Genomic DNA, 56,750 nt, shown 5'->3' on the forward strand with positions numbered 1-56,750 from the left:
CATCTTTGCTTGCAGATTTGTTTTAATTGAATATATGATAGGTACAATTCCTGCCTCATACGAAGCCACGCAGTACCCCTAGAACCATCAGATTTAGAAAGTTATGGGTGTATATAAAGGACAGCCATTTACTCGCTTCAATCTGCCGGGTCAGCATTAAGCCCCACTCGGTTCCGGAGAAAGCAGTAACCAGCAAACAGGCAATCCAAAGGAATACAAGTCCTTCCAATCCTCCCAGCAGAGCGCCTGCTATTTTGTTGATTCCCGATATAATAGGAAGTCTTGAAATAATATCAAGCCACCTCATGACCAGCCTTGAGAACAGATAGATGGCGGCAAACAGAAGAACGAATCCAACTGAATTGAGGATTACATCTGCAAGGTAGTTTCCTACATAGTCCGTAAAAGCCTGAACTCCCAGCATTTGATACACTTCACTGTTGTTATTTTCAATGAGTGCATTCTTGACACTTTGGGGCAGCTTAAGATTTTCAATAATCATACGCTGGGCAGATGGAGCTTCCAAGGCTTCCCCGGAAGGAATTTCTTCCTGTTCCAAACCCATTGATTTTTTCATGTTTTCTGAAATCGTCTGCTGAAGGCCTGTATTTTCCTTTAAAAACCCTGTCACCGAAGGTAATGAAGCCCGGACAATGGTTAAGGATAAAACCACCGCCAGCATTGATACAACCAACCGGATGAATCCTCTATGATGGCCATAAAGGACCATTCCCAAAAGATAGACTCCGGCTGCAATAGATAACCAGTTTTCCGTGTATAGCCTCGTCATAATTTGTCTCCTAATGAATCAACTGGATATGCAAGCATACCCAGTTGATTCATAAACTCAAGGTTTAAAGATATGTTTCTATCAATCTTCTTCGAATATCAATCGGTTAATTGCGGATGCTACTCCGTTTTCCTCATTGGTACTCGTTATATAATCAGCAGCTGCAAGAAGCTCTTTGCTTCCATTTTTCATGGCCACTCCGATTCCTGCCTTTTGGATCATAGAAAGATCGTTTTCTCCATCTCCTATCGCCATTGTTTGTTTTCCATCAATCCCTAAATAGGAAGCGAGTCTTAAGATCGCCTCGCCTTTTGTTGCTCCGATGGCATTGATCTCTAAATTGTTTGGTATGGAAGAGGTGACCAGAATGTCTTGTCTCTTCTCCAATTCATCCCTTAATCTTGCTCGTTCCTCCATTTCAGGGAAAAACAGATTGACTTTCTCCACAGGCTTATGGTTCTTTTCAACAAACTCTATAATATTGGGATGGACATCCCTGGTCTTATGGACCATTTCCTGTAATTCGGGCGGCAGGCCGTATTCTGATAGGTGTTCATAAAAGCGAGGTTCTGTTATCCCGCGTCTGTCTATGTAAGGATCGTACATAACATGGTAGGCCTTCACCAGATGCAAAAGCTCCAGCGCTTGTTCCCGGGATAACATTCGGGTGTCAATAACCGTTTTTTCTTCCATGTCCTCAATGACCGCCCCATTGGTGGTAATTGCATAGCGGATTCCGGAAATGCCTTTTATTTCTTCAGGTATTCCATGCACGGTCCGTCCGGTGCACGGAACGATCCATATTCCTTTTTGAACACACTGGATGAGTGCCTGGCGATTGACGTCAGAAAGTCGTTTTTTATTATCTAACAGAGTTCCATCCAAATCAATTGCAATGAGTTTAATATCCACGTCTAATACTCCAATTTAATAAATGAAATGTTCTTCTTTTAAAACAAGAAGGCCGTCTTTATCATACTTTGAGGAGAACAGACCTTTAATCCGTTTTCCAAGGGAAGGCTTTTCCGCACGATCAGCCGCTTCTTCAATCAGACTTTCTGCATTGGCCCTGTTTAGAGGAAGTCCATCCTCTTCCATGATCTCTATTCTCTCATAGAGCGCCAGCATGCTCTTTCCAGTAATGCTGCAGTCGATCTCATTGGCATAACGACAGGCATATTGAGCGAATTCGTCAATATCCATCTCTTCTCCCTGAAAACCAGGACCTTCCTCGTCCCTGACAGACGGGCGGAATTCTTCACCCTCTTCATAAAAATCACTGTCATCATAGACACCGTCTTCATAGGCTTCGTCTTCATAGGCTTCGGTTTCATAAGCTCCGGTTTCATAGGTTCCAGTATCATAGGCCCCGGTTTCCCCGTAATCATTCTCTTTCCAGGAATCAGCTTCATAATTATATTCCTGATCCCCATAATCTTCATAAGGCTCTTCTGGGGTCAAGGGTTTATAATCAGGCTTCTGAACAGTTCTAACCGGTTTTTCCTCCCGCACCGTTTCTCTCACACAGAAAACCGGGTCTTCTTCCCCGCTTCCGATGCACTCAAACTTACTTGCCAGTGCAGGATGCTCCTGGTGAAGGGTCTCCATTTGCTTTGGGTTATCAATGAGAACCACAATCATACCACTTGTATCCTGGTCCATCAATTTATTTAATTCTTCCAGCGCTTCTCTGGTAAGATCACCGGCTTCCTCAATGACCAGATCTTTTCCGGCCAGCCTGTCAGCGGATGTAAGCACTCCTCGATTGGACAACTTGGAACCGGTGATTTTTGCAACCGGATTCTTTACGTTATTTTCATTGTGAATCTGTTTTAAGGCTTCAACAGCCATTTGAAGTCCTTTTTCAGGAGTTCTTGCCTCTATCATAAGGTGGTTTTGAACCGGGGTTTCTTCCAGCTCCTCTTCCTCTTCCTCATACAGGTCCTCAAACTCCAGATTATCTTCATCGCCGTATGGGGTGTTTTCCTCTTTTAAGACTGGATTTAAAGATCCATAAGAAGGCTCCGTCTCTTCCATCTCATAATAGGACTCATCCGACTGGTTATAATCTTTTTCTTCATATTCAAAATCATTCTCCGGTTGATCTTCGGATTCCTGAAAATTATCGTCTACGACGGCAAACTGTCCTCTGGCCTCAGCCGGCGCCTCATATTCTGCTTCTCCGTCATAATATCCGCCAAGGTCACTCTCTTCCATTCCAGGGCCATCCGGCTCCTCTTCCTCAAAAACAGGCTCCGAACGATGCAGAAGAGACTCCTCTTCTTTAAGCGCATAGATACTTCCGGGTCCTGGTATAGCAGTTACAGGGCGGCCTACTCTTCGGATGTCCTCCAGCACTCTCGTGCGTTCCATCTTGGGTTCTTCCCGTATAATGGGTTCTTCATAGGAGATCTTTGACATTTCTCTGGCCAGTGTCTCCTGAACCGCTGCCTCTTGAAGCCTTGCCTCCAGATTATCTTCTTTAAGATTCTCTCCAAATACCATGTCTGGTTCCTGGGAAAACTCCTGTTCTTCTTCATAGTATTCTTCTTCTGGCTCTGGTTCTGGTTCCGGAACCGGGTTCAGCTTTCTTCCAACGCTGTATTCCTGCTCAACTGCCCGAAGCTTTGCTTCGTACTTGTCCCGGTTCTCCACAAGATCCATCTGGTAGTTGGTAAGCGGTGCATACTGTATTTTTAAATCCATGGCCTTGTCCACATATTTTCCAAGACCAAACATCAGCATGATTCTATCGCAGGTTTCCACACAGCGATCAGGCATTCCCGCAAGGCTATAAAGTTCAGCAAGCTCATAGAGCCATTTCTCATCAAGCTCCACACTGGTATAGGATTCCAGGGAATGAATGAGCTGCTGGGCCGGTGCTCCTTTTGCTTTTAAAATCATAAAGCGCAGCAACTGCTGCCTGGGATCATCAGAAGCCAGGTCACCAAATTCCTTATAGTATGCTTCCGCCTCTTCGATATCCCCTTCCTTGATCGCCAGCTCTGCAAGCTTATAAAGCAGACGTTTCCCAATTGGGGCACGTTCAAAAGCCTGGAGAAGAATCTCCTTGGCTTCCTGGTAATCTTCATTTTTCTCATAAATCGTGGCTACCATGGAAAGCAGATTCGTGTTGCGTACTCTCTTCCAGTCTATTGTGTCGGCTATTTTCATAGCCGTTTCATAGTCATTTTTGCCAACCAATTTTTTAATCTGTTCAACCTTTATATTAAACTCGTACTTATCCATTATTTGTCTCCTAATGAATCAGGCGGATATGCTTGCCTGTCCCGTTGATGCCCGGTTAAGCGGGGCACGCTGTTCGTAAACTTAAGGCTAGAAAAGGTTTTCCTTTCAACCTTATATCTTTAACAAGGCAAATGAGCTACAGCTCAACCCGGCCTTCCAGGGCCCGTAACAATGTCACCTCATCTATGTACTCTAAGTCTCCTCCAACGGGGACTCCGCTGGCGATACGGGTAACCCTGATTCCTGTCGGCTTGATCAGCTTGCTGATATACATGGCTGTCGTCTCTCCTTCAAGACTGGAATTGGTAGCAATAATCACCTCTTCCACATCTCCCTGCAGTCTCTGCATCAGCTCTTTCAACTTTATGTCACCAGGTCCAATTCCCAGCATGGGAGAGATAGCCCCATGCAGGACATGATAAACGCCATCAAATTTTCCTGTTTTTTCATAAGCAGCCAAGTCCCTGGTGTCTTCCACTACCATAATTACCTTATGATTTCGTTTTTCGCTCTGGCAGATGGGGCATTTTTCCTGATCCGTCAGGGTAAAGCATTCTTTGCAATAACGTACATTCCGTTTTGCTTCTGTAATGGATGAAGCAAGACCTGCAACTTGTTCCTCCGGCATATTGATGATATGAAATGCCAGGCGCTGTGCAGATTTACTGCCAATACCCGGAAGTCTTGACAGCTCTTCAATTAATCTGGTTATCTGACTGCTATAGTAATTCATAATTTGTCTCCTAATGAATCAAACGGATATGCCAGCATATCCAGTTGACTCACAAATTCATGATTGAAAGATGTTTCTTTTTCAACCTTTAGAACGGAAAGCCTCCGCCTAAACCACCAAGACCGCCGGTCAGCTTCGCCATGGCAGAGCTGTTGTCCTCTTCCATCTGGCGGAACGCTTCGTTGGTAGCAGCCATGATTAAGTCTTCCAGCATCTCGATATCATCCGGATCTACAACTTCCTGGGATAATTTAACCCCAGTCACTTCTTTTTTTCCTGAAACAGTGACTGATACAGCTCCGCCGCCTGCTGTTGCAGTATATTCCTTTTCCTCCAGCGCCTTTGTTGTCTCTTCCATCTGACGCTGCATCTTCTGAGCCTGCTTCATTAAATTATTCATATTGCCAGGCATTGCGCCTGGAAAACCGCCACGTTTTGCCATGGTGTATGTCCTCCTGCTATTTTTATGATTTTTTAATCTTCTATTGTTATATCCATTAAAATATTTGCTTTTAATTCTTCATCGCTGACATAAACGGTATCAAGCCGTTCCCCTCCGCCCAGAAGCCTGGTCTTAAAGGTAATGGACTTTTGGTAATGGTCTTCCACATACCGCTCAATCGCTGCAACTGTTGTATCCCTGCTCCCGATCATATAATTGCTTTGATCGGAAAAGACGACGCAAAGACAGCTCTCTCCCGCTGGTTCCACAACCGTATCCCGGAAGCTGGCCCGGATAGGTCCTCCCAGTTCCCGAATGATCTTTCCCCATTCACTGCGGATCAGATTTAAATCCTCCAGCTGGCCTTTGGGAAGAGCCACCCGCTCTGCGGGAGTTAATTCAGGGACAGGTGGATTGCTGCCGCCTTTTCCTTCCCCTGCTCTTAAAGTATCCGGGGAAGCATTTACTACAATGCCGCTTTCCAGCTGTTTTTCTATACTGCTGATCCTCTGAAGTACGGAATCCAGGTTCTGCTCCATCTGAGGACGGGTCAGCTTGATTAAGGCTACCTCAATCAGAACTCTTTTCTGGAAGGCATAGCGAAGCTGATTGGAAAGATCTGAAAACACCCGGATATACCGCAGGAGTGCTTCGTTGTCCGTAAGCTTGCTGTCCTCTTTTAACAGGTTTTGGTTCTCTGTTGACATATCAAGCAGATTTTCTGCATGATCAACGGATTTTAATATTAAAAGGTTTCTTAAATACCAGATAAAGTCAATGACAAACTGGCCAAGTTCCCTTCCCTGGATCACCAGCTCTTCAAGACAGATTATACAGTCTTTCGTCCGGTTTTCCACGATTGCACGGAACATCGTTCCAAAAACGGTGATATCCACGGCTCCCAGGACATCCAGGACGTTGTCGTAGGTGAGAAGCTCTCCGTAATGAAATGCAATACACTGGTCCAGGAGACTTAAGGCATCACGCAGCGCCCCGTCAGCCGCCTTGGCGATATAACTTAGGGCCCGGTCCTCCACCTGAATATGTTCTGCAGCTGTCAGCTCTTTTAAATGCTCTACAATGGTTTCCACCGTAATGCGCTTAAAATCATACCGCTGGCACCGTGACAGGACCGTCACCGGAATCTTCTGGACTTCCGTAGTCGCCAGAATAAATATAACATAAGATGGGGGTTCTTCCAAGGTTTTTAACAATGCATTAAATGCCCCTGTAGAAAGCATATGAACCTCATCGATGATATAAACCCGATATTTGCCTTCTGTGGGAGGATACTGAACTTCATCCCTTATCTCCCTGATGTTCTCCACGCCATTGTTTGACGCAGCATCAATTTCAACCACATTAAGGGATGCGCCGGCTGCGATATTCTTACAGGTCTGGCATTCCCCGCAGGGACTTCCGTCTACCGGGCGTTCGCAGTTAACCGCTTTTGCAAAGATCTTGGCAATACTGGTCTTGCCGGTTCCTCTTGTTCCGCAAAACAGATACGCATGCCCGATACGCCCGGATACTATCTGGTTTTTCAAAGTCTGTACGATATGGTCCTGACCCTTTACATCCGAGAAGGAAGGAGGGCGCCATTTCCGATACAATGCCGTATATGACATGCCTGTTAACTCCTTATTCGTCGCCGAAACTAATGCCTATCATCTTGGCTTCCTTAACGATAGAGCTCTCCGGATCGACGGTTTTTAATTTTCCGGCTACATCGGCTAACGGAATCTTAACAATCTCATTGTTATTCACCGCTACCATATAACCGTACTCTTTGTTATTTATGAGCTTTGCTGCCTCTGCTCCAAGGCGAGTGGAAAGCACTCTGTCGTAGGGGCATGGGTCGCCGCCTCTCTGCATATGACCAGGTACGGTAACCCGCACTTCTTGTCCGGTACGCTCCGTAATCTGAGCTCCGATCTCATATGCCACAGAGGGATAAACCACCCCATTCTTCTTTTTTTCTTTTAATTCCTTTTTCGTCAGGCAGGCATCTTCCTTGGAAATTGCCCCTTCCGCCACAGCAAGTATGGAAAATTTCTTACCATCTTGGGCCCTGCTCTTTAATGCCTTTATCACAATATCCAGATCATAAGGGATCTCCGGCAGCAGGATGATGTCAGCCCCGCCTGCAATCCCTGCATGCAGGGTAAGCCATCCGACCTTGTGCCCCATGACTTCCACAATGAAGACTCTTCCATGGGAAGCTGCCGTTGTATGGATGCAATCTATGGCATTGGTAGCCACATTGATTGCACTCTGGAAACCAAAGGTAATATCGGTCCCCCACAAATCATTATCAATGGTCTTAGGAAGGGATACTACATTCAGCCCCTCTTCCCGAAGGAGATTGGCTGTTTTCTGGCTTCCATTGCCGCCCAATACCACCAGGCATTCCAGTTTCAGCTTTTTATAGGTGTGCTTCATAGCTTCTACTTTATTAAGACCATTCTCATCAGGTGTCCGCATAAGTTTAAACGGCTGTCTGGAGGTACCAAGGATTGTCCCACCCGTAGTAAGAATCCCGGAAAAGTTTTCCGGCTTCATTACACGGTACTCCTCATAAATCAGCCCTTTGTAGCCATCCACAAATCCAACAATCTCAATATCGCCGGGCATCCGGTACAGTGCCTTTGCTACGCCGCGCATGGTGGCATTTAAGCTCTGACAGTCGCCTCCGCTTGTAAGCATTCCAATTCTTATCATAAAAGCACACCTCTTTTTTTGATTCGATTTGTCATTAGGAAATAGGTAGTATTATACCCATTTTATAATTATAATACAAAGGGGAATATGGGGCAAGGGAAAACTTTATTTCATAAGAAATGTAAGAAAATATTAAAAATGGTAATCATAAATTGCAAAAGACACCGCAAAACAGTTTCCTGCTCTCCGGCGTCTGATAATTCTTTCTATTTTTAATCCGTGCGTCTCACTTTGAACCGCTATCACAGGCGTTACCCTGGCAGTTAACTCGGTCCAGGCACCCTCACGGCACACAGAAGGTTTCACTTAGTGCTGCTGCATTCCTGCCCTGACACGGTTCATGAAGATCTGTTGCGTAAGACCCAAACGTCATCGCCACTTACCAGGGGCAGCCCTACAATAGGCAGCCCGGGGTGAGACATCACCCCTGCTAGAGCGGATTGCAGGTACAGGGCACCGCTATCTCCCCGGCTGCACGGAAACTTTATGACATGTATTGGTTTAATCGCACTTTAGTATACATGGAAACGGGAGGATTGTCAAGGAGTTGAAATGGATTTGCATTTTATTGGAATTACTCTCCGCTCTTTCCCGCTTTTATAAATCGCACACACCAGCTCTTGTGTGGACATCACCTCTCCCGCCGTATTTCGCGGACGCTTTCCTTCCGCCAGGCAGGAATAAAAATTCTGTATCTCCTTCATATGCCCAACCCCCCAGTACTGCTTCACATTTCCAAAATCAAAGGTTTCCATGGGGTTTCTGTCCGCTGCAAGCTGCCGTCCATCGTGGAAAGCAATCACAGCTTTCTCACCTGTCAAATTCACCATACCCTTTTCGCAGTGCAGCTCAATCTCCACAGGTGCGTCATATGTATAATAGTTCATGGCGTAAAAGCTGGCATTAAGACCGCTTTTATAGTGAATCAGACCTTCTGCGCAATCTTCCACTTTTATGGTCTTATGGGCCCTACTGCTGATGGTGGCGTCAACCCACTGAACCTCTGAATCAATAAACCAGTTCATCAGATCCAAGGTGTGAATGGCCTGGTCGATAATCACGCCGCCGCCCTCTTTCTCCCATGTTCCCTTCCAGTCGCTCTTAGAATAATACTCATCAGAACGGTTCCAGGTGACGGATGCTCTGGCAGAAAGGATACTCCCCAGTTCCCCCGCCTCCAAGGTCTTTTTAATCAGAAGCGAACCAGGGTTAAAACGGTTTTGAAAGCTTACCATTAAAACACGCCCGTTCTTTTCCGCCGCCTCTTCCATCTGCTTTGCATCCTTAAGTTCAATTGCCATGGGCTTTTCTGTCAGTACGTGGATTCCATGCTCCAGGGCATAGATGGCCATTTCAGCATGGAGATAGTGAGGAGTACAGATATGGACCGTATCGAGCTTCTCCTTTGCTATCATTTCCTGGTAATCTGTATAATAGCTGCAGCCGTACTGCTTTCCCGTCTTCTCTGCCAGCTCTCCATTACTGTCACATACCGCCGCAAGCTGTACCAACGGCTGCTTTTTAATTGAAACTGCGTGCATGGGAAATATCTTCCCGCATCCTATAATTCCTGCCTTCATTATCACAGCGCCTTTCGTCATCTGTCAAATTCAATATGTTCCACCATGGTGGCAGTGTGGCTGTCCGTGGATTGGTAGGCTGCCACAGCCACCTCTAAAGCCCTGGCACCGTCTCTTCCAGAGGCCAGTGGTTCTTTCCCGGTTCTGCATACCTCCACAAACTCACGTACCAGCCCCTCGTCACCGCCTTCATTCCATATCACGTCCTCGATGATACCGCTAACCTCATCCACGATGTGGTTCACCTGTCCAAAAGCCTTTACCTCCAGGACACCCTTTGTTCCGATGATTTCCATATCAACTTGAGGCCAGATTGGGTAATTTTTATGATGAGCCCAACTGCAGTCTATGGTCACAAATGCACCGCTTTCCATTTCAGCCACAACGATTCCGCAATCATCAATCTGCTTGTTGTGAATTAAATCACCACTTTCACAGTATACCGACCGGTATTCGCTGTTGGTGAACCAGCGGATTAAGTCGGCCAAATGAACGGTGTGATCCATCACTCCGCCGCCTCCTGACAGCTCCTTATTTAAAAACCAGCCGGATGGTATTTTCCCGTGGTTTATGCCTGTGATACTTAATATATCCCCGATTTCGCCGCGTTCCACCATTTCCCTTGCGGCCACAATATTCGGGTTAAAGCGCATGGGAAACGCATTCATGATACGGACCCCTGCTTCATCCGCGGCCCTTATCATCTGCCTTGCTTCAGCCGCAGTCAGGGCAAAGGGTTTCTCCACCATAATGTGTTTTCCTTTTAAAGCTGCATCCACTGATACCTGACAGTGCATTTTGTTGTTGGTACAGATAATGACTCCATCTACTGCTTCATTAAGAAGATCATGATAATCCTTAAAATATCTGGTCTTAAACTCATAAGCCATCCTGGTTCCCCGGAATTCGTCTTCGTCGGCAATTCCTAAAAGCTCTACGCCCGGAAGCTCCAGCAGGGCTTTCGTATAGCTTACAGCATGCATGTGTTCAAAGCTGATTACACCTATTTTTACATTTTTCATTCTTTTATCCCTCCGCTATAAGCTCACCGGCTGTCCCGTCTGTGACGACTGTATGCCTGCCAGTACTACCTTCAATGCTTCAATGGCTTCCTGTCCTGTTACCGCTAAAGGTAAGTTATATTCGATGGAACGCACAAATTCATTTAATTCAGCACAGTAAGGCTCTGCGATCCCCTCTACCGGTGAAAATGCCTCTAATTTATGCAGGCCCTCCTCACAAGTCTGCTTTATTACAGGGGAGGTGCTTAAATTGTCAAATTCAATCTGTGCCTTAGTCCCTACGATTTCATAGGTCACATGGAAGGCGGAACCGCTGGGGTAGGCCCAGCTTCCCTCTACATGGGCGATGGCTCCATTTTTTAAACGGAGAAGAAGGATACAGTGCTCCTGGCCGGCCACCGTGCCGTTAAAGCTCTTCGCAAAGACTCGCTCTACTGCTCCGACGTTGCGGATGATCCAGTCCACATCGTGAATCACCAGGTCCATAATCGGGCCGCCGCTTTTTCTATAATCCTGATACCAGTTCTCCCAGCTCCACTGGGGAAATGCCTGGTTTCTTGTTGTTCTGATCAGCCTGGGAACTCCCAGCCTGCCAGTTTCAATCTGCTCCTGTGCCTGCCGATAGGACGGAAAAAAGCGAAGTACATGGCCAACGGAAAATTTAACACCATTAGCTGCTGCCGCCTCAAGCATAGCCTCGCCATCTTCCATTGTCAGGGCTATGGGTTTTTCACAGAAGACATGCTTTCCCTTATTCATGGCCGCAATGGCATATTCATTATGAAGATACGTGGGAAGGCACACATCCAGCACATCAAAGTCTCCCTGCTCCATCATTTCTTCGAAGCTTGTAAAGGTTGCAGCGCCATGTAGCTCTGCCAGCCTCACCGCCCGATCCTCCTGTATATCACAGAAGGCCGTTACAGCCGCCTCCTTAATCTTTAAGTATCCGCTGGCATGGGTTCTTCCCATGGTTCCACAGCCGATCAATGCAATCTTTACCATTACCGCGTCCCTCTACTTTCCTATTTTATCTATTTTTATTTCTCGATGTACAGCCGCGTCCCGGTTCATACAAATGGAGGTTGTATTTTTTCACCAGTTCCATGGCCCGCTCATTTTTTCCCAGGATATTGACGTTATGAGCGTCACTTCCCGGCGAAAACAAAACACCCTGCTTTGCCAGCGCTTCCACCACCCACTCCCTGGGCGTTTTCGTAGCGCCATGCAGTTCATATGCTTTCCCGCTTTTCTTAAGCCGTTTTCCCAGTTCCTGTATAAATGAGGGATCAAAGTACGACTCGCTGATCTTTCTGCAGATTTCCTGCCTTCCCTCATAGGTCGTACCTTCTCCCAGCATCGGTCCAATGGGAAGGTAGCCCTCCGGGTGCCCCAGCACATCTCCTTCTCCCTCTGCCATCAAAAGCAGTTTTTTCTTATATGCCTGCCAGTAGGCGTCACAAAAATACTCTCCCCGCCGAAACGGATAACTCCCCTCTATGTAATGGGGACTGGTTATAATGATATCGCAGGCAGACTTACATTCCCGTTCTACGCGCAGATGTCCGGATTCATCGGTACAGGTCTCGATGCCGCAGTAGACCGTAATCGAGCTTCCTGCGGCCAGGTTCCTGATCTTGTCAAAATGACGGAGCAGCTCTCCAGTCGTCTTTTGGTCTCTTGAAAGACCTGGATCAAAGGCATCAAAATGGTCCGTAATCGCCAATTTTTCAATTCCCAGGGAGACAGCCAGATTTATGACTTCTTCCGGAGTCTTTTCCCCATCGGAAAATGTTGTATGTACATGATAATCTACCATAATCTTACCTTCCTATTTAATTCCGGAAAGCGACACGCCTTCTACCAAATATTTCTGGAATATGACGTAGATAATTAAGACCGGGATGATAGCCACTGCAGCTGCTGCCATTTTTAAGTTATAGGAATCGTAATATTGGCTTGACAGCTTGGCAATTGCTAACGGAAGCGTCCTCAGCTTATCCGAGTTCACCACAAGGAGAGGCCATTGGAATGCATTCCAGCTTGACACCATTTTCTGAATGGCAATGACCGCAATCAGCGGCTTCACTGCCGGAATTACGATTTTCCTAAAGATCAGCAGTTCTCCCGCCCCGTCAATCCTGGCCGCCTCCAAAAGCGGCGTGGGAATGGATGACATGAAGTTCCTGGCCAGAAAGATGCTGAAGGCATCCGCCATTCCCGGTATGATTAAGCCGGCCATGGTATCCACTAACTTTAACTGGTTTGCCATAATATAAAGAGGGATGATTGTAGCCACCCACGGGATCATGGTAGAGGATAAAATCATAAGAAATAGGACATTCTTTCCCTTAAATTCATATTTTGCAAAGCCGTAGCCTGCCAGTAAGACGATGGTCACTGTAGATAATACCTGCATAGCGGTAACAATGACACTGTTCCAGTAATAAAGCCCGATATTCAGTTTTTCGAACAGCTCCCTGAAATTATCGGTATTAAATTTTTCCGGCAGCAAAGTGGGCTTCAGTACATAAAATTCTTTCGATTCCTTAAAGGAGGCAAATATCATCCACACAAATGGAAAGGCGATAATCATAGCCAGGCCTAGGGTCAGGAGAAAGAAAAAGATTCTCACTGCCATTTTTTTACTTTTTTCACGATTCATCGATTGACTTTTCCTCCTTCCTACAACACATCCAGCTTCGTCGCTTTATATTGAACCATGGTGATAATCAGCACAATAAGAAACAAGCTAAAGGACATTGCAGATGCATATCCCATCTGGTAGCTTTGAAATCCCTTTTCATAAATGTAATTCACCACGGTTCTGGTGCTGTTTAACGGTCCCTTTAACATATATGTTTCCTGGAAAATCATGAACACTCCGATCACATTTTTCATGAGAAGATAGATATGAGCAGGGCGCAGCATGGGAAACGTGATGTAGCGGAAGGTCTGCCAGCTGCTTGCTCCGTCGATTGCGGAGGCTTCCTTTATCTCTGAGGGAACATCCTGAAGTCCTGCCAGATAGATCAGCATGGCTTCTCCAAAGTCCTTCCACACCTTGAAAATAATAACAGAAAGTACGGCGGTAGAGGCATTTTCCACCCAGCCAAGTCTCTTTAAGCCGAAAAAGCCTAAGATACTGTTAAACAGACCGAAGCTGGGCTGAAAAAAATACTCAAACAGGATTGCCGCTGCAATGGTTGAGGTAATGACCGGAGAATAGAAAATCAGACGGAATAATTTAACGCCTTTGATTTTTAAATTCAGCAGCAGCGCAGTAACCAGACCGGCAGCCAGGACTATAGGGACATAGATAAAAAATTGAGCCATAACGAGGCACGACTTCCAAAAATCCTTATCTCCCATCAGCCGGACATAGTTATCAAACCCAACAAAGTTCTTTTTGGGACTTAAGGCCGACCAGTCCGTAAAGCTGATCGGAAGGGCCATGATAGCTGGAATCAGTGTAACAAAAAATATATAAATTACGGCAGGTGCAATAAAAAAATACGGCACCGCCCTGTGCATAGTAATCCGGTTCCGGCTTACTGCGCCCTGGGATACTTTCATGGAAAAACCTCCTAAACGTGAGTGCCTAGAGGCGCCAAGCGGAACATGCCGATTGACGCCCTTTTTTGATTGTTATACCGGATTCTTTAATTCATCGTTCATTTTACTCTGGGCATCCTTTAAAATAGTCTCAATCGGTTCATCGGTCTGTAAAATCCGGTCCATAGCTTCTGTCCAGATGGTATTTAACGCAGAAGTCTGAAGCGCTCCTACAAAGGAATCATTCAGTGATTCAATAGCAACCGCTACCTTCGGGTCTGATTTTAATCCTGCGTCCTCTAAAAGAGCTTTTCTGGCCGGCAGCTCTCCCGTCTTCTCTGTCCACTGTCTTTCCACATCATCGCTGCTTAAAAACTGTATAAACCGGGTAGCCGCTTCGTCTGGAGCTTTTGCGCTCATTACATAGCCCCAGGAGGTCACGCAGGTCGCATGGCTGTCACCCTTTGCAGGAATCAGACCTACTCCAAAATCCAAATCCGGAGCTGTCTGGGGCAGGTTGCCGATCATGGCCGGATGGCCTAACATCAAGCCAATCAGCCCCTGCCGGAAGCCGGCCCAGTTTTTCACGAATTCCGTATTGTAAACCTTATCAGTTTTGTATGGTGCGGTATAAGCTTCTATTGCCTCCAGAACCTTCGGATCGTCAGCAAATACGTACTGTCCCGCCGCATCATCATAGAAGGCGCCGCCGTACTGCTTTATGATGGAAAGCACCTCAGGTGCGTAGCCCTTTCCGCCCCAGCCAGACTGAACCAGCTTACCGCCTTCTGTCTTTGTAAGCTTTCTGGACCAGTCAAAGAATTCATCCCAGGTTTGCGGCCCTTTTTCTGCATCCAGGCCGGCCTCAGCCACCAGCTTCTTGTTCCATAACATAACAATTGTCTGTAAGTCCGTGGGCATGCCATAATATTTACCGTCGTATTTCAAGCCGTCTACAGCCGCAGGCACAAAGTCAGCCGTGATTGAATCAGCAGACATAACTTCTTCTGCCAGCGGCTTTATCGCGCCGGTCTGCGCAAGCTTCGCCACCATTCCGGACTGTATCTGGAATACATCAGGTGCCGTATCGGTAGCTAGCGCCGGAATCAGCTTCTGGCTATAGTCTCCCTCTGGAATAAATTCTAATTTCACCTTAATATCCGGATTCTGCTCCTCAAATGTTTTGACAAGCGCAGTCATCATCTCATCCCTGGCTGCACTGGAGTGCTGCCAATATGTCAACGAAACAGGTGTTTTCTCCCCACCACCGTTTTCCTTCTCTGCAGCTGTCTTTTCCTGATCTGTTGTCTTTTCCTGACTTACTGCCCCTCCAGCCGTCTCTTTTGCCGGTGCCTTTGTACAGCCCGAGAGTCCTCCGGCCACTAAGGCTGCCGCAACCAGTAGTGATGCCATTTTTTTCATTTTGAAATCCTCCTCATATTTTATTAATAAATCAGGATTAAATCCTGTCTATTTTCTGATAGAAACCGCTGTAAAAACTTCCTTATCCAGCACATATTCTGCCATACCGTACAGCGACGTGTGATATCCTTGTCTGGATGCTTTGATGGAAATGCTGGCGGTAAAGGGCTTCAGTGCTTTTTCTTTCACCCATGCTTCCACCATCCCGGCCATCTCCGGGATTCTGGATACCGGGCCGCCAATTACCACCACATCGGGATTAAATAAATTAACCGCATTTACTGCGACCAGGGAAAGCAGCTCGATCTGTTCCCTCATGACCCTGTCGGCAATTTTATCCTTTCCTTCCAAATACCAGTCGGTAAGTACATCGTAGGACAGCATGGTGCCGTCTAATATGCTTTCGGGATAAATCGTTTCATACATCTGTGTGTACTGTGCCGCCGCAGGTTTTTCCCCAAGAAGCGTTCCAACGCAGCCTGTGGATGAGCATTTGCAGGGCAGCCCGTGAAGGTCTATGGTGGTATGTCCGATCTCAAGACCGCAGCCATCCATTCTTAAAAGGCTGCCCCTGCTGATTACCGACATGCCGACGCCCTGATCGCACAGCAGGTAAAGCATGTTCCGGCTGTCCTTTCTTGTTCCGTAATACTCTCCAAGAATCAGTGCATCTGTATCCTTAAATACGTAAACCTCCATATCCTTTCTAAACAACTGGTTGCTCAATGCCTGGAGATTCACATTTTCCAGATATAATGCAGTGGAATAGACAATGCTTCTGGAGCTGTAGCAGATAATACCCGGTATGCTGTATGCCACGATGGATATCTGCTCCATCACATTACGCTGCTGTTCCTCAATCAGAGCAGCCGTATCTTTCAGCGCACTGGAAAATGTGGCCTCATCGTGAATTCGGACCGGTAAGGATTTATGCCAGATAATCTCACCTTTCAGATTCACGATTCCTGCCAGAATCCCTTTTGCTGTCACTTTAAGGGTGAGAATTCTTACCCGTTCTCCGTTTAAGCTGTAAATCATTGGCTTTCTGCCGCCGCTGGACTCTCCGTAATATTCCTCCATCAGAAGCGTCTCTCCCACCAGCTCACGGATCAGTGCAGAGACCGTGCCTGCGCTTAATTTCGTAACTTCCATGATCTCGGCTTTCGTCACCTCATTCTTTTCACGGAACACGCTTAATATATTTTGCTTGTTTATGTATTTAATTGTCTCTTTTCCTGCCTTCAAACAATCACCCCTTCCCTTCTTCCCTCAGAATCGAGGTAAGCCTCCTCCCGGTTGCATCCCTTGGCTGCTTCCACTCCAGGCAATACGCCAGTGTGGGGATTAAGTCCTTATTGTACACGAGGGACGTTTCCCGGTAATCCGATCGTATGCCCGGCCCCGTCACTGCGGTAAAAATATGCTGGCATTTCTCATGAAGACTGTCATGGGTCGCATACAGATGTTTCTGGTCAAGAGGGATTAATGAAAAGCTTTCTCCCTCTGCCGGACTGATTAAAAGATCGGCATAATCCCGGTATACGCCCCGCTCAGTAAGTTCCTGCGCCGTAAGGACTGTTTCTACGTATGGAAGCCCACTGAGGCGCTTTTTTAAAGATTCCATTACATTCAAATTGTCAGCTCCTTCGGCTAAAAACATCTGGCATTGAATATCATGAGAGGTTAAAAGGATATCAAAATCCTTTGTTTCAACGTTTCCTTCCCGGCATACAGCCACCCGGTATCCCCATTCCTTAAGGGCGCATATTAAGTCCTCAGTCCTGCTTTTCCCTCTGTAACTTACCATGCCATGATCAGTAGTCAGAAGAAGATACGTGGAATCCAGCAGTCCCTTCTCTTCCAGACTGTTTAATGTCTCACCTATCAGCTCATCAATTTCCTCCAGCACCCGGTAGACGTTATCCACCCGTTTTTCCTCCGAATCCGCATAGCACCAGGGGGGATTATGACCTACAGAATCCAAATCGTCTATGTACAGAAATACGGCATCAGGAAATTCCGGATACTCATATATGGTGCCCTCATGTTCTATGACATTCTCCCGTATAAGCTTCAATAATACAGAAAAACGTTTCCTGCAATCACCGCCAGGTTCCATATAGAGTCTGTCTTTCCTTCCTCTGACAGCACCCTTTCCCTCCAATGCGAACTGCTGGATCGATACAAAGGTCCTTCCTTCCTCTGCCAATACCTCCCCTATGGTCTGTGCCCGGTTGAGACGTCCCGTAAGTACAATTTCATTGGCCTCCCTGTCCCAGTACTTGTCACAGTTTCCTGTCCGGTCTGAATAGCAGCCGCTGACGATACCCGTCTGCATGGGGCAGGTAATGGATGGAATTCCCGTATAAGCCTGTTCGAAGAAAACGCCGCGTTTCACCAGCTTTCTTATATTAGGGAGCGCTTTCTGTTCGTCACTCATTCGATCATAATAATATCTTCCAAAACCATCAAGATTGATGTAGATGAGATGCTTTTTCATCATTTAGCACCGTATCCTCTCTCATTCTATTTTTAATCACTGAAATAAGTTGGCTTTAATATAGTCCAAACTATATATAGTGTCAAATAATATTTTCACTTTATCCTATTTTTTGTTTATATTACCCTATATTTCATTAAACTTTTTTCAGTTATTGAATTTAGTTGAAAGAAGTGGACAGAAACTTGTAATCGTGGACCGGCCATGATATTCTTGATTTATTACTTAAACTAATTGTGACTATATAATTCGGGGGGATATCTCATGATAAGAACAATACGTGAAGATGAGCTGATTGAATCCAGACGATTATGCTTTATAGCCTTTGAAAGGGCCATTGACGGCGCCTCCTGCGCCGCAGAATCTGCCGATACCATAAAAAGGAATCCGGTTACCAGAATGAAGCGGGATTACCAGAATACACTGGCCTGGTTTGATGAACATAACGTCATGCAGGCATGTGTCTCCCACTGCGTTTGTCCGGTAGAATTTGACGGCAAAACGGCTTCTATGGCAGCGGTCGGCGACGTAGCCGCCATGCCCTGCTGTCAGGGGAAAGGAACAATGAAATCACTGTTTCGTACTATGCTGGAAGACTGGCACAGCCGTAACATTCATTTTTCCTACCTTTACGCTTTCTCTGGAACGTATTACGGTCAGTTTGGATACACCTACTGTGTGCGCAGAAAATACTGGAATTTCCCAATGACACAGCTTCCTGATTTCAGGGTTTCCGGTACTGTGGAGATATATCAGCCATCACGGCTGGAAGATTTAAAAACGATTTATGAAGCTTTTACCACTGGATGCAACCTTTCGGTCATGCGAGACGACATCGAATGGTATCACGCCGTGGGACAATATGAGCCTGACCGCGACTTCCGTTTTGCCTACGTGTATTACAGCGAAGCCGGAACCCCCTGCGGCTACCTCATCTACTCAAAAACAACAGATGAAAAGCAGGCCGTTACCATGAACTGCCATGAATTTGCATACTCAGATATAGAAGGCCTCATGGGGCTGATTCGATTCTGCAAAAGCAGGCAGGCCTATTATGACAGGGTTTCCATTCCCCTTCCCGACTTCATTCCCCTAGATTTTCTTTGTCAGGAATTTAGTCTGCCGGCAGGACATACGGCAACTATCCGCCAGACGATGCACGGCATGGTCCGGGTGGTTCATGCAGAGGAGGTCTTAAAGACCGCCCGGTTCCTGGCTAACGGTTCCATCCGTCTCTTCCTCCGTGATCCATGGCTCCCGGCCAATCATGGTTTATGGGAGATTGAGTGGAAGGAAGACCGCCTTTCTTCTCTCCATTATCAGGCGGACGGGGGCGAAGAGCAGGCCGACGCCGTCCTGGATATCTCTCTGTTTTCCAGGCTGATCTGCAGAGGTTTGACAAAGGAAGAGCTTTCTTACCTGCCGGCTGAGTGCCGGCGGTGCGGCGATGATATGCTGCTTCAGTTGTTTCCACAGAAGAAATGCGCGATTTCTGACTACTTTTAATGCCTTTTTTATCGTACCAATTTGCTACAGGCAATTACTCGTATAAATCCTCAATTAAAAAGCCTTCGAATTGAGACCGATTGCTCAATTCAAAGGCTTTTTTGTTAAATAAATATCATAGGAAATCCGGAAATAAAATCACTGTCCTGTTATGGAGGTTTTTTCTTCCTGTTTCTTTTTATTTCTTTCCCGAAGCTCTCTGAAAAATTCTTTCATCATTTGAGAGCATTCTTCTCCCAAGACCCCTGTTTCCGTTACAACCTGATGGTTAAACCCCTCCTCGTGAAGCATATCAAGCACCGATCCCGCACAGCCGGCCTTTGCATTCATGCATCCGATAACGACTCTGGGAATCCTGGCCTGGACAATGGCTCCGGCACACATGGGGCAAGGTTCCAGGGTCACGTACATCGTGCATCCCTCAAGCCTCCAATCCCCGATTTTTCTGCATGCTTTACGAATGGCGTTGATCTCCGCGTGGGACAGGACATTCATATCAACGGTACGGCGGTTATATCCGCGGGCTATAATCTTATCTTCGTAAACAATAACACAGCCGATGGGGACCTCGCCAATGGCGCCTGCCTTTTCAGCCTGTTTTATTGCTGTGCGCATATATTTCTCATCTGTCGTCATATTAGTTCCTCTTTGCTTTTATCTCCAAGGTGTTTCAATTTATTATACCCTTAGAGTACTTCATTGTGATATACTTGGATAAGTATATCACGAAACAAAGGAATGGTGAAGGTATGAAACTATGCGGTCTTCAAAAAACAACGCTTCTGGATTTTCCCGGCCACGTGGCAGCCACGATCTTTCTCGGCGGCTGTAATTTTCGCTGCCCCTTCTGCCATAACAGCGGGCTGATCGGCAGTGAGGCAGAGTCCATGTTCAGTGAAGAGGAAATTTTAAGCTTTTTAAAGAAACGAAAAGGAATTTTAGAGGGAGTCTGCATTACAGGGGGAGAACCCACCCTGTCTGAAGATTTAGAACCCTTTATCCGGAAAATCCGGGATCTGGGCTATCTTATTAAACTGGATACCAATGGATATCGGCCGGATGTCTTAAAAAGGCTGGCTTTAAACGGGCTTTTGGACTATGTGGCAATGGATATTAAAGCCGGCAGAGAACATTATCCCAAGGCAGCCGGAATAAGGGGGCTAAAGATGAAAGATATTGAGGAAAGCGCTTCTTTTCTCCTTCATGGAACCCTTCCTTTTGAATTCCGCACAACGGCGGTAAAAGGAATCCATAGCCTCCAGGATTTTGTAGATATTGGCGAATGGCTGACAGGTTGTCCTAATTATTATCTGCAAAACTATGCGGACTCGGACCAGGTCCTATGTCCAGGCTTCCAGCCCTTTTCCATAGAAGAGCTGAATAAATTCTTAAATATCTTAAAGCCCAGGATTCCCAACGCCATGCTAAGAGGCGTTGAGAATTAATCAGGGCATGCCGATAAGGGGGCTTAAACTAGCCCCCTAATTTTACATCGGTATACCAGAATCCAAACCTGCCGTCTTCCATTGGCTGCTCCTTGGAAAGCACAAAATTGGGAAAGCCGAACATGGAAGCCATATATCGCTCATTGCTGTAATAATGCCCCGGAATTCCAAGAAGGTAACGAGGCATTCCATCTGGATTCAACAGTTTTGCCAGGATTAAGTAACGGTAATTGTAGTATCCATGCAGGAGGAAGCTATTGTTGCCATAAACCCAGGACTCCCTTGGAAGGATACCGATATCCTGGGGTTTGATGGTCAGAATTTCACAGCCATCCTCATAATCAAATGCAAGAATCCTAGTATGTTCACGTTTCAACTTTTCCCAGATCATAGTATGGGAATTATCGACTTGGTTTTCACTTTGACGCAGGCGCTCCAATTCATCAGGATTTCCCAGCTTTGGCTGTACCTCCTGATTGCCCATGTTTTCTTTTAACACAGCATCTGCCCGGTAACAAGTGGTTTCACCAATCCCATCCTGGGCACTGCAAGGATAAGGCTCACTGAATACAGCTTCCCTTTCCTGGGCATCCACTGCTTTGGCATTCTCTTGCTCAAAAGCCTTTTCCTGCATCTCATTGGGTATGTCTTCCTGTCCGTCATTTTCCCAATCTCCGGATACTGGCTCCGCAGACTGCATGGCACTCTGCTGGACTCCTGCTGATGAAAACCATTCCGGTTCTCCGGCTGCTACCGGTTCTCCAGCCGGTTCCCCGGTCTCTGCTACTACGCCCGGTTCCTCCATATACTGGAGGTCTTCTTCCGATTCCTCTATGTACGGATGGTCTTCTTCCGATTCCTCTATGTACGGATGGTCTTCTTCCGATTCCTCTGTGTACTGTAAGGTATCTTCTTCCGCTATCGACTCATCAGACATGGTCCATTCCTGCTCCACAACCTCTGACTCTGCATTTACCAGTTCCTCATCGTCTGGTACGGCAAGGTCCATATCCGCGTCAGCTGATCTCTGATCCTCTTCAGACAGGTTCTCTGCTTGCAGATCTTCCTCCTTCGGCAGCTCCTGTTCTTCGGCAACCAGAACATCCTCTTCTTCTGTCCGGTCATCGGAGGAAGACTCAATTATATCATCCTTTGAAATCTCTGCCCTGGAAATCTCCCGGGGTTCATCAGGCGCCAGCGGGAACTCTTCCTCGATTTCGCGTACCGCCCGTTTTATCTTTTCTTCTGAAATAACGGCCTGTTCCTTCTCTGAAACCACCTTGGCCGCACTCTCCAGATCAACTTCCGCCGCATGGGCAACAGCATCTTCCCAAATGGTCGTATAGGAACGCCATGTATTTTTCACATCATGGATGGTCAGTCCATAGCACTGATCCACGTTAATTCCGGAGTGTTCTATATCGCTTGACGATACCACAGTCCTGAATTCACCGGAACCACCACGTATAAAAATATTTCCCAGGAATATTTCCTGGTCTGCGGCTAATAAGTATACTCCAATATCATTGCCGCCCACATATATTCTTTTGACACTGACCGTAATCTTGCACTGGACCCCTCTCGTCTCTATCTTGGCAAATCCGATGTTTTTTCCTTTGACTGCGCCTTCATAGGCATAAATATATGAGATTAGTCTTCGATAATTAGGCATGCCATCACTCCTTTATAATTATTTTATGCAAAATGCCATTGCATCTATGACACAAAAATGATATCCTTATGAAAAGAATATATAAAATTTTTTTCAAACGTATGGAGGGATAGAGAAATGAAGCTTTATCGCGCGAAAGACTACAACGATATGAGCCGCAAGGCTGCCAATATTATATCTGCTCAGATTATTATGAAACCGAGCTGTGTTCTTGGACTGGCTACCGGTTCCTCACCTATAGGCACCTACAAGCAATTGATTGAGTGGTACAACAAGGGAGATCTTGATTTTTCCCAGGTTAAGACTGCGAATCTTGATGAATACAAGGGACTCACCAGGGATAATGATCAAAGTTATTACTATTTTATGCGTGAGAATCTGTTTCGCCATGTAAACATTGACGAAGCAAATACCAACATCCCCAATGGAATGGAACCTGATGCCAACAAAGAAGCAGCCCGCTACGAGGAAATTATCAAAAGCCTGGGCGGTGTTGACTTACAGCTCTTAGGTCTTGGGCACAATGGCCACATTGGTTTCAACGAGCCATCCGATATTTTTCCAAAGGATACACACATCGTAGACCTTCAGGAAAGCACCATTGAAGCCAACAAGCGTTTCTTCGCATCAATTGACGAAGTTCCACGCCAGGCTTATACCATGGGAATCGGCACCATTATGAGAGCCAAAAAGATCCTGCTGATTGTCAGCGGTGCTGAAAAAGCAGACATCCTTCATGATGTAATCTGCGGACCGGTTACTTCCAAGGTTCCGGCATCTATTTTACAGCTTCATCCGGATGTTACCATTGTTGCAGACGAAGCGGCTCTTTCCAAGCTGGAAAATATTTAAGCCCAGCTGTTTATTCTTCTGTTTCCAAATTATATGACAGTATCTGCCCGGCTGCTCCTGCACCGGGCTTTTTTATTCCCATTTGCAGGGTGGACATTCTGAATAGGAAAAGCAGGAGTTTCATTAGAAATTTTCAGGTTGGAATTTATATGGAAATAGTGTAGAATGAGTTTAAAACTTATGATAAGGAGATGTTAAATATGGCATATACATTTTCAAAAGATTTAGAAACCGGCAACCAGTTAATTGATTCTGAGCATCGCCAGTTAATTGATGCAGTCAATAACCTGCTTACCGCCTGTTCCACAGGGAAAGGGCGTGCGGAGCTGGCTAATACCACCAAATTTCTGCAGGACTATACCGCAAAACATTTCGGCAATGAGGAGAAGCTCCAGATTCAGAATCAGTATCCAGATTATGTAAACCACAAGCGTTATCACGAGGATTTCAAAAAAGTGGTTGCAGGAATCTGTGCCAAGCTGGAAAAGGAAGGCCCGACCATCATTCTTGTAGGCGAAGTTAACAGTGCCATTGCAGGCTGGTTAATCAACCACATCAAAAAAGAGGATGCCAAGGTGGCCGCTCATATTAGAAGCAGGGCTTAATCCTACAGAGTAAATTGCATCTTATGGTACCGGTATTTTGACAGAACAGGCCGGAAAGCTAAAACAACGCTCCGGCAGAAGGAAGGAACATGATTATGAAAGATCCAAATTGTGCATACTGTATGAAGGGAGATCTTGTTGCAAAATTCGGCTATCCTGTTTGCGAAATGGAGACAGGATTCTTATATTTATTTAAAGAGCAGAGTAAAAAGGGCAGAGTTATTCTTGCTTATAAAGACCACGTCAGTGAGCTGGTTGATATTGAGGATGAGGAAAGAAATGCCTTCTTTGCTGATGTAGCCAGGGTTTCTAAGGCTGTCCATAAAGTATTTAATCCGGATAAGGTAAATTACGGCGCTTACGGCGATACCGGCTGCCACCTTCATATGCATATCGTTCCGAAATATAACGGCATGGACGAATGGGGGAGTACCTTTGCCATGAATCCGGACAAGTTATATCTGACAGATAAAGAGTATGAGGAAATGGCGGCTGCCATCCGTGCAGCATTATAAAAATAAAAACACTCATGAGGAGGAGGCCGGATCATGTTAGATGAAATCAGAGCACAGGCCGAAATGGCTGCAAAAGAGCTGCTGGAAGCGGCACACTTAAACGAGAAGGACTTAGTCGTAATCGGATGCTCCTCCAGCGAGATATCCGACCACAGGATCGGTTCCCATTCCAGCGCGGAAATCGGACAGACTGTGTTTTCTGCCATTTATGAGGTTTTTAACGAACAGGGGATTTATGTTGCAGCCCAGTGCTGCGAGCATTTAAACCGGGCTTTGATTCTGGAAAAAGAGGCGGCCATACTCTACGGCTACGAACCGGTCAATGTGATACCGCAGTTAAAAGCCGGCAGTTCCCTTGCAACTGCGGCTTATCAGACCCTGCAATGCCCTGTGGCAGTAGAATCCATAAAAGCCCACGCCGGAATTGATATCGGTGACACCTTGATTGGCATGCATTTAAAGGCCGTAGCTGTACCCGTCCGTATAAAGACCAGGTACATCGGCGCAGCCCATGTCGTCACCGCCCGTACCAGACCGAAATACATTGGCGGGGCCCGCGCCTGCTATGACGAGAACTTGGGATAAACAACCTTTACACAACGCAAAAAGCGCATCTTGCAGCTGTTTTTACAGCTAATCAAGACGCGCTCTTTTTATATTTATTATTAAGCTATTTTATGATGGATATTTTGCTCCAGTCATTAATCCATAGTAGCATGTGTAAAGAACCAGTAACCGTATGGAGAATGCCATGTACCCTTTAATTCAGGCTTCTGCAGATAGAAATCGCTGGAGTATACAAGCGGAGCAACCGCTGCATCTTCCATGATCAGCTTCTCTGCTGCATGAAGCTTCTCATAATGCTCTGTCTTATCAGCCGTGTCACGGGCCGTATTTAACAGGCTGTCCACCTCAGGATTTGAATACTTTCCGTCGTTGTTTCCGCTTTCAGTCGTGAATAAGTTTAACATATTGGAAGGATCATCATAGTCGTATACCCAGCCTCCGCGGGCAATCTGGAAGTCACCGGCACGACGGGTTGGTGCGAAGGTAGACCATTCAACAATCTTAATATCCATTCTGATTCCCAGTTCGCTCCATGCACTCTGTAAATATTCTGCAATCGGCTTATTGTAACCGGCATCATTGGTCATATATTCGATCACTGGGAAGCCTTTTCCGTCTGGATAGCCTGCTTCTGACAGAAGTTCTTTTGCTTTGTTTAAGTCTTCTTCGTAATTGCTTACATTAAAGTAATCACCGCCGTTGTTCTTTCTTGTAACCTCTTCAAAAGAAGAACCGCCTTCCACATCAGAGATACCAGGGCCTACAAAGTTGGTAGCTGGTAATACAGTTCCTGCCATTACGGTACTGGCAATGTATTCCCGGTCAACGGCAAGGGTCAATGCACGGCGCACCAAAGCATTATCAAAGGGGGCTTTCGTAACGTTGAAGATTGTATAGGAAGTCGCCATACGAGGATCTAAGTGGTAATCAGGCGTACCCTCAAGGCTTGGGATCTCGTCAGTAGGAACATCCTTGATCATAGATACTTCCCCTGTCTGATAAGCACTGTAAGCTGCGTTGGAATCTTCCATAAGAACAAATTTTAAGGTATTTAAGGTTACAGAATCTGCATCCCAGTAATTTTCATTCTTAGCAAAGGAGATATGGGAACCTGGTACCCACTCGATCATCTTTAACGGTCCGTTTGATACATAAGTATCAGGAATTAAGGACCACTGGTCACCATTAGCCTCTACGACATCCTTTTTTACAGGTGCCATGCTGGCATGGGTTGTAATTTTATCAAAATAAACGCAAGGAGATGCCAGCTCCACTACAAAGGTTTTTGCATCAGGTGCGGATACAGCCAGGGCATCAACATTTCCTGTTGTTGCCTCATCATATCCTTTTACCATGGAAAGCATGTCTGCTGCATAAGGAGCTGCTGTTGCAGGATCAGCCAGACGCTTCCAGGAATATACGAAATCTTCTGAGGTAAGTTCAGAGCCATCACTCCATTTTAATCCATCCCTTAAATGAAACGTATAGGTAAGTCCATCATCACTCACATCAAAAGACTCAGCCTGTCCGGGAATAATATTATTATCCTTATCAAAGGTCATAAGTGTCTCAAATGCGTGCAGGATCATATTGGATGCATCAATTGATGCATTTAAAGCCGGATCAATGGTTTCCGGATCAGGACCAATCTGAACTGCCAGATCAAGCCCTCCTGCTGAATTTCCTGCTTCTGTTTTCTGTGTTTCGTTGCCGGCCGTACCGGATTTACCGGAACCCCCGCATGCTGTCAGGATCATCCCTGAAGCAAGGACTGCCGCTAATACAAGCGCCATTTTCTTCATATCTGTTCCTCCATATCTGCTATTTTTTTGCGTCCGCCCTTCAGAGACAGCGCAGGTTTTAGCATACCACAGATAGACGGTTCTTGCAACGTGGAAATTCATGACACCCTCGTGTTACCGCGGTAATTCAGTAAAGGGCCAGACATTTCCTGGCGGGAAATGTCTGGCCCAAAAAGACACTTTTATATTTTATTAACGGTATGAGGTCTGAACTGCCTTCATTAAATACTTCGGATCCTTCACATAAGGGGTGACCGGACAAATCTTTTTATTCGATCCCATCAATGTGTAAACAGCGATTCTGGCGGCCCTGACCGAATATTCCTCGGTAAATACCATGTCATCCGGAATTTCCACAAACTGGCTTATCATAGCGAAGTTGGTAGAGCCGGCAGGAACTACCTTCGGACGGTCAGTCATTTTGCGTGGCTGGAACTGGGCATCTACATAAGGCATCATGCAGGGAATGACATTAACCACATCTGCCAGGATTTCATCCTTACGGTTTTCCATGTGAAGATGGTGGAGAAGCTCGATGAGCATTTCCTCTCCGGTACAATCCTTCATCGGTTTCTTTATGAAGTCCCCTTCACGGTCCGTATAAAGCCCGTATCCCCAGAAGATCGTCTGGTCCATAGGCTGATTGATAAAATGAGGCTGGGCAGCTACAACTATGCTCATCAGCCAGTTGGAATCCTTAAAGGTCATAAGTGCTCCGCTTCCAGGTACATTGCCGGAGTAATCCTCAATCAGTTTAAGAAGTTTATTTCCACGGCTTGTTACGGTAAAGCTTTCCCAATTGGTCTCATGAACATCGCCAAAGAATGGGTAAGGATTTCCAAGTCCAGGTTTCTTAGCCGATACCTTGGTCCATAATTCCCCGGATATTGGTCTTAACACAGGCTCCGGAGCCGGAGTGTGAAGATCTCCAAGGGTTGCGCTGTCGGTCATACACGCATTGGTCATGATGCAGATATCGCCATCCTGAAGCTCGATCTGTCTTTCTATCCCGTTATCTTTTAAGTGAAGCACTTTAGCTGTAATTCCATCTCCATCTGCGAAATCAATATCTGTAACCGTACAGTTTTCCGCAAAGACAACTCCCTGCTTTCTTAAATAGTTTTCCAAAGGACGGATTACACTGTCATACTGGTTTAATGGGGTTCTTGTTACTCCTTCCAAAGTCTCGATCCTTGAAAATTCCAGGATCATCCGGCGCATGTAGCGGCGGAACTCAAAAAGACTGCTCCATTTCTGGAATGCAAAGGTAGTCTGCCACATATACCAGAAGTTCGTTGTAAAGAAATGAGGCATGTCAGCGAACCATTCCTCAATGGTCATATCATCCAGCTTTTCTTCCGGTGTATTCATAAGCTTTAACATGGCCATACGTTCCTGCTGGGTAAAGCCCATGCTCTTCACATCAAGGATGGTTCCATCCTTATCTACCAGCCTGGCTTTCGCATGGGTTGGATGGGCATGGTCAAAGCTTAAGATCTCTTCGCTTACGCTCCTTGCAGGGTTATTTAAAGACGGGATGGTACGGAACAGTTCCCAGAAGTTTTCATAAGTCTCTTCATTAAGCATACGTCCGCCCCGGCAAACAAATCCTTTTTCCGGAGTTCCGATACCATCGTTGCTTCCTCCGAGAATATGCATTCCTTCAAAAATCGTGATCTGGTCTCCCGGCATGTTGCAGTCACGTATGAGATAAGCCGCTCCTGCCATGCTTCCCAAACCGCCGCCTACAAAATATGCTTTTCCAGGGGCCTGTCCGTTTTCCATATGACTTATGTTTTCTTCATTTTTTAAATCCATCTGTTTTTTTGAATAATCATAGGCTTTTTTTGCAGCTACTCCTGCTGCAGTTGCCGCAGCTCCCCATGCAAGCACTTTTCCGAAATTATTTTTTCCTTTCATATGCAACGCTCCATTCTATGAATTGTGTTAACTGATATGCTTATATTATCATACTTCATTTTATCCGTCACCATACATGGTTTTTCAGTTGTATAAAAAAACGACATCAGGGAAATGATGTCGTAAAACCAGACAATTTTGCAATTTTGTCTATAGAAGATTTTTTTACCTTATTTTAATATAAAGATAATGAAAAAGGAGGACTTTTTATGTCGGCAACTATTCACAAACATATCCGGGAGTCCGTCCTGAAAACGGCGCTTCTCCACCAGTTAAGAAACGGGCAGAAATCTCCGGAGCGAACCGCCCGGAACTTAGAAGAACTGTTGGAAAAATTCAACCCCTTATCCGCAGAGCTTTTTTCTTATTCTGATCTGGTTGTGCTCATTAAAAGCTGTACTATGGAAGAGTGCCTGGATATCATCATGCATAAGCTTTCTTAAAGCCCTGCCTGGCTCCGGAGATAACCGGCCCGCTCCGAAGCCTTGGCCAGGCTTTTTAAACGTTCCGCCACGAGCCGCGGCTCCGTTCTCATTCCCTTCTCCACCCAGTCAACGATGATTCCGCATATGCCATATGCATAAAATTCTGCGTCAAAATCCCTCTCCTCTACGGTAAGCTTCTTCTTTTCATCCAGCTTTATAATCGCTTCGGAAAACAGGGCCTTTGCCATCTCAAATAAGTAACTCTCAAAAGTATGTTCCTGTTCCTTGATGGTATTGATGTAAAAGGCCTTTTCTTCTTTCATATTCTGAAGCAGTTCAAAAATCTTCTGGTCCCAGTTATCAAGGGTAATGTCTTCTGCTAATTTAGCAAAATTCTCATTGTAATAGATCCAGCTTAAAAGTTCATATTTATCCTGAAAATGATAATAGAAGGTCTGCCGGTTTAACCCCCATACCGAAGTGATATTGGATATGGATATCTTATCAAAGGGCTTTTCCCTGCAGACTTGTTTTAAGGCTTCTGCTATTGCTCGTTTTGTAATAAGCGAATCCGACATAATCCCTCCTATCTGTTATTTCATTCCTGTAAAATAGTTGCTTAAGGAGGCAAACTGCTCTAAAGTCAATGCCTCTCCCCGTATGGAGGGCCCAAGTCCCAGGCTTTCAACCGCTTCCATGATCTGTTCCTTTGTAAAGGGAATCTCCGGAGAATTGTTTAATCCGTTTTGAAGGGTCTTTCTTCTCTGGTTAAAGGATGCTCGAATCAGCCGGAACATAAGACCAGGATCCTCTGTCTTTACCGGTGGTTCCTTGTGGCGGGTCAGGCGGATGACTGCAGATCCTACGTTAGGGCGGGGCATGAAGCAGTTAGGAGGAACATTTGCCACAATATATGGATCTGCATAATACTGGACTGCCAGGGAAAGAGCGCCGTAATCTTTGGAACCAGGCCCTACCTGCATGCGATCAGCCACTTCCTTCTGAACCATGACCGTGATATTATCGATTGGAACCAGGTTTTCAAAAAGACCCATAATGATGGGGGTCGTGATGTAATATGGAAGATTTGCAACAACCTTAATGGGACGTCCGCCGTTATATTGTTCCGTTATCTGATTGATGTCAACTTTAAGAATATCCGCATGGATAACGGTTACATTCTCATAGTCTGCCAGGGTCTCGTTGAGTATGGGGATCAGGTTTGAATCGATCTCCACTGCCACTACATGTCTGGCATTTTCAGCCAGGTACTGTGTCATCGTACCGATCCCCGGCCCGATTTCCAGAACGCAGTCATCCTTTGTTACGCCTGCCGCGGCTATAATTTTATCTAATACGTGAGTATCTATTAAAAAATTCTGTCCGAATTTCTTCTGGAATGCGAATTCGTATTTCTTTATGATCTCAATAGTTTTTTGGGGATTTCCCAGTGTTGCCATGCCTGTCCTCCGTTTTCTTTTATAGCTGTTCCTAAAGCCTGTAAAGCCTTTTGGCATTCTGATTGGTGATATCAATAACTGTTTCTTCCGGAATTCCTTTAATGGCACTGATTTCCTGTACCACATAAGGAAGATTGATAGAGGAATTACGCTTTCCCCTGTTGGGCGCGGGAGCCAGATAAGGACAATCCGTCTCCAGGACCAGCTGTTCCATCGGCATATACTCCACCACTTCTTTAAGTTTCTTTGCATTCTTAAAGGTAAGGACACCTCCGATCCCAAGATAATATCCCATATTTAAGTATTCCCTGGCGATCTCCTTTCCATAAGAAAAGCAGTGAATCACTCCCCCAATGTCCTTTCCTCCCTCTGCCCTCATAATATCCAGAGTATCCTTTGCCGCATCGCGGCTGTGGATGATGACTGGAAGCTTTACTTCCCTGGCCAGGCTGAGCTGGCGGATAAACCACTTTTTCTGGGTTTCATGATCGGGCTCATCCCAGTAGTAATCAAGACCGATCTCGCCGATTGCCACAATCTTTTTATGGGAAGAATGTTCCTTCAGCCAGGCTAAGTCTTCCTCGTTCAGTTCTCCGGTTTCATTGGGATGAACACCGATGGCTCCGTATATATATGGATATTTCTCTGCAAGTTCCAGTGTATGTCTAGAAGTTTCCATGCTGGCCCCCACATTGGTGACAGCCTCAATTCCATGGTTATAAAGGCTGGTCAGCAGTTCCTCCCTGTCTTCATCAAATGCCTCATCATCATAATGGGCGTGTGTATCAAAAATCATAGGAATCTCCTTATAATAATCAAACGCAGAATATAAAGCAAAACTAAGTGAGCGGGATAAAACCAATAAAAAAAGTATTTTAAATTATTTTTTCCTCTCGCCCCGCTGTACATACGGATGGGGATGAAAGCCAGGATGGCGGCTCCAAAGCAGCTAAGGCTTTCTACGGCTGCCAGAATTCCTGCAAATATGGTCTGTCTTTTCTTATCTTTATAAAAAACATAAAAAAGCAGGATCATGGAAATCCCAATGATATTATAATCACATTTAAGAAGAACAGCCGCTCCGCATCCGGCCAAAAATACCAGGGTCTGCCTGATTGGGTTACCAAAAACCTTATCATACCAGTAAATAACCCATAGACCAATGAACAGGGTAAAATATACATTCTGATATCCTGGGTAAAGCCATGTGTCAAAGACAGCCAGGTCAAAAGGAATCTCAGAAATAAGAGCGAATAAAAAAAGCCTGGCACCATATTTCTTAATATCCCTGGTATGGAAAAATCCTTCTACCAGCAGAAAACAAAAGATAGGAAATGCAATTCTTCCAATGGTGCGAAGCGCCAGGTTCGCTATACTCACCCAGGCCAAGGGGTTCTCCTGATATTTTAATATACCATTTTCAAGAATAGCCACTCCGATATGATCTATGAGCATGGTAACAATGGCGATCATCTTTAAAGTGTTTCCTGTTATTCCTTTTATGCGGGCGATCATTGATTCCTTCATGGAATTCTCCTTCTTAAAACAATAAGGCCGGATTCGATTACCCGGCCTTTCGTTGTTTCTTTTAAAGTGTCTTCAGATATTCCCTTGTATTAGCAGATTTCCGCTCCTGCCGGCATTGTTTTCTCCGGTACCATAAGGGATAGGTTGCCTTCTGCATCTTCCGCGCAGAGAAGCATGCCTTCAGACATGACTCCAGCCAGTTTTGCTGGTTTTAAGTTTACCACAACCATCACCTTTTTGCCAACCATTTCTTCCGGTGAATAGTGAGCTTTGATTCCGCTGACGATCTGTTTTACCTGACTTCCGATTCTCACCTGGGAACACAGAAGCTTCTTTGACTTTGGAACCGCTTCACAGGCAATGATCTCACCTACCTGGAACTGAAGCTTGGCAAAATCGTCGTATTCAATCTCTGCCTTGGCTTCTATATCAATCACGGCCGAAGCATCTTCTTTGGGAGCCTCTTTCGATTCTGCCTCTTTCGGCCCATACATGGCTTCCACCTTCTCCATGACTTCTTTGATATCCATTCGGGCAAACAAGATCTCCGGTTTATCCGTAACCTTGTTCCCAGAGGGATATAAACCAAATTCATTCATCTGGGATAAATCTCTTTTTTCTGTATTCAGTTGGTTAAGAATCTTTTTCGATGTATTCGGCATAAAGGAGTCAAGGAGGGATGCTCCGATGGCAATGGCCTCCGTCAGATTATAAAGAACGGTTTCCAGCCGGCTCTTTGATGCTTCATCCTTAGCAAGAGTCCATGGAGCAGTTTCATCAATGTATTTGTTGCTTCTTCTGAAAATGTTAAAGATTGCTGTCATAGCATCAGCAACGCGGAGCTTCTCCATCTTCTCCTGAACCTTTTTCACTTCTTCCAGCACGACTGCCTTTAAGTCTTCATCAACAGCATCCACTGCCTTCCCGTCAGACACAATTCCGCCAAAGTATTTATTGGACATGGAAATGGTACGGTTCACCAGATTGCCAAGGATATTGGCAAGGTCAGAGTTCATACGCTCCACCATAAGCTCCCAGGAGATGACACCGTCATTGTCAAATGGCATTTCATGAAGGACGAAATAGCGGACTGCATCCACACCAAAGAAATCCACCAGGGTATCTGCATACAGGACATTACCCTTGGATTTGCTCATCTTACCGTCCCCCTGAAGCAGCCAGGGATGGCCAAATACCTGCTTTGGCAGAGGAATATCAAGGGCCATCAGGAAAATAGGCCAATAAATTGTATGGAAGCGGATAATATCCTTACCGATCAGGTGAAGGTCTGCCGGCCATAATTTGGCAAACTGATCACTGCTTTTGCCGTCACAATCATAGCCGATTCCTGTAATATAATTGGTCAGCGCATCAAGCCAGACATAGGTGACATGCTTCGGATCAAAGGACACCGGAATTCCCCATTTAAAAGTAGTCCTGGATACACAAAGATCCTGAAGCCCCGGAAGTAGGAAATTGTTCATCATCTCATTTTTTCTGGACACAGGCTGGATAAAGTCCGGGTTCTCATTGATGTGTTTTATCAAACGATCCGCGTATTTGCTCATGCGGAAGAAATATGCCTCTTCTTTTGCCGGCTTTACCTCACGGCCGCAGTCCGGACATTTGCCGTCTACAAGCTGGGATTCTGTGAAAAAGGATTCACAGGGGGTGCAGTATAAGCCTTCGTAATGTCCTTTATAAATATCACCCTGATCATAGAGTTTCTTAAAGATCTTCTGAACCTGTTCCTCGTGGTCTTTGTCAGTAGTGCGGATGAATTTATCGTAAGAGGTGTTCATCAAATCCCAAATACTCTTTATTTCACCGGCTGCCCTGTCTACAAATTCCTTCGGCGAAATACCTGCGGCCTCTGCTTTTTCTTCAATCTTCTGGCCGTGTTCATCGGTTCCTGTCTGGAAAAATACGTCATAGCCTTCCGCCCTTTTATAACGGGCAATCGCATCTGCAAGTACTGCCTCATAAGTATTGCCAATATGAGGCTTTCCTGATGCATAGGCAATGGCTGTGGTGATATAATATGGTTTTTTGTTAGAATCTTTACACATTCTGTTTTCCTCCTGTTTATGAAATGGGAATTCAAATAAAAACCCGTCTTAAAATATCCTTTCGGAAATTTAAAGACGGGGAACTGTCCCGTGTTACCACTTTAATTTATCCGTACCTTACAGTACAGACCTTACCGGCTGCGTTTGTTCCATAAAATCCCCCTAAGATCTTATGGTTACTTAATAACAGTCTGACACGATAACGGGTGTAACCGTCGAAATTTAAAGGCGCTGTTTCGCCAATTCAATTCCGCTGCTCCAAGGCCATGTTGGGAAATACGCTCAAGCTTCCTTTTCAGCTTCCGGAAGTCTCTGCACATGAGGTTAATTTCTTACTCTTCTTTTCTCAGCATTCTAGAAATTAGATTGTTAGTAACCCTAGTTTAATAGTTTCAGTAGGGTTTGTCAAGCGGGTATGTTGATACATCAGTGCTTTTGTCATGACTTTTTTAATATCATCATATAAATAATAATAGTGAATCACGGAGGAATAAAATATGAAAAACATTGTTTTGAAACAGGGCCGCCGTTTTCTGTCCTTCTTCCTGGCTGTTTCCCTGCTTTGTGCTTGCGCACCCCCCAATAAATCACCCGCCACACCTACAGGGGCGGGGTATGAACAATTCCATGCAAGGGATTTATCCGCTCAAAACAAGTTTGATCAATTTACAAATGATCTGTTTCGTGAGGAGATCAGCGATTCCGGGATCAGCTTTCATTTCAGCATAGCAGATCCTGCTTCCCGGGGACTTGACACAGTTCCTTTGACCCTTGGTGATTTTTCTCTGGATAAAATGAAACAGGGATCAAAAGACCTTAGGGAGTTAAAAATGAAGCTGGAAGACTTTAACCCCCGACAGCTAACCGACGAACAGCGGTTAACCTGGCAGATTCTCCGCTCCTACATAAATACGGAATTAGCCTCCGACGGTCTGGAGCTTTACGCCCAACCTCTAACTACTACCATCGGAATCCAGGCACAGCTTCCCATCTTGTTTTCAGAATACGCCTTTTACACCAGGGATGATGTGGACCACTATCTTGCGCTGCTTTCTACCATTGATGATTATTATGGGCAGATCATGGAGTTTGAAAAGAAAAAATCAGAAGCCGGCTTATTTATGTCTGATGCTACCGCAGATCATGTATTAAAATCCTGCGAGGCATATCTAATCCAGCCTGACCACAGCTTCCTTGCCGACACATTTAACACACGGGTGGATGCCCTCACGGACTTAACCGATGAAGAGAAAGCTTCCTATAAAGAAAAGAATTTAAAAGTCCTGGAAGAACATTTCATACCAGCTTATAAAAATCTAGTCAATGGAATCACCGCCCTAATGGGGACCGGGACCAATGACAAGGGCTTATCCCAGTATCCTAAGGGTAAAGAATATTTTGAATACCTGGTCAATTCCAATACAGGAACCTCCTATGGTTCCATCCGAAACCTGACAAAGGCAATCGAAAAACAGCTGAACTCTGATATCCAGGCCATAGGACAGATTACAAAGGAACACCCGGAGGTCCTGGACCACCTTGACAACTATTCCTTCCATTATACCAAACCGGAAGATATCCTGGATTTTCTTAAAACCCAGATATCCTCAGATTTTCCTGAACTTCCGCCCTGCAGTTATACAGTAAAGTACGTTCCAAATTCCCTGGAGGCATCTTTAAGCCCTGCCTTCTACTTAGTCCCTCCCTTGGACCGTTATGAGGATAATGTCATTTATATCAACGGCAACCCGCGGTTTCAAAATGATGACCTTTTCACCACCCTGGCCCATGAAGGCTACCCGGGGCATTTATATCAGAATGTTTATTTCTTAAGCAGCAAACCGAATGACTTAAGAAGCATCCTCTCCTTCCCCAGCTATTCGGAAGGCTGGGCAACTTATGTGGAGTTTTACTCCTACACCATGGATAACGGGCTGCCTCCGGGACTTGGAGAGCTTTTAGCACATAACACTGCCGTCACCTTAGGCATCTATGCTTATCTTGATATTTGTATCAATTATGAGGGCTGGGATAAAGAGCAGACAGCCAAATATCTTGGCACATTTTATAATATTGAAAAAACGGATATTGTGGATTCCATTTACAACAGCCTGATCGAGAATCCCACCAACTATATGGAATACTATGTGGGATACATGGAAATTATGGAAATGCTGGGCACAGCCAAGAAGATCTTAAAAGATGATTTTAATTTAAAGGACTTTCACACCTTTTTACTTAATACAGGTCCTGCTCCGTTTTCAGTTATCCAGCCTGCGTTCCGTACATGGCTGTCCAAACAGTTAAGAAACCAGTAAAAAAAGGGCAGAAGCTTGTGATTGCTTCTGCCCTTTCTATTTATTTTATTTTCTTATAATTCTTAACGTATTCCAGGTAATCACCATCTCCCTGCTTGATCTGACTATTGGAATAATCCTTACCATTAACAAGAACTTTTAATTTGTCCAATTCAAAATTCTCAATAAAGGTATTGCCAACCGCGGTCAGGGTAAGTATATCATCCGCTGTACCCTTTTCCGGTATCTGGGATAAATCAAGAGTGGCCGTGCCATCATCTTTTTTATCAAACTTCAGAACCTTTGTACCTTCCTCTAATACGCCGTATTCAATCAGCTTGTCCGCCATAGCGTCTGCCGTCAGTTCAGATACTGCATCCATTGCCTGATTTAAACCTGTGGCGTCATCATTCTGGCTGTATACGGATATGATCTCCATAGGTTCTGCATTAGGATCAGGAACTTTATCACTGGCGCCTCCCGTTGAAGCTATTGCCCCAGGGCCAGGTGCTGTGGTCTCCACCTTTGGTTCTGTTGGTGCACATGCCACCAGGGACACCATCATCATTGCGCTCATTAAAAACACGATGAATTTTTTCATAATTGCATATTGCCTCCTTAAATTCTGTTAAAGGCTCCGAAACCATAGGTTTAACTTGGTTAGAGCTTTGATCAAAACTTCTATTTCATTCTCACTTAAACCTGAAACAATGCCGGCGATCATCTCCTGATGAAATCTGGCATGATGCTCATAGGCTTCTTTCCCTTTTTCTGAAAGAGAGATGTATACAACACGTCGGTCCTCTTTGCCTCTCTGACGGGTTACATACCCCTTCTTTACAAGACTGTTCATGGCTATGGTTAACGTGCCGACCGTAACGGACAGTTCCCTGGCTATGGCTGACATATTCTTTGGTTCTCCAATTCCAATGGCCTCGATCACGTGCATATCATTATTTGTAATATTGTTAAATTCCTGTGTAATGATAGCCTGTTGCTCTATATCCATAATATCTCGAAACAGTCTTACCAAAACTTCGTTAAGAGTCCCGTAAGTATCCACGTTTATCCCCTTCACTTATGACAATAAAAGCTTCTCCGTAATTATACATGATTATGTATCTCAAGACAACCACCTGAATTCTTATGAAATTCTTAAAATGGAATCAAAAAAATTCCTTTTATACCAGAAAACGGGATATGAGGACACTTGCGGCTACACCAGCAGCCGTAGCGGCCAATGCACCACCCAGGGTATAACGGGTCTTTTTTATTTTTACGGTTCCAAAATAAATGCTCAGGCAATAAAATACGGTTTCCGTACAGCTCATGATCACTGACGTCAGCATGCCGATATAGGAATCAGTCCCATATTTCTTAAAAATATCAAGAACAAGACCTGTGGCAGCTGAATTTGATACCAAACGCACTAAAATCACCGGCACGACCGGAGCAGGAAGAAAAAGAAGAGCAGCCGGCTTTGTAAGGCATTTTGCCAGAAAGTCCAGAAAACCGGAAGCCCGGAGTACCCCCACTGCCGTCATAAGTCCGATGAGCGTAGGCATGATCCCTGCCACTGTTTTCATCCCGTCCTTAGCCCCGTCTATAAAATCCTCAAAAACTGGACGTTTGGACAATATGCCAAAGCCTACCATGTAAAAAATGATAAGCGGCACTGCCGCCTCAGACAGAAATAATAGAAATTTCATACCTTCACCTAAAAAACCTTAATTGTTATAGTTTATTCCAATTCTTTCCTTTTCATTCAAGACGTTTTGAGGTAAACTATTCTCGAAAGGAGATGTACCGATATGAGCATTTTATTTTTACAGTATCCTCCCTGCAGTACCTGCAAAAATGCAAAAAAGTGGTTGGATGTCCATGAAGTAGCATATGACAGCAGAAATATCAAAGAAGAAAACCCAAACTCCATGGAGATTGCAGACTGGATCCAAAAAAGCGGCCTTCCCATAAAACGTTTTTTTAATACCAGCGGGATTATCTACAAGGAAAAAAATTTAAAAGAGCTTTTGCCTGGCATGAGCGAAAAAGAACAGATCGATCTTCTGGCAACCGATGGAATGCTGGTCAAGCGTCCCTTAATCATTGGTGAAGATTTCGTTCTGGTTGGCTTTAAGGAAAAGGAATGGGAGTCTGCGTTTCTCCGTTAAATCCTTGTACATGCAGAATACCCGGCGGGACTTGAGATTCTGGATTTTCTCTCCTCCGCCGGGTATTCTGCCATAAAATTTTACTGGTCTATATAATTGGGCATGCTGTTAATCACTAACAGATTAATCCCAAGATGCTCTTTTATTACCTCATACGCATTTGATATCTTGTCCGCTTTGAGTACCTCACTTCTGCTTTTACCGGGATTCTGCTCTCTCATACGATAATCATGAGCCTTCTTTGCCGATGCTCCGATTGCGGAAACGGCCAGTATAATCAGGACCACCATTACTATGAGGAACGGTTTTTGTATGGAATTTACTAATCTGTGGCCGCTATACAACATCTTCAGCTGCTTTCCTATCACTGTTTCTGTCCCCCGCCGGTTAAGTTCCTCCATGATCTTTTGAAATTCGCCGGGAGGAGGGGAGGGGGGCTCAGGTGTTAATTCCGGATGCTCCTGCATATAATCAAGCAGATGGGCTTCTAATTTTTCCTGAGACGACAAATGATACTTTATAACTTTTAACATTGAATATTTTTTTCCATGGTTTCTCTCCTTCTCCACGTATACACCTCTTAAATACAAGTTATCCTTAAGTTCCCACAAGCTTGGGGTTGACTTTTTATCGCTAGCGTTTACTATAATAGTATATCGAATTTGGGAGGCAACACTTTATGAAAAAAATCATCTTAACCGGCGGCGGTACAGCCGGCCACGTTACCCCGAACCTGGCTTTAGTTCCCTCGTTAAAAGAGCGGAATTACGATATTCATTATATAGGATCATACCAGGGAATAGAACGCAAGCTCATTGAGGGAGCCGGAATCCCCTATGACGGCATTTCTTCAGGTAAATTCCGTCGGTACTTTGACTTCAAAAACTTCTCTGATCCATTCCGGGTATTAAAAGGATATTGGGAAGCATTGAAATTGATAAAAAATTACAAGCCGGATGTGGTTTTCTCTAAAGGAGGCTTTGTAGCCGTTCCCGTAGTGATGGCTGCAAAACATTGCAAGGTGCCCGTTATCATCCACGAATCAGACATGACACCAGGGCTTGCCAACAGGCTCTGTATTTCATCTGCAGCAAAAATATGCTGCAATTTTCCGGAAACCCTTCCTTATCTTCCAAAGGATAAAGCCGTACTCACAGGCTCTCCGATAAGGAAAGAGCTTTTAAAGGGAGATCGGCTGACAGGATTAAACTATGCACGTTTATCTGCAAACCGGCCTGTTATCTTAATCATCGGCGGAAGTCTTGGTTCCGTAACGGTTAATACCGCCTTACGGGGCATTCTCCCAAAACTGCTTAAAAATTACCAGGTGATACATATCTGCGGAAAAGGCAATCTGGACGAAAGCCTGATCGGAATGGAAGGATATGTACAATACGAATATGTTGACGCTCCTTTAAAGCATCTTTTTGCTGCTGCTGACCTAATGATCTCAAGAGCCGGAGCTAACTCCATCTGCGAAATTCTAGCACTTAGAAAGCCAAATATCCTGATCCCTCTTTCGGCTGCGGCCAGCAGGGGAGATCAGATCTTAAATGCCAGATCCTTTGCAAAGCAGGGCTTCAGTTCCCTTCTGGAAGAAGAAAACCTTACCGGTGATTCCCTCTTGCAGGCAATCAGCGAAACATTTGCAAACAGGCAGGCTTTTATCGCAAAAATGGAGAAAAGTGAATTACACAATGCGGTTGATACTATTATTGATATGATTGAATCCCTGGTCTAAAATTAACCTTTATATATGAAAATTAGGACCAAGGATCTTTTTCAAACAAACTCTTGTGCGATATATCCGGGAACGGCAAACCGTTCCCGGAATTTCTAATATTTCGCAGATTTCAGGAATGGTAAGCTGTTCCAGAAAATAAAGAATAGCCATTTCCTTCCATTCCTCTCTCATGTTGGAAATCTCCCCGGTTATTTTTAAAAGAGCTTCCTCTCCAAGGATCACTTCCAGGGGATCAGTGACCACATATCTTGTAAGCATCGCCACCTCATTGACTGCATCTCCTTCATCCAGGCTCACCTTTTCATAATGGCCATTTTTACGGAGGCAGTCAATGGATTTACGCTTTAAAATCTTAATCAGCATGCCTTTCTTTCGGGTATCTGTCCATGATAATGAATAATTCTCAAAATATGCAATAAAAGTTTCCTGAACCACATCATCCAGTTCCATGTCTGGCACATTGAGAGTCTTCGCTATCCTGCGGAGCAATCCCTGATATTCCCCATATATAGACTGCAGTAACAAGTTTTCATCTTCATGTATACTCATTGATTGTGTCCCTCTGATTGTAGGGCGCTCCTTATAGCGGCTCCTGTCTGTGCTAATTCTCCCGGATCTGCCTCGCCCGGCATCCATGAAACCATAACAGGGCCTTCCTCATAACGAGGAATCAAATGCACATGAAAATGAAAAACCGTCTGGCCTGCTTCTTTCCCATTATTCTGCACAACATTAAATCCGGCACAGCCTAATGAGTTTTTCATGGCGCTTCCTATTTTAGCTGCTAACGGGAGAACCTTTTTTGCTGTTTCCTCTTCCAGATCACAGATATCTTTGTAATGCTGTTTTGGAAGTATCAGGGCATGACCCCTGGAAGCTGGTCCTAAATCCAGGATCACCCGAAACATGTCATCCTCGTATATCGTTTCAGAAGGTATCATGCCATTTGCAATTTTGCAGAAAATGCAATTATCGTCCCTCACTTACTCACCTCCTTCCAAATATATTATCCCCATAGTTCCATATCCTGGCGCCGTCTTGGCTTGCGGTACAGGAGAATCCCCATAACAACTCCAACAAGCAGCCCACCAATATGGGCTGCATTATCTACGCCTGTGCTGGTAAAACCAAAATACAGGGAACATGCAATCACAACTACCAGCTGTCTGACACTTAAATCCTCCAAGCGGCCACGGTTGACCAATACCGCATATAAAAGCCCTCCAATCACGCCAAAAATAGCGCCTGACGCCCCTGCCGAGACTACGGTCCGGTATTCTCCCAGGTTCACGATCATGGACACAACATTGGCGCCAATACCGCAAAACAGATAGAAGAGCAGATATTTTATATGGCCCAGGGCTCTTTCCAGATTATCTCCCAATATAAACAGAATGAGCATGTTATTCATAATATGGTTAATGCCAAAATGCATAAAAACAGAAGTGAGAAGCCGGTAATACTCTCCTCCCTCCAATACAAGCGGAGCATACATTGCCCCATGTGCCACCATAAACTGCGTATTTTCCGTGGAGCCTGTCACCTCCAGATATAGGAAGTAGATGACATTTATTGCAATCAAACCAACGTTTACAAATGCCTTCTTACGCCTGTACAAGTCTTTCATTGCCACTCTCCTTGATAAATATTATGCCTATTTTAACATAAGCTGACATATTATGTAAATATAAACGCAAAATTTGCGATAAAAATTCAGAAGTAATTTGCGAAACATTCGCAAATCATCTTGACAACGTTTTGATTACGCAGTACACTTATTTGCGAATAAATCGCAAATTTAGGAAGGTGAACCCTTTTGGCCAACTATATGACAGCACAAAGAAAACAACTTTTTGCCTTTTTACAGGAAAACCCCGACAGGCAATTTTCCGCAAGACAAATTGCAGACAGCCTTTCTGATTCTTCCGTCAGTTTAAGTGCGGTGTACCGTAATCTCACTTATCTGGAGGAAAAAGGGCTGATCAACCGCTTTACGAAAGAAGGTAGCAGAGAACTTTTTTATCAGTATATTCATTCAGAGGACTGTCGTAATTGTATTCATATGAACTGCATAAAATGCGGAAGGACATTTCATATGAATGTCTACATTGCAGACAGGATGCTGGCGGACATTTTAAAAGCGGACGGATTCCAAATAAAAAAAGAAAAATCCGTACTTTACGGAATCTGCAAAAACTGTATCTAATGTGTCCATTATTTTAAAAAGGAGGAAAAGACATGGTAAAAAACAAAAAACTGATTGCCAGGTTTATTGCCCTGGCGGTTCTTTTTATGCTGCTCTTTTCCGTATTTTTTGTTACAGCTGAGGCTCGCCATCACTGCATAGGCGAAAACTGTCCCATCTGTCTTGAAGTTCAGGCATGCGTCCAAGCGCTTAGTACTCTTTTAACAGGCCTGTCATCCGCCGTTGCCGTATTTGCGGCAGCCCATTTTTTTGTAATCTGCGTGATTCCGGTATTTCGCCGCAACCCTTCACACACTTTGGTTTCTCTTAAGGTAAAGCTTACGAATTGAATATTGACTTTCACAAGGGAGTATTCTGCCCATTTTAGGCAGAAACCGTATTTTTCGGTGCTTCTTTGTATTCTTATGCCCATTTTTAATGATCAATATTTATTCGGAGGTTTAAATAATGAAAAAATTAATTGCCTGCCTGTTAGCAGGACTTATGATAATTGGAGTGCTTACCGCTTGCTCCAGCACAAATGCAACGACAAAGACCAGCAATGACAATAAGCTAAGTGTAGTATGCACTATTTTCCCGGAATACGATTGGGTCAGAGAAATCCTTGGGAGCCATGGGTATGATGGAGAGGTCACCATGCTTCTGGATAACGGTGTGGATCTGCACAGCTATCAGCCGACAGCAGATGATATCATCAAAATCTCAACCTGCGATATGTTCATCTATGTGGGCGGGGAATCCGACCAATGGGTAACAGATGCCCTGAAAGAAGCCAAGAACAAAGATATGGTCGTGATCAATCTCCTTGATGTTCTGGGCGACACAGTCAAAGAGGAAGAGGTCGTGGAAGGAATGGAGTCAGAGGCAGAAGAAACCCCGGAGGGCAGCGATGATGGTCCGGAATATGACGAGCATGTCTGGCTGTCACTGAAAAATGCCAAAACCTATTGCAATTACATTGCATCAAAGCTGGGAGAAATCGACAGTGCAAATGCCTCAGACTATTCTGCAAATGCAGATGCCTATGGAAAAAAGCTGGATCAATTGGATGAAAGCTACCAGCAGGTAGTAGACTCTTCAAAGCAGGATGCAGTGCTGTTTGGGGACCGATTCCCCTTCCGCTACTTAGCAGATGATTACGGCCTTACCTATTATGCCGCATTTGTGGGCTGCTCGGCTGAAACGGAGGCCAGCTTTGGAACCATCGCCTTTCTTTCAAAAAAAGTTGATGAGTTAGGACTTGGCACTGTGCTGACGATTGAAGGCACCAAGCATAAGATCGCCGAAACCATCGTCCAAAACACGAAAGACAAAGATCAAGCAATTCAAACTATGGATTCCATGCAATCTACCACTTCCAAGGATGCAGAAAGTGGTACAACATATTTTTCCATCATGCAGAAGAATCTGGAAGTGCTGAAAGATGCACTAAATTAAGAGGAGGAATCAAATTGGCACAGCTAACATGCAACAACCTTACCATCGGGTATGACGGAAAAACGGTCCTTAAGGGACTTAACTTTTCCGTAAACAGCGGGGATTATCTCTGTATTGTGGGAGAAAACGGCTCTGGAAAAAGTACACTCATGAAAACCATCCTGCACCTTCTGGCACCGCTTGAAGGAAGCGTTATTATAGAAAATAAGCAGCATTCCGGAGGAATCGGGTATCTGCCTCAGCAGACCGTAGTACAAAAGGACTTTCCGGCTTCTGTTCTGGAAATTGTTATATCCGGCTGTTTGAACCGCTGTGGGCTGCGTCCCTATTACAGTCGGGAAGAAAAGCAGCTTTCCCGTGAAAATATGGAGAAAATGGGGATCTCCCATCTGTCCAAACGGTGTTACAGAGAATTGTCCGGAGGCCAGCAGCAGCGTGTACTGCTGGCTCGGGCACTGTGCGCCGCCGGGAAAATGCTTCTGCTTGACGAACCTGTTTCAGGTCTTGACCCAAAGGCCACTGCCGAGATGTATGAGTTAATCCAAAAGCTGAATGAGGAAGGTATCACCATCATCATGATATCTCATGATATCGGTACTGCTGTGAACTATGCCAGCCATATCCTGCACATGGGAAATCCCTACTTTTTCGGAACAAAAGATGAGTATCTGGACAGCAGCATCGGGAAAGCATTTTCCACTCAGGATGGAGGCAGCAAAGCATGAGTATACTGATCGAAAAATTAATCTTATATTTTGAATATCCCTTTGTGCGTTATGCGCTGATTGTTGGGATATTAATTGCTCTCTGTTCCTCCCTGTTAGGTGTTACACTGGTGTTAAAGCGTTTTTCCTTTATTGGCGACGGACTTTCTCATGTTGCTTTTGGCGCTATGGCAATCGCAACGGTAATGAAGCTGTCCAATCATATGCTGCTTATTCTGCCGGTTACGGTTATCTGTGCAATTCTTCTGCTGCGCACCGGTCAAAATGCCAAAATCAAGGGCGATGCGGCTGTCGCTATGATTTCCGTAGGCGCTCTGGCCCTGGGCTATCTGCTCATGAATATATTTTCCGCCTCAGCCAATCTGGCAGGAGACGTATGCAGCACGCTGTTTGGTTCAACCTCCATTTTGACACTGACAAAGACGGAAGTATGGCTTTGTGTTGCCCTTTCGGTGGTCGTTATCGCCGTATTTCTTCTTTTTTACCATAAGATATTTGCTGTCACCTTTGATGAAGACTTTGCAAAGGCAACCGGCACAAAAGCCGACCAATACAACCTGCTGATCGCAGTCATCATAGCCATCATCATTGTTCTTGCCATGAATCTGGTAGGTTCACTGCTGATCTCCGCATTGGTCATCTTTCCGGCACTTTCGGCAATGCGCTTATTTAAAAACTTTAAGTCAGTGATTCTTTGTTCGGCTATCCTTTCTGTTTTCTGTGCCGTACTGGGAATTCTAACGTCCATTCTGGCAGGAACGCCGGTTGGTTCAACCATTGTTGCTGTTGATATCGCCGCGTTTGCCATATGCTCACTCATTGGGGGGATCTGGGGAGGTGTCAAAGGATGAAACGTATCTTTGGAATCACTCTAATACTTTTAATGGTAAACCTTGCATTAGCAGGCTGCGGGAAGCAAACAGCTCCCGGTCCGTCACTGCCGCAAGGGGACCAGGCTGATTCCGGACAATATGGGGCCAATTCCTATCCTTCTGATTCGTTCGAACCAACCACGGAACAATTTCAGGATGATGGCGCCATTTATCCTCAGGATGATCCGGCAGGTACCACGAATAACACCGGATTTGATATTGACCTGACGAAATTGAGCAGTACCATGGTTTTTTCCGAGGTATACAATATGATGTTATCTCCGGAAGAATATGTGGGAAAAACAATAAAAGCCGAAGGGATATTCCAGGTTTTTAAGGACTCGGATAATTCGAACTTTTATGCGTTAGTCATTGCAGATGCCACTGCCTGCTGCCAGCAAGGACTGGAATTAATCTGGGACGGGGATCCCGCTTATCCGGATGATTATCCGAAAGAAGATAGTGAAATAGAGATCACAGGCGTGTATAAAAGCTATGTGGAGGAAGGCAACACGTATTATTATGTGCTTGTAAACGACGTTAAGGCGGTATAGGCTACCATTCCCATACCGCCAGTACACCGGCCCGTAAAACGGCCGGTGTATTTATTATGTAAAGATAAAGGGGAAATTTGCGATGAAAATTTCATCTCCTTTTTTTAACGGTACCGTCTCATTCGTTTCTAATACCCGTCCGTTCACAGACGTCCCATTGGTTGAATTTAAGTCACTGATCCGGTATTCTTCTCCTTCTCTGTCTATTCTGGCGTGAATCCTGCTGACGGATTCTCCGGTGAGTACACAATCAACCATGCCTTCCTGTTTTCCGATTAAATAAGGGACGTAAGTAATTGCAATATCTTCCGCATCAGTGCCAACGGAACGCAAGTATCGGATAGTTTTATCATCCGTTGTTTCGTTTAACAAGACCGTCTGAAATACTTCCTCATCTCCTGTTCCATGTTTTGGCGTCTTCTCCTCTATTTCTTCTTCAAATGTCAACTGCCAGTCATAGCGTTCCACCGGTTGGCGCCCGCCCTCTTCCTTTTTCACGCTTATCTCCTTTGGACGTCCGGATTCTTTACTCCATACAGCAAAAACTGCAAAAGCTGAGAAGATCCCGGTAATAGGCACCCCATACCAAAATTTCCGAATTCCTTCCATGCCAAAAATCAACCATAAAGCTGTGGCAATACCAAACATAGACAAAATCGGGATAATGAAAACAGCCCCTATCTCCTTTCCCTCAAAAAGTCGATTTCTTTCTTCTATCTCCTCGTTTAATGAATACGAAAGGTGAGAGCTCTGGTTCTCTTCCGGCTTGTTATCTCTTTCCGGCTGAAGGATACTTTCATCCCGTCCTTCTTCGCTGGAGCGGTTCTTACCGGCTATATCAAGAAGATCCTCCATTCCATAATTTTCCTTAAGACTTTCCTGATACAGGCCATACGCCATAACTACACATTCCTTATCCTGATGATTGACCTTACCCAGAAGATACCGCAGCAACCCGGTCATTTCCTCTGGAAATCCCACCTGCCTTCCGGGGACAAGGCAAAGGGAAACTCTAAATTGCTCCGGTTCAACATAAATATATTCCGGCTCCAGAAGGATTTGTTTTTCCTTAAGCAAGAAAGACTCTAACCTCCCCAGAGTTCGCCCAATGTCCTCTATTAACTTCTTAAGCTCATCCGTGCCCAGACTATGACATTCAAGAACTCTGTTTAGGGGCTGCTTTGAAGTAATCTCATAATAATAAAACCTCCGGTTATCCACCTGCTTTACATGAAACTTCAGCAACCCTTCTATTCTGTTTGCCTCCATCATATGTATTTCATAACTGTCATATCCGGCCTCCTCCGGCTCAATGATCAAATAATTTTGCTTCATTTCCCGTCTGTATGCAGCCTTCATTTCACTCCTCCTGATTGATAAGAGTCAACATTCTTAAAAAATTCTCCGGGTCGAACACGCCCTGTTCCATTTCCAGCTTCCAGGTTCCCGCTTTTCCATAGGCTTCCACCCTCCTGCCTGTTACAGGGTTTCCTGCCATCTTGATATGGAAATCATATTTTCTCCAGGAAAAAGGGTTACCGGCCCTTCTGGCTGCCCATAAAGCAGCTTCATCGGAAGGCTCTGTTTCGTTATGGCGCAGTCTTTGCACAGACTCTTCCAATGCCATGGATCCAACAACTTCATCTCTCATCCGGTAAGCTGCCTGAATTGAAACAATCAGCGCCCATAAAACAATTGCCATAATAAAAGCTGCCTCAACGGTATAGCTTCCCTGCAGTTTTCTTTTCATAGTATCACCAGTCCAATCCACACAGGAACCAGAAATGGCAGAAACGGTATCGTTTTTTTCTTATAGTCCTGCCCATGCAGCAAGCCCCAGAGATAAATTCCACCGCATACAATGCCATTTAAAAGGATCCCATAAATCAATAACTTCAGATTCAAAAGTGCTCTCAAATAAAGGCCGCTGACTACAAAAAACCAGCCATCTCCCATGCCGATTGCCTCACCTGTTAATCGGCTTATAAGAAGGAGTCCCACTCCTACCATGCAGCTTAACAGCCGTTCTCCTCCGACATCTCCCTGTAAAAGATCCAGAATAAGTCCGGCAATACCTGCTGCCGTAAAAAGCCATACGCTGACAGCCTTTTCTCTACCATCTTCCCAGGCAGCCCCCAATAAAAATACTCCAAATATCATTTTATTTATACTTACCGGCATAGAGGTTCCTCCCTATTGAGAACAGTACGAGCAGGGGCCTAAATGGCGGACCTGTGATAAGGGAACAGCCTCCACGTATGCCATGATAGAGGAACAATTCCTGTCACTGTGATACCGCTCTCCTGACGGCATGATGTAAACACTGCCGTTTTCCTCTGCAAATCTGCCGCATCTGCTGCAGGGTTTATATTTTCCACCGTTTAAATTACGAGCATGTTCTATTTCCTTAAATGAAATCTGTTCTATATCGTTGTATAAGTAATGACAGGTCCGCTGGAGGTGATATCTTGTACTCGCCTTTCCAATGTATACAAGCTCATCCTCCGGTCCGTTCTTCCCATTATTTCCTCCCTCCTGGCCGATCCAGGCTCTCCGGCAGCACCTGGCTGTCATGGGTATACTTTTCAAGCCAAATACGGAAAATGGGATTCTGACACGGTAGTCCAAAATCAAATCAATGGTCTCTCCGTCCCTTAATACGGAAGAGCGTGCGAAGGTTGCAGATTCAAGCCGTTCAAACCCTGCCCGCCCTTCCACCTGTTTTCTGACAAATAGAAGGATTCCTTCCTCTGTGAGTCCGTCTAAAAACTCCTCTGAAAATCCATCAATACCTGTGGCTTCCAGTTTTTCCCCTACCTTAAGCTGATGCAATACATAAGCATACTGGCTGACCTCTTCCCCTGCCCCTTCCAGTGCGGTTTGAATGCGCCTCCCTTCCTTCATTATCCCCATAGGAAGCATGAGAATTACCATGAAGAACAGGAAAAGAGGCAGGACCAGGGCAGCTTCTATGGTCAGGCTCCCCTTTTTTTTATGGCGGGAGGCAGATGATAATACCCTTTTTACAAGGAATCCCTGTTTCATGAAGGGGATTTGTACCTGGAGAGTAACAATTTTTTTATTATTTTTTCTTTTGAACTCCTTGAAAAAGGGCATGATCATCCACCTCCTTACCACTTTCCTGCCACATTCCCTAAGCATTAAGGAATGCCTCCAGGCATCCCTTAATATGCTTTTTCAGTCCGCACTTCCACCGGATAGAAGGGATTATTTCCTCCAAAAAACATATGCCTTGATCTCACAGTTCCACTTATCTCTGCCTGATAAACGCAGTTCACCATGCGAAAATCCGCCTGTTTTCTGCATAAATTCATTTGAATCACATCCATCAGATGGTAATGCTGACGCCCGGGTTCTCCAGGGAAAAGAAGAAGCTTTAAATAGCCGGTATAGCCAATACCGTTTTCATCTTCCTTTCCGCCTGAGCATGTTCCTGTTTTTCCTAATTCCAGAAGGGCATCAAGGGATAACTTCCAGGTGTCCCTTGATTTAAAAAAGACCACCTTTTTCCCCTCTAAAAGCATTCTTACATCCACAATCGCCTCCCCAAGCGCCCAGATGCTCATTACAAAAAATGCAACGATTCCGGTAAGAGGGGAAAGACCCGCGGCTCCGGTAATAAGACCGGCAAGCTCCATTGCCTCCTCCCGTTTCTGGCCGTCTGAAAGTATATGGATTAAGTTCATTCCTTCCCTTATCATTAGAACCTCTAGAACTGTCTGCTTTAAGTTTTCCTCATCTGTTTTCTTTCCTGAAACCATATACTCCAATTCATACATTACCTCCTTATCCCCCTCTGAGAGAGCGCTTGTGAGAAAATGATCACAATACTCCCCGAACAAGATCCGGTCTAGTAAGCCCGTTTCAAACGTCTGGCCATCTGTGCAGGTAATGGAAGGAAAAGTATCGTCAGACAAAACGCCTTTGGATATTTCCGTTCCATCAGGCAGAACCAGAGATAGGATTCCTGTCTGTATGAATCCTTCCACCTGTTCCAGAAGTCTCTGTTTTTCCGGATCCTTCACCCCATTAGAATAAGAAAGAGAAGGGATATCTGCCTCATCCCATATTTCCTCTACAGACCCCCATAGTTCAGATAAGTCCGGGCCGTCATCCTCTTCATCATCGCTGTCCCAGTTATCAATGATCTGCTCTACCTCAAAGGAACGCTTTCTTGCCTGTTCCATAACCTGTTTGATCTGTTCCGTCTGCCCCGGCAAGGCCTCAATTGCCCGCCTCCGCTCCCCATCCTGATTTACATAGGATCCATAACAAGAGGTCTCCCCATACAAAGCCTCACGTACTTCTTGGCTTAATTCATCCTGTGTCCCAGATAAGCCATTGTTCGTTTCGCTTATGCTGCTTTTTAAATCATCTGCCTTTTTCCCATAAGTTTTTACAAGAGAAGGAATCCGGTTCATTTCCCGCTCCAGCAAATCCGCTTCTCTTCGAAATCCCGAACCATCATAGTCCCCGATTCTCTCACAGGCAGACCGCCAGTAAGCCTTCTGCTGTTTTAATGAATCATTGATATCTTCCAAAGCCCGTTCCAACCGGACGGCTTCTCGTTCATGGTCACGAAACGATCCGGATATCCGGTTCACTGCTTTTGCTTCCTTCAAGCTTTTAAGCAGATCTTCTGCACCCTTTTCATCTGTTATATTTTCTAAAATTCCATACTTCATATAATCCAGAATTTCCTGCTTCAAATACTGCCCTCCCCCATCCGTAATACGAAAAAGCTGCACCGTATCCGCCTTCTCCATATCCATAGAATACCAGCCGGAACTGTCCATATAAGGCTCCATGAATTCCTTCCATGCCTTTTCCAGTTCCTCATTATTCTCACATTCCAGAAGAAAGAGACGGTATTTATTCCAGGCCTCTCTATGGTACCTGCTGAATACAGAGTCCATGGAAGAATCGGCGGCCAGCTTTAGATAACACCTGGATCCGGCAGTCCGTGCGGACTCTAGAAGTCCGCACATCAGGCTGAATATGCATAAAAGGGCTAAACTGAAAAACACTGTTACCTGTCCGCTTTTTCGCATCAATACACCTCTTTAGACTGGCTGTTGATTTCCTTAAATATATTTTCAAGAAGAGTTGTTATTTGCTTTTTAAAAATAATGACAAGTCCGATTAATACCACCAGAATCAGTACCACTTCAATAACGCCTACCCCGTCTTCTTCTTTAAAAAAATCAAGGATCTGTCTGTTTACCGATGTCAGCATCGTATCACCTCCCTTCTAATAAAATGCCAGGAACGCAGGAACTACGATCATGACCATAACCACTCCCAGCATCATAAACAGGGGCAGCAAAAGTTTTGTTCCTGCTTCTTCCCCCAGTTTTTTCGCCAGGTTCTTCCTTTGCTCAAAGGCGGAAACCATCTCTAGCTCTAAAGCCTGGCGAAGCTGTCTGCTTCCGTTTTTCTGGCTCTGTTCCAGAAGGGTGGAAAGCTTTAGGTAGGCCTGTAAACCGCATCGCCTTCCAAATTCACTGTAAGCCCGTCCTTCCGACTGGCCGCTGCCGATCTGCCCTGCTGTTTTCACCATTTCTTCATAAGCCGGCCGTACACTTCTTTTCCCCTGCTTTACCGCCTCCTTATAGCCAGCTGCAATCCTCTCCCATGCTCCACGGACCGTAAGACCTGCCCCGATATAAACCACCAGCTTGGAAACCACCTCAGAATAATCAAACAGCAATTGCTGCTCCCGTATTTTCGCCTGACTTTTTTTGTCAAACTCTTCTTTTAAGTACAGAAGTACCGCCAATAAAACCCCCAGTACCGGCAAGACCCGGTAATCTGCCTTTTCAGTCTGGAAATACGTCAGACGGTTCCCCTCATAGACTGACGGCAGCAGCAGACGATCCTCTGTCAGCTGTTTCGCATCCATCTGATTAATCCACTGAAGAAAGTTGGCAGCGAGTTTTTCATCCTGAGTAAGTGAGGCCGGGTAAACCGTCACTTTAAACTCATATCGATCTTCATAATGCCCATCCGTCACTCTGGCCATTAACCAGACCTGCTTTCCCTCTTCCGGTATTTCCTCATTGTGAATAATCCCAAAGGAATCAATTACCTGGGGATTATCAGATTCCCAGCTAATTCTAAGCCCGTAATCTCCCAGGCTGCTCTTTAAATTTAAGTTTTCTCTCACCTCCTCCAGGGTCTCATTTTCTCCAAGCATCTGTTTTATCAGCTCAGGCTGGATTCTTTGAAAAAGCTCCTTTACTTCCTCATTCCCATACTGCCGCTCCCTGACAGGGATTCTCACCGGTATCTTCCTATTCCCATTCTCCTGGTCAAGCCCGGATACCAGGATATCATAGGTAGTATCTCCCTGCCCCGGCCCTGCCCGTTTAAGCCCTCCCCCTTCCGATACCATCTGTCCGCCTGCCGCAGAAACCAGCTTCATGACAGCATATAAAGCAATCCCTAAAACAGCACAGGCCGTCTGTATCTTTGTAAAAGGAAATCTCCATTTCATATCTCAATCCTCATAATCCATTTAGCAGTCACCAGCGCAACGATGTAAATGATCATACACAGAGTCATAAGAATCCTTCCAATACCCGTACTGTACATGATGTTAAAAAAGCCAGGAGAAGTCAGATCTATATAGAGAACAATAAAAAAGGGGATCATGCTCATAATTCTTTGTTCAAACTGTTTTGAGGCTGTCATGGTTAGAATCTCCTGTCTTACCTGTACCTTGTCTCTTATTACATCTGCCGTATGGCTTATAATCGAAACCAGTTCTCCTCCGCTTCGTTTTGCCGCGGCAAATACCTCAGCAAAGTTTTTAACATCATCAAGACCGCTGCGGCCTGCAAAATCAGAAAGTGCCTGCTCCACCGAACGGTTCATCCGGATCTGACTCTCAATATGCTTAAACTCCCTGGAAACCATCCCCTCCTCCCCGAAAAGTAAAACCAATTCCTTTACAGAAGCAGAAAACGCATTTTCCACAGAGTATCCGGCACTTAGGAAGGAGGCTAAAAGCAAGATACCCTCCTTAAATTCCAGATTTAACTGCTGAAGCCGAACTTCCTTCAGTTCTCTTTTTTTAATCATGGGGAATAAAAAGACCATTGGGATAAATATCAGAAATGACTGGACGCTGCGATAAAAAACGTAAGCGAAAATCCCTGCAATTGCCAGACCCTGAAATCCATACAGGCACCTCTGAATGGGTGTCAGAACATAAATTTCATATCTCAATGCCTGCTGCTTTGAGTTTTTCGGTGTTTTGAATGATTCCAACTTTTTTAAGACTTCCATAAACGGCCTGTCCTTCTTCCAGACTCCCAGAATCTTCTTCAAACCTGTATAACGGATTAAGCCTGATTTCTCCGTTCTCATAACCAATTACCTCCACAATGGACAGGACTCTCCTGCTTTTATCTCTTAACCGTCCCAGATGAATTAAAATATCAATTGCTGCCGCAACCTGGCTTCTGACCGCTGCCAATGGGATATCTGCTCCCATAAGCACCATAGTCTCCAGCCGGGAAAGCATATCCCTGGGACTATTTCCATGTCCGGTGCTAAGGCTTCCGTCATGGCCGGTGTTCATGGCCGATATCATGTCCAAAGCCTCCTTTCCTCTCACCTCTCCAACGATTATTCTGCTGGGATTCATTCTAAGAGCAGCACGGATCAGATTTCCAATGGACACCTCCCCGTCTCCTTCCCCATTGGCCTCTCTTGTTTCAAGCCGCACCAGATTGGGAATATGAACGATTTTCAGTTCAGCAGAATCCTCAATGGTCACGATCCGCTCATCCCGGGGGATGTAGGCAGACAGTGCATTAAGGAACGTACTTTTTCCCGAATTAGTCCCGCCGCTGATAAAAATATTGTATCCGGCTTCCACAATGCATTTTAAAAAATCCGCAGCCTCTTCTGTGACCGAGCCCAGTTTTAACAGCTTTGTCATGGTAATGGGCTTTGGAAATTTACGAATGGTCACTGCGGGACCGTCTAAGGCAATAGGCGGCAGCACTACATGAACTCTGGAACCATCAGCTAACCTGGCATCCGAAATGGGCCTTGATACATTTACCGTACGGTTTACTCTGCTGACGATCTGCTGGATGATATCCTCTAACTGCTCCTGGCTGTCAAAAGCCCTGCCCCATGGCTCCATACGCCCGTTTTTCTCCACAAAGACATGGTCTGCTCCATTCACCATGATCTCCGTCACTTCCTCATCATCTACCAGCTCCTGAAGGGCACCCAGCCGCCGAAAAGAATCGAAGAGCCGTCCCCGAAGCTCCATCTTATCTTTTAGTGGAAGAAAACTGCCCTGCCCATATTCCAGAATCCTGCGGTCTATGATGTCGTAAAGCTCCTCATCAGTTACCTGCTGCCGTTCATCCAGTTCTATCATGATCTCTTCCCGAAGCTTCCTTCTCTCCTTGTCGTCCATATCTGTTCCTCCTTGTGCAATCCCTTTAAACTTAAGGCTGTTTCCTTAAAAGCTGTCTTGTATAATCTCCCAGTTCTCCCCATAAGAGCTGCTCCAGATAGTTGTCTTTCCGGCCAAAGCTGCAGTGGTAGGGAGGTTTTATTTTCTGAATCCGGTGTTTAAGGGCTTCATAACCGGATGACATCAAATATTCCTCAAACTCTTCTATCTTTGCTGCGGACACGCAGTCATCCTTTACCGGCATATATACTGCATCGCATATCTCCAGCACCTCCGCGGCTTTCTTACCGAATTGGCCTAAATCCAGAATGATGGATTCATAAACACTTTCCCTGGCTATATGGATTATCAGCTCCGCCATCATCTGGCCGGTCACCTGGCAAAGATCTTCGGGATATTGCACAGGCGGCACATAGTCCAGTTCTCCCCAGGTATAGACGACGGATCCAAGGCGTACCCATCGAAAACCTTCCTGACTGTAATAATACAAAAGATCAGACAAACCTCCCCTGTACTCTTCACCAATCAACCGCCGGAACCCGGAACAATCCTCTAAATTTAAATAAAGGACCTTTAAATCCCGGGCTAGCAGCTGACCCAAGGTAAGGGCAAAAGAGGTCTTTAGGCACCGGTTGATGGGAGAATAGACTCCTATGATCCTGCCCGCCTTTGAAGCCATGGCATAACCCGGATCGTCAGGATTGTCACAATAGTAATTCATCACCTCACGCATCAGGCTGTCTGCAGCCTGATATTTATAAACAATTGGATACTGTCCCCCCGGGGAGACTGCCTCACCGTCAGCCAGTATGACCACAACGGCGGCGCCTATCTTCTCTATTTCCTCCCTGGAAACGGAAGAACTAATGAGCAAAAGTTCTATCTTATGGTCTTCTCCATAGGCCTTCAGCCGTTCAAGGGCAGTAAATGCCATAACCGAGAACCCAACCTGCTCCTTTTGGCTAACAAATTCCGTGAACCTCTCCGTATACAAAGGATCTGTATCATAAACTGCCATCACTCTCTTTGCCAAAACCAAACCTCCTTAATTTGTATACTAATAAATCACCTTATCACCAAAACCATAGAGCCAAGTGTGCCCAAGAACAGGCACAGACCCAAAGGTATCACCACATCATATCCATCCCGGACAGGATCGTAGTAAGTTGTAAGCTTCCTTGTTTGAAATACGCGCCTGATATAGGCAAGAAGACAGGTAAGGCGGGCGAAAAAACTGCCACTCCCTGCCATTTTGATAAAGGACCAGAAAGCCCCTATAAGAAAACCAAGTCCGACTGCCAAAGCGCCTGTTCTAAACCCCAGAAAGCCGCAGATAAGTGCAGTCAGTTTGATATCTCCTGCACCGATCATCCGGCACAGGAATAATAAAAAGAATCCCCCAGTCACTATGATGAGCCTTAGAAGAAACATAAGACTTTCCAAAGGCTTCTCTTGTTCTGAGAATTCAAGCAGAATGCCAAGAATGATACCTGAAAGCACCAGCCAGTTAGGTATACGGTGTTCCCGGACATCATAAAAAGCTCCTGCCCCCAAAATTAGCAGCAAAATAACATAACGTACGATACGATCCTCCTCTTTTCTTAAATCTCTACATTGGAATTCACGCTGGAAAAACAGCTTTGGATTATGGAATCAAACGTCCATAATGTCTTGAAAACTTTGAAATGCTTTATGCGGAACGCATATAAGAATGTGCCTTTATTATGCACAGGAGAAAAAGAAATGTCAACTGTTTTTTATTAGAAATACTGTATACTTAATTTTTATGACTTTTTGAAAATAAGAATCCTTCTATCACTTTATTGTCATTTTCAACAATTTTTTTCATTTTTTTACTTATATCGCAGCATAAATCACAAAATTTCAGCACCAAAACATTGACG

General features: G+C 45.1%; 58 protein-coding genes, 1 other RNA gene, 1 pseudogene and 1 other annotated feature. Of the genes and pseudogenes, 16 read left to right on the forward strand and 44 right to left on the reverse strand.

Features of this window, described 5'->3' with window-relative positions; genetic code table 11:
- Positions 1–55: 55 nt before the first annotated feature.
- From ACHZES_RS13400 to ACHZES_RS13480, 17 genes are all read right to left on the reverse strand, one after another.
- Positions 56–790 (reverse strand): CvpA family protein, encoded by a 735-nt coding sequence (locus tag ACHZES_RS13400; RefSeq protein WP_038283917.1) that lies wholly within the window; start codon positions 788–790, stop codon positions 56–58.
- 81 nt (positions 791–871) lie between these two features.
- Positions 872–1,702 carry an HAD family hydrolase gene (locus tag ACHZES_RS13405; RefSeq protein WP_395549266.1) on the reverse strand — a complete coding sequence of 277 codons (831 nt, stop codon included), beginning with the start codon at positions 1,700–1,702 and terminating at the stop codon, positions 872–874.
- Between the two features lie 15 nt (positions 1,703–1,717).
- Positions 1,718–4,039: a tetratricopeptide repeat protein gene (locus ACHZES_RS13410; protein WP_395549265.1), complete on the reverse strand. Its 2,322-nt coding sequence runs from the start codon at positions 4,037–4,039 to the stop codon at positions 1,718–1,720.
- A 136-nt stretch (positions 4,040–4,175) separates the two neighbouring features.
- Entirely contained in the window at positions 4,176–4,772 is a 597-nt protein-coding gene (recR, locus tag ACHZES_RS13415; protein ID WP_025230832.1) for a recombination mediator RecR, read from the reverse strand.
- 88 nt (positions 4,773–4,860) lie between these two features.
- The gene (locus ACHZES_RS13420) at positions 4,861–5,214 is read right to left on the reverse strand and encodes a YbaB/EbfC family nucleoid-associated protein (RefSeq protein ID WP_038283923.1); all 354 of its coding nucleotides are present in this window, start codon (positions 5,212–5,214) and stop codon (positions 4,861–4,863) included.
- A gap of 32 nt (positions 5,215–5,246) precedes the next feature.
- A complete protein-coding gene (gene dnaX / locus ACHZES_RS13425; protein ID WP_395549264.1) occupies positions 5,247–6,842 on the reverse strand; it encodes a DNA polymerase III subunit gamma/tau in 1,596 nt (531 codons plus the stop codon).
- 13 nt (positions 6,843–6,855) lie between these two features.
- Complete coding sequence (locus ACHZES_RS13430; protein ID WP_395549263.1) at positions 6,856–7,935, reverse strand: 6-phosphofructokinase; 1,080 nt, start codon at positions 7,933–7,935, stop codon at positions 6,856–6,858.
- A gap of 217 nt (positions 7,936–8,152) precedes the next feature.
- Positions 8,153–8,414: signal recognition particle sRNA large type (gene ffs, locus ACHZES_RS13435), an RNA gene on the reverse strand.
- Positions 8,415–8,474: 60 nt separating this feature from the next.
- The gene (locus tag ACHZES_RS13440) at positions 8,475–9,515 is read right to left on the reverse strand and encodes a Gfo/Idh/MocA family protein (protein ID WP_395549262.1); all 1,041 of its coding nucleotides are present in this window, start codon (positions 9,513–9,515) and stop codon (positions 8,475–8,477) included.
- Positions 9,516–9,532: 17 nt separating this feature from the next.
- Positions 9,533–10,537 (reverse strand): Gfo/Idh/MocA family protein, encoded by a 1,005-nt coding sequence (locus ACHZES_RS13445; protein ID WP_395549261.1) that lies wholly within the window; start codon positions 10,535–10,537, stop codon positions 9,533–9,535.
- A 15-nt stretch (positions 10,538–10,552) separates the two neighbouring features.
- Positions 10,553–11,542 (reverse strand): Gfo/Idh/MocA family protein, encoded by a 990-nt coding sequence (locus ACHZES_RS13450; protein WP_395549260.1) that lies wholly within the window; start codon positions 11,540–11,542, stop codon positions 10,553–10,555.
- Positions 11,543–11,567: 25 nt separating this feature from the next.
- Positions 11,568–12,356, reverse strand: a complete 789-nt coding sequence (locus ACHZES_RS13455; RefSeq protein WP_395549259.1) for a PHP domain-containing protein — start codon at positions 12,354–12,356, stop codon at positions 11,568–11,570.
- Positions 12,357–12,368: 12 nt separating this feature from the next.
- On the reverse strand, positions 12,369–13,202 hold the full coding sequence (locus ACHZES_RS13460; RefSeq protein WP_038283930.1) for a carbohydrate ABC transporter permease: 834 nt from the start codon (positions 13,200–13,202) through the stop codon (positions 12,369–12,371).
- 20 nt (positions 13,203–13,222) lie between these two features.
- A complete protein-coding gene (locus ACHZES_RS13465; protein WP_395549258.1) occupies positions 13,223–14,113 on the reverse strand; it encodes a carbohydrate ABC transporter permease in 891 nt (296 codons plus the stop codon).
- Between the two features lie 72 nt (positions 14,114–14,185).
- Entirely contained in the window at positions 14,186–15,514 is a 1,329-nt protein-coding gene (locus ACHZES_RS13470; RefSeq protein ID WP_395549257.1) for an ABC transporter substrate-binding protein, read from the reverse strand.
- Between the two features lie 48 nt (positions 15,515–15,562).
- Positions 15,563–16,759 (reverse strand): ROK family protein, encoded by a 1,197-nt coding sequence (locus ACHZES_RS13475; protein ID WP_395549256.1) that lies wholly within the window; start codon positions 16,757–16,759, stop codon positions 15,563–15,565.
- A gap of 4 nt (positions 16,760–16,763) precedes the next feature.
- A complete protein-coding gene (locus ACHZES_RS13480; protein WP_395549255.1) occupies positions 16,764–18,017 on the reverse strand; it encodes an alkaline phosphatase family protein in 1,254 nt (417 codons plus the stop codon).
- A 261-nt stretch (positions 18,018–18,278) separates the two neighbouring features.
- Here ACHZES_RS13480 and eis point away from each other — a divergent pair, with 261 nt between their 5' ends.
- The gene (gene eis / locus ACHZES_RS13485) at positions 18,279–19,520 is read left to right on the forward strand and encodes an enhanced intracellular survival protein Eis (RefSeq protein ID WP_395549254.1); all 1,242 of its coding nucleotides are present in this window, start codon (positions 18,279–18,281) and stop codon (positions 19,518–19,520) included.
- A gap of 138 nt (positions 19,521–19,658) precedes the next feature.
- Here the strand turns inward: eis and tadA are convergent, their stop codons facing one another.
- Positions 19,659–20,156, reverse strand: a complete 498-nt coding sequence (gene tadA / locus ACHZES_RS13490) for a tRNA adenosine(34) deaminase TadA (protein ID WP_395549253.1) — start codon at positions 20,154–20,156, stop codon at positions 19,659–19,661.
- A 113-nt stretch (positions 20,157–20,269) separates the two neighbouring features.
- Between tadA and ACHZES_RS13495 the strand changes: the two genes are divergently transcribed.
- Positions 20,270–20,965: an anaerobic ribonucleoside-triphosphate reductase activating protein gene (locus tag ACHZES_RS13495; RefSeq protein WP_395549252.1), complete on the forward strand. Its 696-nt coding sequence runs from the start codon at positions 20,270–20,272 to the stop codon at positions 20,963–20,965.
- Positions 20,966–20,993: 28 nt separating this feature from the next.
- Here ACHZES_RS13495 and ACHZES_RS13500 read toward each other — a convergent pair.
- Positions 20,994–21,422, reverse strand: a pseudogene (locus ACHZES_RS13500) (DUF6128 domain-containing protein); the annotation flags it as partial.
- Positions 21,423–22,754: 1,332 nt separating this feature from the next.
- On the opposite strand from ACHZES_RS13500, the gene nagB reads away from it, so the two are divergent.
- The 4 genes from nagB to ACHZES_RS13520 all read left to right on the forward strand — a co-directional run bounded on the left by nagB (position 22,755) and on the right by ACHZES_RS13520 (position 25,194).
- On the forward strand, positions 22,755–23,489 hold the full coding sequence (nagB, locus tag ACHZES_RS13505; protein ID WP_395549250.1) for a glucosamine-6-phosphate deaminase: 735 nt from the start codon (positions 22,755–22,757) through the stop codon (positions 23,487–23,489).
- Between the two features lie 200 nt (positions 23,490–23,689).
- The gene (locus ACHZES_RS13510) at positions 23,690–24,094 is read left to right on the forward strand and encodes a bacteriohemerythrin (protein ID WP_038283941.1); all 405 of its coding nucleotides are present in this window, start codon (positions 23,690–23,692) and stop codon (positions 24,092–24,094) included.
- Between the two features lie 95 nt (positions 24,095–24,189).
- A complete protein-coding gene (locus ACHZES_RS13515; protein WP_038284000.1) occupies positions 24,190–24,609 on the forward strand; it encodes an HIT family protein in 420 nt (139 codons plus the stop codon).
- A 33-nt stretch (positions 24,610–24,642) separates the two neighbouring features.
- Positions 24,643–25,194 carry a TIGR01440 family protein gene (locus ACHZES_RS13520; protein ID WP_395549249.1) on the forward strand — a complete coding sequence of 184 codons (552 nt, stop codon included), beginning with the start codon at positions 24,643–24,645 and terminating at the stop codon, positions 25,192–25,194.
- 116 nt (positions 25,195–25,310) lie between these two features.
- Here ACHZES_RS13520 and ACHZES_RS13525 read toward each other — a convergent pair whose 3' ends face one another.
- Positions 25,311–26,978: a peptide ABC transporter substrate-binding protein gene (locus ACHZES_RS13525; RefSeq protein ID WP_038283943.1), complete on the reverse strand. Its 1,668-nt coding sequence runs from the start codon at positions 26,976–26,978 to the stop codon at positions 25,311–25,313.
- Positions 26,979–27,170: 192 nt separating this feature from the next.
- Positions 27,171–28,898 carry an oleate hydratase gene (locus ACHZES_RS13530; RefSeq protein WP_038283944.1) on the reverse strand — a complete coding sequence of 576 codons (1,728 nt, stop codon included), beginning with the start codon at positions 28,896–28,898 and terminating at the stop codon, positions 27,171–27,173.
- Positions 28,899–29,107: 209 nt separating this feature from the next.
- On the opposite strand from ACHZES_RS13530, the gene ACHZES_RS13535 reads away from it, so the two are divergent.
- On the forward strand, positions 29,108–29,341 hold the full coding sequence (locus ACHZES_RS13535) for a hypothetical protein (RefSeq protein WP_038283945.1): 234 nt from the start codon (positions 29,108–29,110) through the stop codon (positions 29,339–29,341).
- Here ACHZES_RS13535 and ACHZES_RS13540 read toward each other — a convergent pair.
- The 5 genes from ACHZES_RS13540 to metG form a co-directional block, all read right to left on the reverse strand.
- Positions 29,338–29,901, reverse strand: coding sequence for a TetR/AcrR family transcriptional regulator C-terminal domain-containing protein (locus tag ACHZES_RS13540; protein ID WP_154526768.1), 564 nt, complete (start codon positions 29,899–29,901; stop codon positions 29,338–29,340). The two genes, ACHZES_RS13535 and ACHZES_RS13540, sit on opposite strands and share 4 nt — an antisense overlap.
- Before the next feature lie 15 nt (positions 29,902–29,916).
- The gene (gene rsmA, locus ACHZES_RS13545) at positions 29,917–30,783 is read right to left on the reverse strand and encodes a 16S rRNA (adenine(1518)-N(6)/adenine(1519)-N(6))-dimethyltransferase RsmA (RefSeq protein ID WP_038283947.1); all 867 of its coding nucleotides are present in this window, start codon (positions 30,781–30,783) and stop codon (positions 29,917–29,919) included.
- Positions 30,784–30,814: 31 nt separating this feature from the next.
- Positions 30,815–31,579, reverse strand: coding sequence for a TatD family hydrolase (locus tag ACHZES_RS13550; protein WP_395549248.1), 765 nt, complete (start codon positions 31,577–31,579; stop codon positions 30,815–30,817).
- Entirely contained in the window at positions 31,576–32,310 is a 735-nt protein-coding gene (locus ACHZES_RS13555) for a TraX family protein (protein ID WP_395549247.1), read from the reverse strand. The genes ACHZES_RS13550 and ACHZES_RS13555 overlap by 4 nt, the downstream gene beginning before the upstream one ends.
- 89 nt (positions 32,311–32,399) lie before the next feature.
- Complete coding sequence (metG, locus tag ACHZES_RS13560; protein WP_395549246.1) at positions 32,400–34,379, reverse strand: methionine--tRNA ligase; 1,980 nt, start codon at positions 34,377–34,379, stop codon at positions 32,400–32,402.
- Between the two features lie 68 nt (positions 34,380–34,447).
- Positions 34,448–34,736, reverse strand: a binding site (T-box leader).
- Positions 34,737–34,876: 140 nt separating this feature from the next.
- On the opposite strand from metG, the gene ACHZES_RS13565 reads away from it, so the two are divergent.
- Positions 34,877–36,697 (forward strand): DUF885 domain-containing protein, encoded by a 1,821-nt coding sequence (locus ACHZES_RS13565; RefSeq protein WP_395549244.1) that lies wholly within the window; start codon positions 34,877–34,879, stop codon positions 36,695–36,697.
- Between the two features lie 40 nt (positions 36,698–36,737).
- On the opposite strand, the gene ACHZES_RS13570 is transcribed toward ACHZES_RS13565, so the two are convergent.
- The 3 genes from ACHZES_RS13570 to ACHZES_RS13580 form a co-directional block, all read right to left on the reverse strand.
- A complete protein-coding gene (locus ACHZES_RS13570; RefSeq protein ID WP_395549243.1) occupies positions 36,738–37,277 on the reverse strand; it encodes a GerMN domain-containing protein in 540 nt (179 codons plus the stop codon).
- A 27-nt stretch (positions 37,278–37,304) separates the two neighbouring features.
- The gene (locus tag ACHZES_RS13575) at positions 37,305–37,754 is read right to left on the reverse strand and encodes a MarR family winged helix-turn-helix transcriptional regulator (RefSeq protein ID WP_395549242.1); all 450 of its coding nucleotides are present in this window, start codon (positions 37,752–37,754) and stop codon (positions 37,305–37,307) included.
- A 103-nt stretch (positions 37,755–37,857) separates the two neighbouring features.
- The gene (locus tag ACHZES_RS13580) at positions 37,858–38,385 is read right to left on the reverse strand and encodes a nucleoside recognition domain-containing protein (protein WP_154526778.1); all 528 of its coding nucleotides are present in this window, start codon (positions 38,383–38,385) and stop codon (positions 37,858–37,860) included.
- Between the two features lie 102 nt (positions 38,386–38,487).
- Here ACHZES_RS13580 and ACHZES_RS13585 point away from each other — a divergent pair, with 102 nt between their 5' ends.
- Positions 38,488–38,847, forward strand: coding sequence for an arsenate reductase family protein (locus ACHZES_RS13585; RefSeq protein ID WP_084719796.1), 360 nt, complete (start codon positions 38,488–38,490; stop codon positions 38,845–38,847).
- Positions 38,848–38,927: 80 nt separating this feature from the next.
- Here the strand turns inward: ACHZES_RS13585 and ACHZES_RS13590 are convergent, their stop codons facing one another.
- Positions 38,928–39,380: a hypothetical protein gene (locus ACHZES_RS13590; protein WP_404820233.1), complete on the reverse strand. Its 453-nt coding sequence runs from the start codon at positions 39,378–39,380 to the stop codon at positions 38,928–38,930.
- 146 nt (positions 39,381–39,526) lie between these two features.
- Between ACHZES_RS13590 and ACHZES_RS13595 the strand changes: the two genes are divergently transcribed.
- Complete coding sequence (locus ACHZES_RS13595) at positions 39,527–40,588, forward strand: undecaprenyldiphospho-muramoylpentapeptide beta-N-acetylglucosaminyltransferase (protein WP_038283959.1); 1,062 nt, start codon at positions 39,527–39,529, stop codon at positions 40,586–40,588.
- Between the two features lie 9 nt (positions 40,589–40,597).
- Here ACHZES_RS13595 and ACHZES_RS13600 read toward each other — a convergent pair whose 3' ends face one another.
- The 3 genes from ACHZES_RS13600 to ACHZES_RS13610 are packed head-to-tail and all read right to left on the reverse strand — an operon-like array spanning position 40,598 to position 42,218.
- Positions 40,598–41,140: an RNA polymerase sigma factor gene (locus ACHZES_RS13600; RefSeq protein ID WP_038283960.1), complete on the reverse strand. Its 543-nt coding sequence runs from the start codon at positions 41,138–41,140 to the stop codon at positions 40,598–40,600.
- On the reverse strand, positions 41,137–41,574 hold the full coding sequence (locus ACHZES_RS13605; protein ID WP_089988467.1) for an HIT family protein: 438 nt from the start codon (positions 41,572–41,574) through the stop codon (positions 41,137–41,139). Before ACHZES_RS13605 ends, ACHZES_RS13600 begins: the two co-directional genes overlap by 4 nt.
- Before the next feature lie 23 nt (positions 41,575–41,597).
- Entirely contained in the window at positions 41,598–42,218 is a 621-nt protein-coding gene (locus tag ACHZES_RS13610; protein WP_038283962.1) for a rhomboid family intramembrane serine protease, read from the reverse strand.
- 201 nt (positions 42,219–42,419) lie between these two features.
- Between ACHZES_RS13610 and ACHZES_RS13615 the strand changes: the two genes are divergently transcribed.
- From ACHZES_RS13615 to ACHZES_RS13640, 6 genes are all read left to right on the forward strand, one after another.
- Positions 42,420–42,797 carry a Fur family transcriptional regulator gene (locus ACHZES_RS13615; RefSeq protein ID WP_395549241.1) on the forward strand — a complete coding sequence of 126 codons (378 nt, stop codon included), beginning with the start codon at positions 42,420–42,422 and terminating at the stop codon, positions 42,795–42,797.
- Positions 42,798–42,829: 32 nt separating this feature from the next.
- Positions 42,830–43,126: a hypothetical protein gene (locus ACHZES_RS13620; RefSeq protein ID WP_395549240.1), complete on the forward strand. Its 297-nt coding sequence runs from the start codon at positions 42,830–42,832 to the stop codon at positions 43,124–43,126.
- A gap of 118 nt (positions 43,127–43,244) precedes the next feature.
- Positions 43,245–44,234 carry a metal ABC transporter substrate-binding protein gene (locus tag ACHZES_RS13625; RefSeq protein WP_395549239.1) on the forward strand — a complete coding sequence of 330 codons (990 nt, stop codon included), beginning with the start codon at positions 43,245–43,247 and terminating at the stop codon, positions 44,232–44,234.
- Positions 44,235–44,248: 14 nt separating this feature from the next.
- On the forward strand, positions 44,249–44,959 hold the full coding sequence (locus ACHZES_RS13630; protein ID WP_038283964.1) for a metal ABC transporter ATP-binding protein: 711 nt from the start codon (positions 44,249–44,251) through the stop codon (positions 44,957–44,959).
- Positions 44,956–45,810, forward strand: coding sequence for a metal ABC transporter permease (locus ACHZES_RS13635; protein ID WP_195841202.1), 855 nt, complete (start codon positions 44,956–44,958; stop codon positions 45,808–45,810). Before ACHZES_RS13630 ends, ACHZES_RS13635 begins: the two co-directional genes overlap by 4 nt.
- Positions 45,807–46,385 carry a hypothetical protein gene (locus tag ACHZES_RS13640; RefSeq protein ID WP_395549238.1) on the forward strand — a complete coding sequence of 193 codons (579 nt, stop codon included), beginning with the start codon at positions 45,807–45,809 and terminating at the stop codon, positions 46,383–46,385. Before ACHZES_RS13635 ends, ACHZES_RS13640 begins: the two co-directional genes overlap by 4 nt.
- 54 nt (positions 46,386–46,439) lie before the next feature.
- On the opposite strand, the gene ACHZES_RS13645 is transcribed toward ACHZES_RS13640, so the two are convergent.
- From ACHZES_RS13645 to ACHZES_RS13695, 11 genes are all read right to left on the reverse strand, one after another.
- Positions 46,440–47,744 carry a DUF6382 domain-containing protein gene (locus ACHZES_RS13645; RefSeq protein ID WP_038283965.1) on the reverse strand — a complete coding sequence of 435 codons (1,305 nt, stop codon included), beginning with the start codon at positions 47,742–47,744 and terminating at the stop codon, positions 46,440–46,442.
- Between the two features lies 1 nt (position 47,745).
- A complete protein-coding gene (locus ACHZES_RS13650; protein ID WP_038283966.1) occupies positions 47,746–48,135 on the reverse strand; it encodes a hypothetical protein in 390 nt (129 codons plus the stop codon).
- Complete coding sequence (locus tag ACHZES_RS13655) at positions 48,132–48,566, reverse strand: pilus assembly protein CpaA (protein ID WP_395549237.1); 435 nt, start codon at positions 48,564–48,566, stop codon at positions 48,132–48,134. The genes ACHZES_RS13650 and ACHZES_RS13655 overlap by 4 nt, the downstream gene beginning before the upstream one ends.
- 12 nt (positions 48,567–48,578) lie before the next feature.
- Positions 48,579–49,430 carry a hypothetical protein gene (locus ACHZES_RS13660; RefSeq protein ID WP_395549236.1) on the reverse strand — a complete coding sequence of 284 codons (852 nt, stop codon included), beginning with the start codon at positions 49,428–49,430 and terminating at the stop codon, positions 48,579–48,581.
- Between the two features lie 140 nt (positions 49,431–49,570).
- The gene (locus tag ACHZES_RS13665; RefSeq protein WP_395549234.1) at positions 49,571–51,457 is read right to left on the reverse strand and encodes a DUF5702 domain-containing protein; all 1,887 of its coding nucleotides are present in this window, start codon (positions 51,455–51,457) and stop codon (positions 49,571–49,573) included.
- Positions 51,457–51,642, reverse strand: coding sequence for a Flp1 family type IVb pilin (locus ACHZES_RS13670; RefSeq protein ID WP_038283970.1), 186 nt, complete (start codon positions 51,640–51,642; stop codon positions 51,457–51,459). The genes ACHZES_RS13665 and ACHZES_RS13670 overlap by 1 nt, the downstream gene beginning before the upstream one ends.
- A 15-nt stretch (positions 51,643–51,657) precedes the next feature.
- Entirely contained in the window at positions 51,658–52,902 is a 1,245-nt protein-coding gene (locus tag ACHZES_RS13675) for an immunoglobulin-like domain-containing protein (RefSeq protein WP_395549233.1), read from the reverse strand.
- Positions 52,899–53,636 carry a type II secretion system F family protein gene (locus ACHZES_RS13680; RefSeq protein ID WP_154526904.1) on the reverse strand — a complete coding sequence of 246 codons (738 nt, stop codon included), beginning with the start codon at positions 53,634–53,636 and terminating at the stop codon, positions 52,899–52,901. Before ACHZES_RS13680 ends, ACHZES_RS13675 begins: the two co-directional genes overlap by 4 nt.
- Positions 53,626–54,846, reverse strand: a complete 1,221-nt coding sequence (locus ACHZES_RS13685; RefSeq protein ID WP_395549232.1) for a CpaF family protein — start codon at positions 54,844–54,846, stop codon at positions 53,626–53,628. Before ACHZES_RS13685 ends, ACHZES_RS13680 begins: the two co-directional genes overlap by 11 nt.
- 31 nt (positions 54,847–54,877) lie before the next feature.
- Positions 54,878–55,879 carry a hypothetical protein gene (locus ACHZES_RS13690; protein WP_395549231.1) on the reverse strand — a complete coding sequence of 334 codons (1,002 nt, stop codon included), beginning with the start codon at positions 55,877–55,879 and terminating at the stop codon, positions 54,878–54,880.
- Between the two features lie 32 nt (positions 55,880–55,911).
- Positions 55,912–56,412 (reverse strand): prepilin peptidase, encoded by a 501-nt coding sequence (locus ACHZES_RS13695; RefSeq protein ID WP_395549229.1) that lies wholly within the window; start codon positions 56,410–56,412, stop codon positions 55,912–55,914.
- Positions 56,413–56,750: the final 338 nt, after the last annotated feature.

Origin of the sequence: Lacrimispora sanguinis (genome assembly GCF_044987295.1) — a bacterium.
Lineage (GTDB): Bacteria > Bacillota > Clostridia > Lachnospirales > Lachnospiraceae > Lacrimispora > Lacrimispora celerecrescens_B.

What these genes read in the sequence shown, in the direction of transcription:
- ACHZES_RS13465 (WP_395549258.1), bottom strand. Translation starts at nt 14,113, where the DNA reads ATGAAAGTATCCCAGGGCGCAGTAAGCCGGAACCGGATTACTATGCAC.
- ACHZES_RS13595 (WP_038283959.1), top strand. Translation starts at nt 39,527, where the DNA reads ATGAAAAAAATCATCTTAACCGGCGGCGGTACAGCCGGCCACGTTACC.
- tadA (WP_395549253.1), bottom strand. Translation starts at nt 20,156, where the DNA reads ATGACGACAGATGAGAAATATATGCGCACAGCAATAAAACAGGCTGAA.
- ACHZES_RS13600 (WP_038283960.1), bottom strand. Translation starts at nt 41,140, where the DNA reads ATGAGTATACATGAAGATGAAAACTTGTTACTGCAGTCTATATATGGG.
- ACHZES_RS13625 (WP_395549239.1), top strand. Translation starts at nt 43,245, where the DNA reads ATGAAAAAATTAATTGCCTGCCTGTTAGCAGGACTTATGATAATTGGA.
- ACHZES_RS13580 (WP_154526778.1), bottom strand. Translation starts at nt 38,385, where the DNA reads ATGAAATTTCTATTATTTCTGTCTGAGGCGGCAGTGCCGCTTATCATT.
- ACHZES_RS13620 (WP_395549240.1), top strand. Translation starts at nt 42,830, where the DNA reads ATGGTAAAAAACAAAAAACTGATTGCCAGGTTTATTGCCCTGGCGGTT.
- ACHZES_RS13480 (WP_395549255.1), bottom strand. Translation starts at nt 18,017, where the DNA reads ATGATGAAAAAGCATCTCATCTACATCAATCTTGATGGTTTTGGAAGA.
- ACHZES_RS13590 (WP_404820233.1), bottom strand. Translation starts at nt 39,380, where the DNA reads ATGTTAAAAGTTATAAAGTATCATTTGTCGTCTCAGGAAAAATTAGAA.
- ACHZES_RS13445 (WP_395549261.1), bottom strand. Translation starts at nt 10,537, where the DNA reads ATGAAAAATGTAAAAATAGGTGTAATCAGCTTTGAACACATGCATGCT.
- ACHZES_RS13520 (WP_395549249.1), top strand. Translation starts at nt 24,643, where the DNA reads ATGTTAGATGAAATCAGAGCACAGGCCGAAATGGCTGCAAAAGAGCTG.
- ACHZES_RS13610 (WP_038283962.1), bottom strand. Translation starts at nt 42,218, where the DNA reads ATGAAAGACTTGTACAGGCGTAAGAAGGCATTTGTAAACGTTGGTTTG.
- ACHZES_RS13400 (WP_038283917.1), bottom strand. Translation starts at nt 790, where the DNA reads ATGACGAGGCTATACACGGAAAACTGGTTATCTATTGCAGCCGGAGTC.
- ACHZES_RS13635 (WP_195841202.1), top strand. Translation starts at nt 44,956, where the DNA reads ATGAGTATACTGATCGAAAAATTAATCTTATATTTTGAATATCCCTTT.
- ACHZES_RS13645 (WP_038283965.1), bottom strand. Translation starts at nt 47,744, where the DNA reads ATGAAGGCTGCATACAGACGGGAAATGAAGCAAAATTATTTGATCATT.
- ACHZES_RS13685 (WP_395549232.1), bottom strand. Translation starts at nt 54,846, where the DNA reads ATGGACGACAAGGAGAGAAGGAAGCTTCGGGAAGAGATCATGATAGAA.
- ACHZES_RS13495 (WP_395549252.1), top strand. Translation starts at nt 20,270, where the DNA reads ATGAAACTATGCGGTCTTCAAAAAACAACGCTTCTGGATTTTCCCGGC.
- ACHZES_RS13470 (WP_395549257.1), bottom strand. Translation starts at nt 15,514, where the DNA reads ATGAAAAAAATGGCATCACTACTGGTTGCGGCAGCCTTAGTGGCCGGA.
- ACHZES_RS13660 (WP_395549236.1), bottom strand. Translation starts at nt 49,430, where the DNA reads ATGAAACAGGGATTCCTTGTAAAAAGGGTATTATCATCTGCCTCCCGC.
- ACHZES_RS13585 (WP_084719796.1), top strand. Translation starts at nt 38,488, where the DNA reads ATGAGCATTTTATTTTTACAGTATCCTCCCTGCAGTACCTGCAAAAAT.
- ACHZES_RS13675 (WP_395549233.1), bottom strand. Translation starts at nt 52,902, where the DNA reads ATGAAATGGAGATTTCCTTTTACAAAGATACAGACGGCCTGTGCTGTT.
- ACHZES_RS13420 (WP_038283923.1), bottom strand. Translation starts at nt 5,214, where the DNA reads ATGGCAAAACGTGGCGGTTTTCCAGGCGCAATGCCTGGCAATATGAAT.
- ACHZES_RS13640 (WP_395549238.1), top strand. Translation starts at nt 45,807, where the DNA reads ATGAAACGTATCTTTGGAATCACTCTAATACTTTTAATGGTAAACCTT.
- ACHZES_RS13515 (WP_038284000.1), top strand. Translation starts at nt 24,190, where the DNA reads ATGAAAGATCCAAATTGTGCATACTGTATGAAGGGAGATCTTGTTGCA.
- ACHZES_RS13460 (WP_038283930.1), bottom strand. Translation starts at nt 13,202, where the DNA reads ATGAATCGTGAAAAAAGTAAAAAAATGGCAGTGAGAATCTTTTTCTTT.
- ACHZES_RS13440 (WP_395549262.1), bottom strand. Translation starts at nt 9,515, where the DNA reads ATGAAGGCAGGAATTATAGGATGCGGGAAGATATTTCCCATGCACGCA.
- ACHZES_RS13530 (WP_038283944.1), bottom strand. Translation starts at nt 28,898, where the DNA reads ATGAAAGGAAAAAATAATTTCGGAAAAGTGCTTGCATGGGGAGCTGCG.
- ACHZES_RS13455 (WP_395549259.1), bottom strand. Translation starts at nt 12,356, where the DNA reads ATGGTAGATTATCATGTACATACAACATTTTCCGATGGGGAAAAGACT.
- dnaX (WP_395549264.1), bottom strand. Translation starts at nt 6,842, where the DNA reads ATGTCATATACGGCATTGTATCGGAAATGGCGCCCTCCTTCCTTCTCG.
- ACHZES_RS13565 (WP_395549244.1), top strand. Translation starts at nt 34,877, where the DNA reads ATGAAAAACATTGTTTTGAAACAGGGCCGCCGTTTTCTGTCCTTCTTC.
- ACHZES_RS13430 (WP_395549263.1), bottom strand. Translation starts at nt 7,935, where the DNA reads ATGATAAGAATTGGAATGCTTACAAGCGGAGGCGACTGTCAGAGCTTA.
- ACHZES_RS13540 (WP_154526768.1), bottom strand. Translation starts at nt 29,901, where the DNA reads ATGTCGGATTCGCTTATTACAAAACGAGCAATAGCAGAAGCCTTAAAA.
- eis (WP_395549254.1), top strand. Translation starts at nt 18,279, where the DNA reads ATGATAAGAACAATACGTGAAGATGAGCTGATTGAATCCAGACGATTA.
- ACHZES_RS13550 (WP_395549248.1), bottom strand. Translation starts at nt 31,579, where the DNA reads ATGATTTTTGATACACACGCCCATTATGATGATGAGGCATTTGATGAA.
- ACHZES_RS13410 (WP_395549265.1), bottom strand. Translation starts at nt 4,039, where the DNA reads ATGGATAAGTACGAGTTTAATATAAAGGTTGAACAGATTAAAAAATTG.
- ACHZES_RS13510 (WP_038283941.1), top strand. Translation starts at nt 23,690, where the DNA reads ATGGCATATACATTTTCAAAAGATTTAGAAACCGGCAACCAGTTAATT.
- ACHZES_RS13570 (WP_395549243.1), bottom strand. Translation starts at nt 37,277, where the DNA reads ATGAAAAAATTCATCGTGTTTTTAATGAGCGCAATGATGATGGTGTCC.
- rsmA (WP_038283947.1), bottom strand. Translation starts at nt 30,783, where the DNA reads ATGGCAACACTGGGAAATCCCCAAAAAACTATTGAGATCATAAAGAAA.
- metG (WP_395549246.1), bottom strand. Translation starts at nt 34,379, where the DNA reads ATGTGTAAAGATTCTAACAAAAAACCATATTATATCACCACAGCCATT.
- ACHZES_RS13655 (WP_395549237.1), bottom strand. Translation starts at nt 48,566, where the DNA reads ATGCCGGTAAGTATAAATAAAATGATATTTGGAGTATTTTTATTGGGG.
- ACHZES_RS13535 (WP_038283945.1), top strand. Translation starts at nt 29,108, where the DNA reads ATGTCGGCAACTATTCACAAACATATCCGGGAGTCCGTCCTGAAAACG.
- ACHZES_RS13665 (WP_395549234.1), bottom strand. Translation starts at nt 51,457, where the DNA reads ATGCGAAAAAGCGGACAGGTAACAGTGTTTTTCAGTTTAGCCCTTTTA.
- ACHZES_RS13615 (WP_395549241.1), top strand. Translation starts at nt 42,420, where the DNA reads ATGACAGCACAAAGAAAACAACTTTTTGCCTTTTTACAGGAAAACCCC.
- recR (WP_025230832.1), bottom strand. Translation starts at nt 4,772, where the DNA reads ATGAATTACTATAGCAGTCAGATAACCAGATTAATTGAAGAGCTGTCA.
- ACHZES_RS13555 (WP_395549247.1), bottom strand. Translation starts at nt 32,310, where the DNA reads ATGAAGGAATCAATGATCGCCCGCATAAAAGGAATAACAGGAAACACT.
- ACHZES_RS13670 (WP_038283970.1), bottom strand. Translation starts at nt 51,642, where the DNA reads ATGCTGACATCGGTAAACAGACAGATCCTTGATTTTTTTAAAGAAGAA.
- ACHZES_RS13450 (WP_395549260.1), bottom strand. Translation starts at nt 11,542, where the DNA reads ATGGTAAAGATTGCATTGATCGGCTGTGGAACCATGGGAAGAACCCAT.
- ACHZES_RS13650 (WP_038283966.1), bottom strand. Translation starts at nt 48,135, where the DNA reads ATGAAAAGAAAACTGCAGGGAAGCTATACCGTTGAGGCAGCTTTTATT.
- nagB (WP_395549250.1), top strand. Translation starts at nt 22,755, where the DNA reads ATGAAGCTTTATCGCGCGAAAGACTACAACGATATGAGCCGCAAGGCT.
- ACHZES_RS13525 (WP_038283943.1), bottom strand. Translation starts at nt 26,978, where the DNA reads ATGAAGAAAATGGCGCTTGTATTAGCGGCAGTCCTTGCTTCAGGGATG.